Annotated in this window: 53 protein-coding genes (1 of these 53 cut by a window edge); 33 read left to right on the top strand and 20 right to left on the bottom strand. The window is 71.0% G+C overall.

Going from position 1 to position 55,990, the window contains the following annotated elements:
• The 12 genes from ACWGH0_RS10110 to ACWGH0_RS10055 form a co-directional block, all read left to right on the top strand.
• Positions 1-796: the 3' portion of a serine hydroxymethyltransferase gene (locus ACWGH0_RS10110; RefSeq protein ID WP_453403688.1), read on the top strand. The gene continues 467 nt to the left of window position 1, outside the view; the window shows 796 of its 1,263 coding nt (coding positions 468-1,263); the start codon falls outside the window, past its left edge; the stop codon is at positions 794-796.
• A 105-nt stretch (positions 797-901) separates the two neighbouring features.
• A complete protein-coding gene (locus ACWGH0_RS10105; protein WP_453403687.1) occupies positions 902-2,251 on the top strand; it encodes an MraY family glycosyltransferase in 1,350 nt (449 codons plus the stop codon).
• A 264-nt stretch (positions 2,252-2,515) separates the two neighbouring features.
• On the top strand, positions 2,516-2,953 hold the full coding sequence (locus ACWGH0_RS10100) for a hypothetical protein (RefSeq protein ID WP_453403686.1): 438 nt from the start codon (positions 2,516-2,518) through the stop codon (positions 2,951-2,953).
• Positions 2,954-3,178: 225 nt separating this feature from the next.
• Complete coding sequence (gene atpB, locus ACWGH0_RS10095; protein WP_344492868.1) at positions 3,179-3,997, top strand: F0F1 ATP synthase subunit A; 819 nt, start codon at positions 3,179-3,181, stop codon at positions 3,995-3,997.
• A gap of 76 nt (positions 3,998-4,073) precedes the next feature.
• A complete protein-coding gene (gene atpE / locus ACWGH0_RS10090) occupies positions 4,074-4,310 on the top strand; it encodes an ATP synthase F0 subunit C (RefSeq protein ID WP_344492866.1) in 237 nt (78 codons plus the stop codon).
• Positions 4,311-4,349: 39 nt separating this feature from the next.
• Complete coding sequence (locus ACWGH0_RS10085; protein ID WP_453403685.1) at positions 4,350-4,892, top strand: F0F1 ATP synthase subunit B; 543 nt, start codon at positions 4,350-4,352, stop codon at positions 4,890-4,892.
• On the top strand, positions 4,889-5,704 hold the full coding sequence (locus ACWGH0_RS10080; RefSeq protein WP_453403684.1) for a F0F1 ATP synthase subunit delta: 816 nt from the start codon (positions 4,889-4,891) through the stop codon (positions 5,702-5,704). The genes ACWGH0_RS10085 and ACWGH0_RS10080 overlap by 4 nt, the downstream gene beginning before the upstream one ends.
• Before the next feature lie 128 nt (positions 5,705-5,832).
• On the top strand, positions 5,833-7,428 hold the full coding sequence (gene atpA / locus ACWGH0_RS10075) for a F0F1 ATP synthase subunit alpha (RefSeq protein ID WP_138900247.1): 1,596 nt from the start codon (positions 5,833-5,835) through the stop codon (positions 7,426-7,428).
• A gap of 20 nt (positions 7,429-7,448) precedes the next feature.
• Positions 7,449-8,366 carry a F0F1 ATP synthase subunit gamma gene (locus tag ACWGH0_RS10070; protein ID WP_453403683.1) on the top strand — a complete coding sequence of 306 codons (918 nt, stop codon included), beginning with the start codon at positions 7,449-7,451 and terminating at the stop codon, positions 8,364-8,366.
• Positions 8,366-9,808, top strand: coding sequence for a F0F1 ATP synthase subunit beta (gene atpD / locus ACWGH0_RS10065; protein WP_452804829.1), 1,443 nt, complete (start codon positions 8,366-8,368; stop codon positions 9,806-9,808). Before ACWGH0_RS10070 ends, atpD begins: the two co-directional genes overlap by 1 nt.
• Before the next feature lie 138 nt (positions 9,809-9,946).
• A complete protein-coding gene (locus ACWGH0_RS10060; protein ID WP_069926908.1) occupies positions 9,947-10,321 on the top strand; it encodes a F0F1 ATP synthase subunit epsilon in 375 nt (124 codons plus the stop codon).
• 137 nt (positions 10,322-10,458) lie between these two features.
• Entirely contained in the window at positions 10,459-10,905 is a 447-nt protein-coding gene (locus tag ACWGH0_RS10055; RefSeq protein WP_453403682.1) for a DUF2550 domain-containing protein, read from the top strand.
• A gap of 78 nt (positions 10,906-10,983) precedes the next feature.
• Here the strand turns inward: ACWGH0_RS10055 and ACWGH0_RS10050 are convergent, their stop codons facing one another.
• The 3 genes from ACWGH0_RS10050 to ACWGH0_RS10040 form a co-directional block, all read right to left on the bottom strand.
• The gene (locus ACWGH0_RS10050) at positions 10,984-12,834 is read right to left on the bottom strand and encodes a glycosyl hydrolase family 18 protein (protein WP_453403681.1); all 1,851 of its coding nucleotides are present in this window, start codon (positions 12,832-12,834) and stop codon (positions 10,984-10,986) included.
• 182 nt (positions 12,835-13,016) lie between these two features.
• Positions 13,017-13,667 (bottom strand): response regulator, encoded by a 651-nt coding sequence (locus ACWGH0_RS10045; RefSeq protein ID WP_453403680.1) that lies wholly within the window; start codon positions 13,665-13,667, stop codon positions 13,017-13,019.
• A complete protein-coding gene (locus ACWGH0_RS10040; RefSeq protein WP_453403679.1) occupies positions 13,664-14,863 on the bottom strand; it encodes a sensor histidine kinase in 1,200 nt (399 codons plus the stop codon). The genes ACWGH0_RS10045 and ACWGH0_RS10040 overlap by 4 nt, the downstream gene beginning before the upstream one ends.
• Positions 14,864-15,027: 164 nt before the next feature.
• Between ACWGH0_RS10040 and ACWGH0_RS10035 the strand changes: the two genes are divergently transcribed.
• Positions 15,028-15,585 (top strand): hypothetical protein, encoded by a 558-nt coding sequence (locus ACWGH0_RS10035; RefSeq protein WP_453403678.1) that lies wholly within the window; start codon positions 15,028-15,030, stop codon positions 15,583-15,585.
• Positions 15,586-15,630: 45 nt separating this feature from the next.
• On the opposite strand, the gene ACWGH0_RS10030 is transcribed toward ACWGH0_RS10035, so the two are convergent.
• Positions 15,631-16,203 (bottom strand): cob(I)yrinic acid a,c-diamide adenosyltransferase, encoded by a 573-nt coding sequence (locus ACWGH0_RS10030; protein ID WP_453403677.1) that lies wholly within the window; start codon positions 16,201-16,203, stop codon positions 15,631-15,633.
• Positions 16,204-16,509: 306 nt separating this feature from the next.
• Here ACWGH0_RS10030 and ACWGH0_RS10025 point away from each other — a divergent pair, with 306 nt between their 5' ends.
• From ACWGH0_RS10025 to ACWGH0_RS10015, 3 genes are all read left to right on the top strand, one after another.
• Entirely contained in the window at positions 16,510-17,358 is an 849-nt protein-coding gene (locus ACWGH0_RS10025; RefSeq protein WP_453403676.1) for a 3-hydroxyacyl-CoA dehydrogenase family protein, read from the top strand.
• Positions 17,359-17,504: 146 nt separating this feature from the next.
• Complete coding sequence (locus tag ACWGH0_RS10020) at positions 17,505-17,828, top strand: STAS domain-containing protein (protein ID WP_069926899.1); 324 nt, start codon at positions 17,505-17,507, stop codon at positions 17,826-17,828.
• Positions 17,829-18,068: 240 nt separating this feature from the next.
• A complete protein-coding gene (locus ACWGH0_RS10015; protein WP_453403675.1) occupies positions 18,069-20,738 on the top strand; it encodes an ATP-binding protein in 2,670 nt (889 codons plus the stop codon).
• 109 nt (positions 20,739-20,847) lie between these two features.
• Here ACWGH0_RS10015 and nucS read toward each other — a convergent pair whose 3' ends face one another.
• On the bottom strand, positions 20,848-21,519 hold the full coding sequence (gene nucS, locus ACWGH0_RS10010) for an endonuclease NucS (protein ID WP_028813196.1): 672 nt from the start codon (positions 21,517-21,519) through the stop codon (positions 20,848-20,850).
• A gap of 210 nt (positions 21,520-21,729) precedes the next feature.
• Here nucS and ACWGH0_RS10005 point away from each other — a divergent pair, with 210 nt between their 5' ends.
• A complete protein-coding gene (locus ACWGH0_RS10005; RefSeq protein WP_138897598.1) occupies positions 21,730-22,122 on the top strand; it encodes an SCO5389 family protein in 393 nt (130 codons plus the stop codon).
• A gap of 65 nt (positions 22,123-22,187) precedes the next feature.
• Here ACWGH0_RS10005 and ACWGH0_RS10000 read toward each other — a convergent pair whose 3' ends face one another.
• Positions 22,188-23,234, bottom strand: coding sequence for an LLM class flavin-dependent oxidoreductase (locus ACWGH0_RS10000; RefSeq protein ID WP_453403674.1), 1,047 nt, complete (start codon positions 23,232-23,234; stop codon positions 22,188-22,190).
• 211 nt (positions 23,235-23,445) lie between these two features.
• Between ACWGH0_RS10000 and ACWGH0_RS09995 the strand changes: the two genes are divergently transcribed.
• A complete protein-coding gene (locus tag ACWGH0_RS09995; RefSeq protein WP_453403757.1) occupies positions 23,446-23,775 on the top strand; it encodes an ATP/GTP-binding protein in 330 nt (109 codons plus the stop codon).
• 21 nt (positions 23,776-23,796) lie between these two features.
• On the opposite strand, the gene ACWGH0_RS09990 is transcribed toward ACWGH0_RS09995, so the two are convergent.
• The 7 genes from ACWGH0_RS09990 to mce form a co-directional block, all read right to left on the bottom strand.
• On the bottom strand, positions 23,797-24,654 hold the full coding sequence (locus ACWGH0_RS09990) for an ABC transporter permease (protein WP_453403673.1): 858 nt from the start codon (positions 24,652-24,654) through the stop codon (positions 23,797-23,799).
• The gene (locus tag ACWGH0_RS09985) at positions 24,651-25,871 is read right to left on the bottom strand and encodes an ABC transporter ATP-binding protein (RefSeq protein ID WP_453403672.1); all 1,221 of its coding nucleotides are present in this window, start codon (positions 25,869-25,871) and stop codon (positions 24,651-24,653) included. Before ACWGH0_RS09985 ends, ACWGH0_RS09990 begins: the two co-directional genes overlap by 4 nt.
• 136 nt (positions 25,872-26,007) lie before the next feature.
• Entirely contained in the window at positions 26,008-26,778 is a 771-nt protein-coding gene (locus ACWGH0_RS09980) for an ABC transporter permease (protein ID WP_453403671.1), read from the bottom strand.
• Positions 26,779-26,781: 3 nt separating this feature from the next.
• Complete coding sequence (locus tag ACWGH0_RS09975) at positions 26,782-27,762, bottom strand: ABC transporter ATP-binding protein (RefSeq protein WP_453403670.1); 981 nt, start codon at positions 27,760-27,762, stop codon at positions 26,782-26,784.
• A gap of 91 nt (positions 27,763-27,853) precedes the next feature.
• Positions 27,854-28,792: a coiled-coil domain-containing protein gene (locus ACWGH0_RS09970; protein WP_028813188.1), complete on the bottom strand. Its 939-nt coding sequence runs from the start codon at positions 28,790-28,792 to the stop codon at positions 27,854-27,856.
• 122 nt (positions 28,793-28,914) lie between these two features.
• Complete coding sequence (scy, locus tag ACWGH0_RS09965; protein WP_453403669.1) at positions 28,915-33,036, bottom strand: polarized growth protein Scy; 4,122 nt, start codon at positions 33,034-33,036, stop codon at positions 28,915-28,917.
• A gap of 190 nt (positions 33,037-33,226) precedes the next feature.
• A complete protein-coding gene (gene mce, locus ACWGH0_RS09960) occupies positions 33,227-33,667 on the bottom strand; it encodes a methylmalonyl-CoA epimerase (protein WP_453403668.1) in 441 nt (146 codons plus the stop codon).
• Positions 33,668-33,803: 136 nt separating this feature from the next.
• On the opposite strand from mce, the gene ACWGH0_RS09955 reads away from it, so the two are divergent.
• Together ACWGH0_RS09955 and meaB are read left to right on the top strand one after the other, a co-directional pair.
• A complete protein-coding gene (locus ACWGH0_RS09955) occupies positions 33,804-35,006 on the top strand; it encodes an acetyl-CoA C-acetyltransferase (protein ID WP_453403667.1) in 1,203 nt (400 codons plus the stop codon).
• Between the two features lie 77 nt (positions 35,007-35,083).
• The gene (meaB, locus tag ACWGH0_RS09950) at positions 35,084-36,040 is read left to right on the top strand and encodes a methylmalonyl Co-A mutase-associated GTPase MeaB (protein WP_453403666.1); all 957 of its coding nucleotides are present in this window, start codon (positions 35,084-35,086) and stop codon (positions 36,038-36,040) included.
• 125 nt (positions 36,041-36,165) lie between these two features.
• On the opposite strand, the gene ACWGH0_RS09945 is transcribed toward meaB, so the two are convergent.
• Positions 36,166-36,780 (bottom strand): PepSY domain-containing protein, encoded by a 615-nt coding sequence (locus ACWGH0_RS09945; protein ID WP_453403665.1) that lies wholly within the window; start codon positions 36,778-36,780, stop codon positions 36,166-36,168.
• Between the two features lie 113 nt (positions 36,781-36,893).
• Here ACWGH0_RS09945 and ACWGH0_RS09940 point away from each other — a divergent pair, with 113 nt between their 5' ends.
• Together ACWGH0_RS09940 and ACWGH0_RS09935 are read left to right on the top strand one after the other, a co-directional pair.
• Positions 36,894-37,556, top strand: coding sequence for a response regulator transcription factor (locus tag ACWGH0_RS09940; protein ID WP_453403664.1), 663 nt, complete (start codon positions 36,894-36,896; stop codon positions 37,554-37,556).
• Entirely contained in the window at positions 37,553-38,980 is a 1,428-nt protein-coding gene (locus ACWGH0_RS09935) for a sensor histidine kinase (RefSeq protein ID WP_453403663.1), read from the top strand. The genes ACWGH0_RS09940 and ACWGH0_RS09935 overlap by 4 nt, the downstream gene beginning before the upstream one ends.
• 68 nt (positions 38,981-39,048) lie before the next feature.
• Here the strand turns inward: ACWGH0_RS09935 and ACWGH0_RS09930 are convergent, their stop codons facing one another.
• The 4 genes from ACWGH0_RS09930 to ACWGH0_RS09915 all read right to left on the bottom strand — a co-directional run bounded on the left by ACWGH0_RS09930 (position 39,049) and on the right by ACWGH0_RS09915 (position 41,709).
• Entirely contained in the window at positions 39,049-39,525 is a 477-nt protein-coding gene (locus ACWGH0_RS09930) for a MarR family winged helix-turn-helix transcriptional regulator (RefSeq protein ID WP_453403662.1), read from the bottom strand.
• Between the two features lie 107 nt (positions 39,526-39,632).
• A complete protein-coding gene (locus ACWGH0_RS09925) occupies positions 39,633-40,412 on the bottom strand; it encodes an AIM24 family protein (protein ID WP_453403756.1) in 780 nt (259 codons plus the stop codon).
• Positions 40,413-40,420: 8 nt separating this feature from the next.
• On the bottom strand, positions 40,421-41,071 hold the full coding sequence (locus ACWGH0_RS09920) for an AIM24 family protein (RefSeq protein WP_453403661.1): 651 nt from the start codon (positions 41,069-41,071) through the stop codon (positions 40,421-40,423).
• Entirely contained in the window at positions 41,071-41,709 is a 639-nt protein-coding gene (locus tag ACWGH0_RS09915; protein WP_453403660.1) for an AIM24 family protein, read from the bottom strand. Before ACWGH0_RS09915 ends, ACWGH0_RS09920 begins: the two co-directional genes overlap by 1 nt.
• A gap of 129 nt (positions 41,710-41,838) precedes the next feature.
• On the opposite strand from ACWGH0_RS09915, the gene ACWGH0_RS09910 reads away from it, so the two are divergent.
• From ACWGH0_RS09910 to ACWGH0_RS09895, 4 genes are all read left to right on the top strand, one after another.
• Positions 41,839-42,183 (top strand): DUF3817 domain-containing protein, encoded by a 345-nt coding sequence (locus ACWGH0_RS09910; RefSeq protein ID WP_453403659.1) that lies wholly within the window; start codon positions 41,839-41,841, stop codon positions 42,181-42,183.
• Positions 42,180-42,473, top strand: coding sequence for an MTH1187 family thiamine-binding protein (locus ACWGH0_RS09905; protein ID WP_453403658.1), 294 nt, complete (start codon positions 42,180-42,182; stop codon positions 42,471-42,473). The genes ACWGH0_RS09910 and ACWGH0_RS09905 overlap by 4 nt, the downstream gene beginning before the upstream one ends.
• 195 nt (positions 42,474-42,668) lie before the next feature.
• Positions 42,669-44,441 carry a glycosyltransferase family 2 protein gene (locus tag ACWGH0_RS09900; protein WP_453403657.1) on the top strand — a complete coding sequence of 591 codons (1,773 nt, stop codon included), beginning with the start codon at positions 42,669-42,671 and terminating at the stop codon, positions 44,439-44,441.
• Positions 44,442-44,444: 3 nt separating this feature from the next.
• A complete protein-coding gene (locus ACWGH0_RS09895) occupies positions 44,445-46,400 on the top strand; it encodes a galactose oxidase-like domain-containing protein (RefSeq protein WP_453403656.1) in 1,956 nt (651 codons plus the stop codon).
• A 36-nt stretch (positions 46,401-46,436) separates the two neighbouring features.
• On the opposite strand, the gene ACWGH0_RS09890 is transcribed toward ACWGH0_RS09895, so the two are convergent.
• Positions 46,437-47,474, bottom strand: coding sequence for a glycoside hydrolase family 6 protein (locus tag ACWGH0_RS09890; RefSeq protein ID WP_453403655.1), 1,038 nt, complete (start codon positions 47,472-47,474; stop codon positions 46,437-46,439).
• Positions 47,475-47,684: 210 nt separating this feature from the next.
• Between ACWGH0_RS09890 and ACWGH0_RS09885 the strand changes: the two genes are divergently transcribed.
• The 3 genes from ACWGH0_RS09885 (at position 47,685) to ACWGH0_RS09875 (ending at position 50,445) form a co-directional block, all read left to right on the top strand.
• Positions 47,685-48,194, top strand: a complete 510-nt coding sequence (locus tag ACWGH0_RS09885) for a MarR family winged helix-turn-helix transcriptional regulator (RefSeq protein WP_453403654.1) — start codon at positions 47,685-47,687, stop codon at positions 48,192-48,194.
• Positions 48,195-48,312: 118 nt separating this feature from the next.
• Positions 48,313-48,639 (top strand): DUF3817 domain-containing protein, encoded by a 327-nt coding sequence (locus tag ACWGH0_RS09880; protein WP_453403653.1) that lies wholly within the window; start codon positions 48,313-48,315, stop codon positions 48,637-48,639.
• 105 nt (positions 48,640-48,744) lie between these two features.
• Complete coding sequence (locus ACWGH0_RS09875; protein ID WP_453403652.1) at positions 48,745-50,445, top strand: acyl-CoA mutase large subunit family protein; 1,701 nt, start codon at positions 48,745-48,747, stop codon at positions 50,443-50,445.
• A gap of 234 nt (positions 50,446-50,679) precedes the next feature.
• Here the strand turns inward: ACWGH0_RS09875 and ACWGH0_RS09870 are convergent, their stop codons facing one another.
• On the bottom strand, positions 50,680-51,345 hold the full coding sequence (locus ACWGH0_RS09870; RefSeq protein WP_453403651.1) for a TetR/AcrR family transcriptional regulator: 666 nt from the start codon (positions 51,343-51,345) through the stop codon (positions 50,680-50,682).
• A 395-nt stretch (positions 51,346-51,740) separates the two neighbouring features.
• Between ACWGH0_RS09870 and ACWGH0_RS09865 the strand changes: the two genes are divergently transcribed.
• The 4 genes from ACWGH0_RS09865 to ACWGH0_RS09850 all read left to right on the top strand — a co-directional run bounded on the left by ACWGH0_RS09865 (position 51,741) and on the right by ACWGH0_RS09850 (position 55,941).
• A complete protein-coding gene (locus ACWGH0_RS09865) occupies positions 51,741-52,718 on the top strand; it encodes a tetratricopeptide repeat protein (RefSeq protein WP_453403650.1) in 978 nt (325 codons plus the stop codon).
• A 599-nt stretch (positions 52,719-53,317) separates the two neighbouring features.
• Complete coding sequence (locus ACWGH0_RS09860) at positions 53,318-53,950, top strand: DUF6230 family protein (RefSeq protein ID WP_453403649.1); 633 nt, start codon at positions 53,318-53,320, stop codon at positions 53,948-53,950.
• A 97-nt stretch (positions 53,951-54,047) separates the two neighbouring features.
• Positions 54,048-54,587, top strand: a complete 540-nt coding sequence (locus ACWGH0_RS09855; RefSeq protein ID WP_453403648.1) for a DUF6114 domain-containing protein — start codon at positions 54,048-54,050, stop codon at positions 54,585-54,587.
• Positions 54,577-55,941, top strand: a complete 1,365-nt coding sequence (locus tag ACWGH0_RS09850) for a hypothetical protein (protein WP_453403755.1) — start codon at positions 54,577-54,579, stop codon at positions 55,939-55,941. The genes ACWGH0_RS09855 and ACWGH0_RS09850 overlap by 11 nt, the downstream gene beginning before the upstream one ends.
• The last annotated feature ends 49 nt before the right edge of the window (positions 55,942-55,990 follow it).

Raw genomic sequence — 55,990 nt, 5'->3', positions numbered from 1 at the left:
CATCGGCTACGGCGTCGACCACGAGTCCGGCCTCATCGACTACGACCAGGTACGCCTCCTCGCCCGTACGCACCGGCCCAGGGCCATCGTCGTCGGCTCCATCGCGTACCCCAGGCACCCCGACTACGCGGCCTTCCGCGAGATCGCCGACGAGGCCGGCGCCTACCTCATCGCGGACGCCGCCCACCCCATCGGCCTGGTCGCCGGGGGAGCGGCCCCCAGTCCCGTTCCGTACGCGGACGTCGTGTGCGCCACCACGCACAAGGTGCTGCGCGGCCCGCGCGGCGGCATGCTGCTGTGCGGCGCGGAGCTCGCGCAGCGCATCGACCGGGCGGTCTTCCCCTTCACCCAGGGCGGCGCCCAGATGCACTCGGTGGCCGCCAAGGCGGTCGCGTTCGGCGAGGCGGCGGCCCCCGCCTTCGGCACGTACGTCCACCAGGTCGTCGCCAACGCCCGCGCCCTCGCCGACGCCCTGACGGCGCGGGGCTTCGCCGTCACCACCGGCGGCACGGACACCCACCTGATCACCGCGGATCCGTCGCCGCTGGGCGTGGAGGGCCGCGCGGCCCGCGGCCTGCTGGCGGCGGCCGGCCTGGTGGTGGACTGCTGCGCCCTGCCGTACGGCGACGAGCGCGGCATCCGACTCGGCACGGCGGCCGTCACGACCCAGGGCATGCGCGAGCCCGAGATGGCCCGCATCGCGGAATTCTTCGCGTCGGCCCTGCGCGGCGAGGGCCGCAAGGTGGCCGCTGAGGCACGGGATCTGGCCGGGAACTTCCCCCCGTATCCCGGCTGAGAACGTGCCGTGCAACCATCGACCGGTACCCGAATGTCCTGGAGCATGTGGCCGCGAAGCTAGGGTGTGGGGCTGAGATGGCCGGCGATACCTGTGGGGCTGCCCGTGCGTGAATACCTGCTGACGCTCTGCGTTACGGCGGCGGTGACTTATCTGCTGACCGGACCGGTGCGGAAGTTCGCCATCGCCACCGGCGCGATGCCGGAGATCCGGGCCCGTGACGTGCACCGGGAGCCGACTCCGCGGCTCGGTGGCATCGCGATGTTCGGCGGCCTGTGCGCCGGTCTGCTGGTGGCGGACCACCTGCAGAACCTCAGCAGCGTCTTCGAGCTGTCGAACGAGCCGCGTGCGCTGCTGTCCGGTGCCGCGGTGATCTGGCTCATCGGCGTACTGGACGACAAGTTCGAGATCGACGCGCTGATCAAGCTGGGCGGCCAGTTCATCGCCGCCGGCGTGATGGTCGCGCAGGGCCTGACGATCCTGTGGCTCCCGGTGCCCGGTGTCGGCCCGGTCTCGGTGACCGCCTGGCAGGGCAACCTCCTCACCGTCGCCCTCGTGGTGATCACCATCAACGCGGTGAACTTCGTCGACGGGCTCGACGGCCTGGCCGCCGGCATGGTCTGCATCGCCTCGGCGGCGTTCTTCATGTACGCGTACCGCATCTGGTACGGCTACGGCATCGAGGAAGCGGCCCCCGCCACCCTCTTCGCCGCGATCCTGATGGGCATGTGCATGGGATTCCTCCCGCACAACATGCATCCGGCCAGGATCTTCATGGGCGACTCCGGCTCGATGCTGATCGGCCTGGTCCTGGCGGCCGGCGCGATCTCGGTCACCGGCCAGGTGGACCCGGACGCCATGAAGCTCTTCCCGGGGGCCAGCACGCGCGATGTCACCCACGCGATGCTGCCGGTCTTCATCCCGCTGCTGCTGCCGCTGACGATCATCGCGATCCCCGTCGCGGACCTGCTGCTGGCGATCGTGCGCCGTACCTGGCAGGGCAAGTCGCCGTTCGCCGCGGACCGCGGCCACCTGCACCACCGGCTGCTGGAGATCGGGCACTCGCACAGCAGGGCCGTCCTGATCATGTACTTCTGGTCCGCGCTGATCGCCTTCGGCGCCGTCGCGTACTCGGTGCACTCGGCCAGCATGTGGATCGTGCTCGGCATCGTCGCGCTCAGCGCCGTCGGCCTGGTGCTCCTGCTGCTCCCGCGCTTCACACCCCGCGCCCCGCGATGGGCGGAGTCCTTCATCCCGCCCCGCTACCGCAGGAGCGGAAGGACGTACTCCGCGCTGGAACGCGAGACGCAGGAGGCGGTCGTGGCGGACGAGGCCGACGGGGCGGAAGAGGAACCGCAGGAGCGCACCCCGCTGCCGGCGGGCGTCAACGGAGCGACGGCCATCGGGCCCCGATCGCGCTTCCCCGAGCGGCGTAAGGCCGGAACGCCGCGCTGACGATTCGCCGCGCCAGGTCCCAATACCAGACAAACTCTCGGCCTGTCGCGCACAGACGGGCGCTGTCACTCTCATGTGTGACAGTGGGCACACCTCTTGGTAAAGACCTCATCAAATAGTTTGTGATACCGTTCACGAGACCCGGCGACAGAGCCGAGGAGCCGCAGTGCGACGGCTTTTCGGGTGCGAGGTGACACCTCGGTCCCGGCTTACGCTCGTCCATGACGACACCTACTGCCCCCACCAGCAAGCGGAGCTGCCGCCATGCCGTCCAACGACGTCCGGAGTCTCCTCCAGACCGCCGTACCCACCGCTGCCGCCGGCGCGATCGCCGCCGCCGTCAGCGCTGTGGTCGCGGGCGGCGAAGGAGCGCTCGGAGCCGTGGTCGCGACGCTGGTGGTGATCCTCTTCATGGGCGTGGGTCTCGTCGTACTCCAGCGGACCGCGAAGTCGCTTCCGCAGCTTTTCCAGGCGATGGGGCTGATGCTCTACACCGCCCAGTTGCTGCTGCTGTTCATCTTCGTGGCGCTGTTCAAGGACACCACCCTGTTCAACCCCAAGGCGTTCGCCATCACATTGGTCGCGACGACCCTTGTGTGGATCGCCGCTCAGGCGCGTGCGCACATGAAGGCCAAGATCCTTTACGTCGAACCGGAATCCTCCGAGGCGAAGAAGCCGAAGAACTCGGGGTCTTCGTCGTGAAGGGTAGGGCCGGTATAAAGGCGCGTTCGAGATCCTGCTATCGTCCGGTGCCAACTGCGGCACTGCGGGCGCGGGCATCCGAGCTGACGCCTGTTCCATCGCGAGGCTCAATGCCTGACAGCCGCCCCCACATCCGTTACACCAGTCCAGTGCCGAACCGCGGCCGCTTGCCGCGCCGACACAACGAGGTTGCCGTACCTATGCGCCACGCTGAAGGAGCCCGCGGTGAGTGCTGAAAAGACGACGCTCGCCTTCGATTGGAGCTGCCGCATCCTCGCCGACAACGGCTGTGGATTCCCGGCCCCGGGCCTGCACTCCTTTCTCTTCAAGCCGATGTTCACCGTCGGTGGCTACGAGTTCAACAAGCCGATGCTTCTGGCGCTGATTTCGACCGTCCTGGTCGTCGGCTTCTTCTGGGCGGCGTTCAGCAAGCCCAAGCTCGTGCCGGGCAAGCTTCAGATGATCGGCGAGGCGGGCTACGACTTCGTACGCCGCGGCATCGTCTACGAGACCCTCGGCAAGAGGGACGGTGAGAAGTACGTGCCACTGATGGTGTCGCTGTTCTTCTTCATCTGGATCATGAACATCTGGTCGGTCATCCCGCTCATGCAGTTCCCGGTGAGCTCGGTCATCGCCTTCCCGGCCGCCCTGGCGCTCATCGTCTACGTGCTCTGGATGTCTCTGACGTTCCGCACGCACGGTTTCGTCGGCGCCCTCAAGAACGTCACCGGCTACGACAAGTCGCTCGGCCCGGTGCTGCCGCTCGTCATGGTCATCGAGTTCTTCTCCAACGTGCTCGTCCGGCCGTTCACGCACATGGTCCGACTGTTCGCGAACATGTTCGCCGGTCACCTCCTGCTCGTGATGTTCACCGTCGCCAGCTGGTACCTGCTGAACAGCTGGATGATCCCGGCCGCAGGCGTCTCGTTCGTCATGACCATGGTCATGATCGTCTTCGAGCTCTTCGTGCAGCTTGTGCAGGCGTACGTCTTCGTGCTCCTGGCCTGCACCTACATCCAGGGCGCGCTCGCCAAGCACCACTGACCAGCGCCTGCCCAGTACAACCCCCATCGTCCGGTGGCCAACCCCCACCGGTCCGTACAGAGAAGGAAGAATCAGCATGGCTGCCACTGAGACCCTTGCTGCCGTCACCGGCTCCCTCGGCTCCATCGGTTACGGCCTCGCCGCCATCGGCCCCGGCGTCGGCGTCGGCATCATCTTCGGTAACGGCACCCAGGCCCTGGCCCGCCAGCCCGAGGCTGCCGGCCTGATCCGCGCCAACCAGATCCTCGGCTTCGCCTTCTGTGAGGCGCTCGCCCTGATCGGCATCGTCATGCCGTTCGTCTACGGTCCGTGATTTTCACCCCCGTAGATCTATTCGACGAAAGGCACTGATGTGAACGCGCTGGTATTGGCGGCGACTGAGGAGCAGAACCCCCTCATTCCGCCCGGTCCAGAGTTCGTCGTCGGGCTGCTCGCCTTCGCCGTCGTCTTCTTCTTCCTCGCCAAGAAGCTCCTCCCGGCCATCAACAAGGTCTTGGACGAGCGTCGCGAGGCGATCGAGGGTGGCATCGAGAAGGCCGATGCAGCTCAGACCGAGGCCCAGAGCGTGCTTGAGCAGTACAAGGCTCAGCTCGCCGAGGCCCGCCACGAGGCCGCCCGCCTGCGCCAGGAGGCGCTGGAACAGGGCACTGTGCTGAAGGAAGAACTTCGCGCAGAGGGTCAGCGCCAGCGCGACGAGATCATCGCCGCCGGCCACGCCCAGATCGAGGCGGACCGCAAGCAGGCCGCACAGTCGCTGCGTCAGGACGTGGGCAAGCTCGCCACCGACCTGGCCGGCAAGCTCGTCGGCGAGTCCCTTGAGGACCACGCCCGGCAGAGCCGCACGATCGACCGTTTCCTCAGCGAGCTCGAGGAGAAGGCCGAGGCCGCCCGATGAACGGAGCGAGCCGCGAGGCACTGGCCGCCGCACGTGAGCGTCTCGACGCGCTGACCGACAACACGTCGGTCGACGCGGCGAAGCTCGCCGGCGAGCTGGCCGCCGTCACCGCGCTGCTCGACCGCGAGGTGTCGCTGCGTCGGGTCCTCACCGACCCGGCGCAGGCCGGCGAGGCGAAGGCCCTGCTGGCCGCGCGACTGCTGAGCGGTCAGGTGGGTGGCGAAGCCGCCGACCTGGTCTCCGGCATGGTCCGCACCCGCTGGTCGCGGTCGCGTGACCTGGTCGACGCGATCGAGGAGCTGGCGGACACCGCCGACCTCACCGCGGCGCAGCAGGCAGGCGTGCTCGACGACGTGGAGGACGAGGTGTTCCGGTTCGGCCGGATCGTCGCGTCCGACACCGGGCTGCGTGCCGCGCTGACCGACCGGTCGGCGTCGGTGTCCGCCAAGAGCGAGCTGCTGCGCAGCTTGCTCGGCGGCAAGGCCCAGCCGGTCACCGAGCGTCTTGTGGTGCGTCTCGTGGCACAGCCGCGTGGACGTAGCCTGGAAGCGGGACTCGAGTCCCTGTCCAAGCTCGCCGCGGCGCGCCGCGACCGCATGGTCGCCGTCGTCACCACGGCGGTGCCGCTCACCGATCAGCAGAAGCAGCGCCTCGGCGCCGCACTGGCGAAGCTGTACGGACGCCAGATGCACCTGAACCTCGAAGTGGACCCCGAGGTCCTCGGCGGGATCCAGGTACAGATCGGTGACGAGGTCATCAACGGCACCATCGCGGACCGCCTCGAAGAGGCGACCCGTCGCATGGCCGGCTGACCAGCCACCAACTGAACACGTATCACTAGCGGCCCGGTTGGGCCGTGCAGAGATTGCAGAAGATTCCTGGGGGACGGCCCCCAGACCCCCAAGAACTTCGGGCCCAACAAGGAGAGCAGGGAACCCAGATGGCGGAGCTCACGATCCGGCCGGAGGAGATCCGGGACGCGCTGGAGAACTTTGTCCAGTCGTACCAGCCGGACGCGGCCTCGCGCGAGGAGGTCGGAACGGTAAGCGTTGCCGGCGACGGCATCGCGAAGGTCGAGGGTCTTCCCTCGGCCATGGCGAACGAGCTGCTGAAGTTCGAGGACGGCACCCTCGGCCTCGCCCTCAACCTTGAGGAGCGGGAGATCGGTGCGATCGTCCTCGGCGAGTTCAGCGGTATCGAGGAGGGCCAGCCGGTGCAGCGCACCGGTGAGGTGCTCTCCGTCGGCGTCGGCGAGGGCTACCTCGGCCGCGTCGTCGACCCGCTCGGCAACCCGATCGACGGTCTCGGCGAGATCGCGACCGAAAGCCGTCGCGCCCTCGAGCTGCAGGCCCCCGGCGTCATGGTCCGCAAGTCGGTCCACGAGCCGATGCAGACCGGCTACAAGGCCGTCGACGCGATGGTGCCGATCGGCCGTGGCCAGCGTCAGCTGATCATTGGCGACCGTCAGACCGGCAAGACCGCTCTGGCCGTCGACACGATCATCAACCAGCGCGACAACTGGCGCTCGGGCGACGTGAACAAGCAGGTGCGCTGCATCTACGTCGCCATCGGCCAGAAGGGCTCCACCATCGCGTCCGTACGCGGTGCGCTGGAGGAGGCGGGCGCGCTCGAGTACACGACGATCGTCGCCGCCCCGGCTTCCGACCCGGCCGGCTTCAAGTACCTCGCCCCGTACACCGGTTCGGCCATCGGCCAGCACTGGATGTACGCCGGCAAGCACGTCCTGATCATCTTCGACGACCTGTCGAAGCAGGCCGACGCCTACCGCTCCGTTTCGCTGCTGCTGCGCCGTCCGCCGGGCCGCGAGGCCTACCCGGGCGACGTCTTCTACCTGCACTCGCGTCTGCTCGAGCGCTGCGCGAAGCTCTCGGACGACATGGGCGCCGGTTCGATGACGGGTCTCCCGATCGTCGAGACGCGGGCGAACGACGTGTCGGCGTTCATCCCGACCAACGTCATCTCCATCACCGACGGCCAGTGCTTCCTTGAGTCCGACCTGTTCAACGCGGGCCAGCGCCCGGCGCTGAACGTCGGTATCTCGGTCTCCCGCGTCGGTGGCTCCGCCCAGCACAAGGCCATGAAGCAGGTTTCCGGCCGACTGCGCGTGGACCTCGCCCAGTACCGCGAGCTGGAGGCGTTCGCCGCCTTCGGTTCCGACCTGGACGCGGCCTCGAAGGCGTCGCTGGAGCGCGGCAAGCGCATGGTCGAGCTGCTGAAGCAGCCGCAGTACGCGCCGTTCCCGGTCGAGGAGCAGGTCGTCTCCGTCTGGGCCGGCACCACCGGCAAGATGGACGACGTACCGGTCGAGGACATCCGCCGCTTCGAGAGCGAGCTGCTGGAGCACCTGCGCCGCGAGCGCAAGGAGCTCCTCACCTCGATCCGCGAGGGCGGCAAGATGTCGGACGACACGCTGCAGTCCGTCGCCGATGCCATCGCGGCCTTCAAGCGCCAGTTCGAGACCTCGGACGGGCAGCTCCTGGGCGAGGACGCGCCGGCCGTCAACGTCTCCAAGTGACGACGGAAGGGACCTGACTCATGGGAGCGCAGCTCCGGGTCTACAAGCGTCGCATCCAAGCCGTCACCGCGACCAAGAAGATCACCAAGGCGATGGAGATGATCGCCGCCTCGCGCATCGTCAAGGCGCAGCGCAGGGTGGCGGCGTCGATGCCGTACGCGACCGAGCTCACCCGTGCGGTGACCGCGGTGGCGACCGGCTCCACCACCCAGCACGCCCTGACCACCGAGGTCGAGGCGCCGACCCGCGCCGCGGTTCTGCTCGTCACGAGCGACCGCGGTCTGGCCGGCGGCTACTCCTCCAACGCCATCAAGGCGGCGGAGCGGCTCCGTGAGCGGCTCAGCGGCGAGGGCAAGGAGGTCGACACGTACATCGTCGGCCGCAAGGGTGTCGCCTACTACGGCTTCCGCGAGCGCAAGGTCGCGGAGTCGTGGACCGGCTTCACCGACAGCCCGACCTACGCGGACGCCAAGATGGTTGCCGCACCGCTGATCGAGGCCATCCAGACGGAGACGGCCGAGGGCGGTGTGGACGAGCTGCACATCGTCTTCACGGAATTCGTGTCGATGATGACGCAGAACCCGGTGGACAACCGGATGCTGCCGCTCTCGCTCGACAAGGCTGCGGAGGAGGACGGCACGAAGGGCGAGATCCTTCCGCTGTTCGACTTCGAGCCGTCGGCGGAGGACGTCCTCGACGCCCTGCTGCCGCGCTACGTCGAGAGCCGTATCTACAACGCACTGCTGCAGGCCGCCGCTTCCGAGCACGCCGCCCGTCGTCGTGCGATGAAGTCGGCGACCGACAACGCCGGGGATCTCATCAAGAGCCTCTCCCGGCTTGCCAACGCGGCCCGCCAGGCCGAAATCACCCAGGAAATCAGCGAGATCGTCGGTGGCGCCAGCGCTCTGGCCGACGCGACCGCGGGGAGTGACAAGTAATGACGACCACTGTTGAGACGGCCGCCGCCACGGGCCGCGTCGCCCGGGTCATCGGCCCGGTCGTCGACGTGGAGTTCCCCGTCGACGCGATGCCGGAGATCTACAACGCACTGCACGTCTCCGTTGACGACCCGGCCGAGGAGGGCGCGCGCAAGCTGCTGACCCTCGAGGTCGCCCAGCACCTGGGTGAGGGCCTCGTCCGCGCGATCTCGATGCAGCCCACCGACGGCCTGGTCCGCCAGGCCCCGGTGACCGACACGGGCGCGGGCATCACCGTCCCGGTCGGTGACATCACCAAGGGCAAGGTGTTCAACACCCTGGGTCAGATCCTGAACGACCCGGAGGCCGAGGCTCAGATCACCGAGCGCTGGCCGATCCACCGCAAGGCCCCGGCCTTCGACCAGCTCGAGTCCAAGACCGAGATGTTCGAGACCGGCCTGAAGGTCGTCGACCTTCTCACCCCGTACGTCAAGGGTGGAAAGATCGGTCTGTTCGGTGGTGCGGGCGTCGGCAAGACGGTCCTCATCCAGGAAATGATCATGCGTGTGGCGAAGCTGCACGAGGGTGTCTCGGTGTTCGCCGGTGTCGGTGAGCGCACGCGTGAGGGCAACGACCTCATCGACGAGATGACCGACTCGGGTGTTCTGGACAAGACCGCGCTGGTCTTCGGCCAGATGGACGAGCCGCCGGGCACGCGTCTGCGCGTCGCCCTGTCCGCCCTGACCATGGCGGAGTACTTCCGCGATGTGCAGAAGCAGGACGTGCTGCTCTTCATCGACAACATCTTCCGCTTCACGCAGGCCGGTTCCGAGGTCTCCACGCTGCTCGGCCGCATGCCGTCCGCGGTGGGTTACCAGCCGACCCTGGCCGACGAGATGGGTGTGCTCCAGGAGCGCATCACCTCGACGCGTGGTCACTCGATCACCTCGATGCAGGCGATCTACGTCCCCGCGGACGACCTGACCGACCCGGCGCCAGCGACCACCTTCGCCCACCTGGACGCGACGACCGTTCTGTCGCGTCCGATCTCGGAGAAGGGCATCTACCCGGCGGTCGACCCGCTGGACTCGACGTCCCGCATCCTGGACCCGCGCTACATCACGCAGGACCACTACGACGCGGCCAGCCGCGTCAAGGGAATCCTGCAGAAGTACAAGGACCTCCAGGACATCATCGCGATCCTCGGTATCGACGAGCTGGGCGAGGAGGACAAGCTCGTTGTCCACCGTGCCCGTCGCGTCGAGCGCTTCCTGTCGCAGAACACCCACGCCGCCAAGCAGTTCACCGGCCTGGACGGTTCGGACGTTCCGCTCGACGAGTCGATCGCCGCGTTCAACGCGATCTGCGACGGCGACTACGACCACTTCCCCGAGCAGGCGTTCTTCATGTGCGGTGGCATTGACGACCTCAAGGCCAAGGCCAAGGAGCTCGGCGTCTCCTGAACGCAGTGAGCCGCGTGGGTCGAAGTGACCCACGTGACTCGTGGGAGAGGGGTGGGTACGTCCCGCCCCTCTCCGTACGCCCCCTAGAATTGACCCAACACCCGGCACAACCGCCGGGTGGTGACCCGAGGAGCCACCTTGGCTGCTGAGCTGCACGTCGAGCTGGTCGCGGCGGACCGTAACGTCTGGTCCGGCGAGGCCACCCTGGTCGTCGCGCGCACCACGTCCGGCGACATCGGCGTCATGCCCGGTCACCAGCCCCTCCTTGGCGTGCTGGAGTCGGGCCCGGTGACCATCCGTACGAGCGACGGCGGCACCGTCGTCGCCGCGGTGCACGGCGGGTTCATCTCGTTCGCCGACAACAAGCTTTCTCTGCTCGCGGAGATCGCCGAGCTGGCCGACGAGATCGACCCCGCGCGCGCCGAGCGGGCGCTGGAGCGGGCGAAGGCGGAGGCCGATGCCGCCGCCGAGCGCCGCGCCGCCGTCCGACTGAGCGCGGTTGCGGGACACTGAGTCCCGCGACGACGAGTTCTGACCTCAGCCGCGGCCCGTACTGGACTCTCCAGGGCGGGTCGCGGCTGAAGCGATACATCGGGTAGTTCTGTTCTGTACTGGTACTGGCACTGGATGATGCGAGGAGGTCGGTGGAGATGTTCCTCGCTCTGCTCGTGAGCGGCTCGGTAGTCGCGCTGGTACTGGTGGGACTGTTCGTCTTCGGACTGCGCCGACGGCTGATCCAGCGCTCCGGCGGCACCTTCGACTGCAGCCTGCGCTGGAACCTCCCCGAGGAGCCCGACCGCTCCGGCAAGGGATGGGTGTACGGCGTCGCCCGCTACAGCGGCGACCGCGTCGACTGGTTCCGCGTCTTCTCGTACGCCCCCCGCCCCCGTCGCGTCCTGGAGCGCTCGGCGATCGAGGTGCTCTCGCGCCGCGTACCCGAGGGCGAGGAAGAGCTGGCGCTGCTGTCCGACGCCTGCATCCTGGTGTGCTCGCACCGCGGCACGCGGCTGGAGCTGGCGATGAGCGAGGACGCCCTCACCGGGTTCCTCGCCTGGCTGGAGGCCGCGCCTCCGGGCCAGCGAGTCAACGTGGCGTAGCCGGCACAACACGATCGGGGGGGACGGGCCGCAGCCCGTCCCCCCGACTATTTCAAGCCTTTATGCTCCAGCTCTCTACTACTTCAGACCGTTGTTGATCGCGGTCACCAGTTCGCCGTTGGCGGTGTCACCGCTGAACTCCCAGAAGAAGGCGCCGCCCAGGCCCTGGCCCTTCGCCCAGGTCATCTTCGTACCGATGGTGGCGGGGGTGTCGTAGCTCCACCAGTCGGTGCCGCAGTGGGCGTAGGCCGTGCCGGCGACGGTGCCGTTCGCCGGGCACTTGGTCTTGAGGACCTTGTAGTCCTCGATGCCCGACTCGTACGTACCGGCGGCGGCGCCGGTCGCGGTGCCGCCCGGCTCCTTCTGCGTGACGCCGGTCCAGCCGCGCCCGTAGAAGCCGATGCCGAGCAGCAGCTTCTTCGCGGGGACGCCCTGGGCCTTGAGCTTCGCGATGGCCTCGGCCGAGTTGAAGCCGGCCTGCGGGATGCCGGCGTACGAGGTCAGCGGGGAGTGCGGGGCCGTCGGGCCCTTGGCCGCCCAGGCGCCGAAGAAGTCGTACGTCATCACGTTGTACCAGTCGGAGTACGCGGCAGCGCCGGCGTAGTCGGTGGCGTCGATCTTGCCGCCGGCCGAGGCGTCCGCGGTGATGGCGGCGGTGACCAGGTTGTTCGTGCCGAACTTGCCGCGCATCGCCTGCATCATGTTCTTGAACGCGGCCGGGCCGCTGGTGTCGCAGGACAGACCGCAGGCGTTCGGGTACTCCCAGTCCAGGTCGATGCCGTCGAAGACGTCGGCCCAGCGCGGGTCCTCCACCAGCTTGTAACAGGAGTCGGCGAAGGCCGCCGGGTTCTTGACCGCCTCGGTGAAGCCGCCGGACCAGGTCCAGCCGCCGAACGACCACAGCACCTTGATGTGCGGGTACTTCGCCTTGAGCTTGCGCAGCTGGTTGAAGTTGCCGCGCAGCGGCTGGTCCCAGGTGTCGGCCTTGCCGTCGACGCTCTGGTCGGCGGTGTACGCCTTGTCTATCGCCGCGAAGCTGTCGCCCATGGTGCACTTGCCACCCTGGACATTGCCGAACGAGTAGTTGATGTGCGTGATCTTCGCCGCGGAACCCGAGGTGTCCAGGTTCTTCACGTGGTAGTTGCGTCCGTAGATGCCCCACTCGGTGAAGTAGCCGAGCTTGACCTGGTCGCCGGGGCCGGGGCCCGGGTCGGTGCCGCCGCCGGTGGTCTTGACCGCGCGGGCGCCGCTGACCGGGCCCGTCTGGTCGGCGGTGTCACGGGCCTGCACCGAGTACGAGTAGTCCGTGCCCGCGCTGAGCCCGGTGTCCGAGTACGACGTGGTGGTGACCGTCGCGACCTTGGCGCCGTCGCGCAGCACGTCGTAGTTCTTGACGCCCTTGTCGTCGGTGGCCGCGGTCCACGTCAGCTTCACCGAGGTGTCCGTGATGCTGCTCGCGGAGGGGGTGCCGGGCGCGGTCGGCGGGGTGTCGCCGGGAACGGAACCGCCGTCGCAGGAGCCGCCGTTGAGCTTGCAGCCGCTGGGGGAGCCGGAGCCGGTGCCGTTGAAGCCGAAGGACACGCTGGCGCCGGGGGCCAGGTTGCCGGCCCAGCTCTTGTTCTTGGCGGTCCAGTGGTTGCCCGAGTTGGTGACGTCGGCGTCCCAGGCGGAGGTGACGGCCGTGCCGGTGGGGAAGTCCCACTCCACGGTCCAGGTGCTGAGGGTGGTGGTTCCGGTGTTCTTCACCGTCCACTTGCCCTCGAAGCCGGTGCCCCAGTCGGAGACCTTGGTGTACGAGGCGGTCGCCGACGTGGCGGCCTGCGCGGGGGAGGCGAGGCCGACCATGGCGGCGAGGGGGACGACCAGCGCGGTGAGACCGGCCGCCGCTCTGTTTCTGAAGCGGGTGCGTAGGGGGGTGTGTGTACTCAAGGGTGCTCCCGAGAGAGAGGTCCGGCGGGGAACGGGGATGGGACCTGCGCCGCTTGGCGAGCACTTTTTGACATGACACGCTCACCACTGCGGTGCGGCGAGCGTAGGAAGGTCTGGACCAATCGTCAAGAGGTCTGGACCAGAGATGGCCCGCCGGGGGTAACCCGGGGGACACCCCTCGGTCAGATCCCCAACTCCCGAGCGAGCACGGCGGCTTGTACCCGGCTGCGCAGCTCCAGCTTCCCCAGCAGACGGCTCACGTGGGTCTTCACCGTGGCCTCCGCCATGTGCAGGGACCGGGCGATCTCCGCGTTCGACTGCCCTCCGCCGAGACACGACAGCACCTCGCGCTCGCGCCGGGTCAGGCACTCCAGGACCTCCGCCCCCGGCGCGTCCGCCGGCCGCGCGGGCGCGGGCGCGGCGAACTCGGCGATCAGCCGGCGGGTGACGGCGGGGGCGATCAGGCCCTCGCCGCGCGCCACCGTGCGTACCGCTTCGATCAGGTCCTTGGCCTCCGTGTTCTTCAGCAGGAAGCCCGCCGCCCCCGCGCGCAGCGCCCCGAAGACGTACGCGTCGAGGTCGAAGGTCGTCAGGACCAGTACGTCCGCGAGCCGCTCCGCCACCACCTGCCGGGTCGCCGACACCCCGTCGAGGCGGGGCATCTGCACGTCCATGAGCACCAGGTCCGGGCGCAGTTCGCGGGCCATGGCGACGGCCGCCTCGCCGTCCGCCGCCTCCCCGACGACCTCGATGTCCGCCGCGCTGTTCAGGATGAGCACCAGGCCCGCCCGTACCGCCGACTGGTCCTCCGCGACCAGCACGCGAATCGTCATGAGTGCGGCTCCGTATCGTCCTTCGCGGGCAGCAGCGCCCGTACCTGCCAGATGCTCGTGCCGTCCGCCGCCGTGGCGGGGCCGGCCTCCAGCGTCCCGTCGAGCAGCGTCACCCGCTCCCGCATGCCCACCAGGCCGGCGCCGGATCCGGGCGCGCGGGGGCCGGGCCGGTCGCCGTACGGGCTGCTCACCCCCACGGTCAGCGTGTGGTCGGTGTGCGCGAGCGTCACGGTGACCGGGCCGGGGGACGCGTGCTTGAGCGCGTTCGTCAGCGACTCCTGGACGATCCGGTACGCGGCCATCTCGACCGGGGCCGGCAGCCGGCCGCCCGGGTCGCGGCTGTCGTCGAGCGTGAAGAGCAGTCCGCTGTCGGCGCCGGCCGTGCGGACCTGGGCGACGAGCGCGTCGAGTCCGTCGAGCGAGGGCGCGACGGCCGGCTCCCGGTCGCCGCCGGTGTCGCGGAGCAGGCCGATGAGGCGGCGCATCTCGGACAGGCCCTGGACGCTGTTCTCGCGGATGACGGCGAGCGCGTCCAGGGACGCCTTCGGCTCCCCGATGGACAGCGCGGCGGTCGAGTGGATGGCGATGGCGGACAGGTTGTTGGCCACCATGTCGTGCAGCTCGCGCGCCATCCTGGAGCGCTCGGCGGCGATGGCCTGGTTGCGGTCGATCTCCGCCAGCAGCCTGGTCTGCTCGGCGCGCAGCCGGGCCGCCTCGGCCGCCTCCCGGTGGTTGCGCAGGCTGGCACCGGTGGCGGCGGGGGCGAACGACACCAGGCCGGTGAGGACGCCGATGAGGAGCGCCTCGGGGTCGCGCAGCCAGGCCAGCGCGGCGAAGGTGACGGCCACGGTGACGAAGCCGGTGATCAGCGGGATCCGGCGGGCCGCGCCGGGTGTTCCGTACACCACGGCCGCGTACGTCAGGTCCGTGTACATGAGGACCGTCGCCAGGTTCCCGTGCGTGAACTGGTCCGCGATCACGGCCGCGGTGCCGAGGATCAGGGCCGTACTGGGATGCGATCTGCGCAGCAGCTCCAGGCAGGCCGTCACGGCGAGCGGTACGAGCGTCACCCAGGACGGCAGCAGGCCGCGGACGGCGGTGGTGTGCAGCCCGAGCGCCCACAGCAGGACTCCGCCGAGCAGGCCGATCACGGCGAGCAGGACGCCGTCGCGATGGGGGCGGGGGAAGCGGGTCACGTCACCATCCAACACGGCGCGCACCGGCGCGTCCTCACCGTGCGGGGTGAGCCGGGGCTACATCGAAGGATGCAGTGCGGGTTCGTCACTGGCGACGACGATTCGGGCGCCCGGGGACGGGAGGGTGGGAAGCCCCACGGGACAACGGGAGGAGAGTGAACACCGTGATCGTCACGCTGATCATCATCTGCGAAGTCGGCTTCTGGGTACTGCTGGCCGGCGGCCTGGCCCTGCGCTACCTGGCCCGGATGCCGCGCGCCGGGGCGGCCGTGCTGCTCATGGAGCCGCTGCTGGAGGTCGTCCTCCTGGTCGTCACGGCGGTCGACCTGAAGAACGGCGCCGAGCCGGACTGGAAGCACGGGCTCGCCGCCGTCTACATCGGCTTCACGGTCGCGCTCGGCCACCGCACGATCAAGTGGGTCGACGCCCGGTTCGCCCACCGTTTCGCGGGCGGACCCGCCCCGATGCGTCCGCCGAAGTACGGGACGGCCAGGGCGGTGCACGAGTGGAAGACCGCCGGGCTGTGGATCCTGGCGTCGGGCATCGCCATCGGGCTGCTCCAGGCGGCGATCTGGTACATCGGCGGGGACGGGCAGACCGGGTCGCTGCGGGCGTGGCAGCAGAAGATGCTGTTCGTGATCGGCGTCAACGCGGTGATCGCGGCGTCGTACACGCTCTTCCCCAAGCGGGAGCCGGCGGGGGAGCGGGAGCGGGTGGGTTAGGCGGGCCCGGGAGATCCCCGCGGGCCCGCCGCGGGCGGTCGCCGTCTACCGTTCGCCCCCCGGCACCCACAGCACGTCTCCGACCTCCTTGTTGGCCACCCTGGCCAGGATGAACAGGAGGTCGGACAGGCGGTTGAGGTACGTGGCCGTCAGCGGGTTCATGACCTCGCCGTGGACCTCGAACGCCGCCCAGGTGGACCGCTCGGCCCGCCGCACGACCGTGCACGCCTGGTGCAGCAGCGCGGCCCCCGGCGTACCGCCCGGCAGGATGAAGCTCCGCAGCTTCTCCAGTTCCTCGAGGAAGCGGTCGCAGTCCGCCTCCAGCTTGTCGATGTACGACTGCTCCACGCGAAGCGGCGGGTACTCGGGGTCCGCGACCACGGGCGTCGACAGATCCGCGCCCACGTCGAAGAGGTCGTTCTGGACCCGGACGAGGACCTTCACCACGGCCTCGTCGAGCTGTCCGAGGGCCACAGCCGTCCCGATGACGGCATTGGCCTCATTGGCGTCGGCGTACGCCGCGATCCGCAGGTCGGTCTTGGCGGTTCGGCTCATGTCGCCCAGGGCGGTGGTGCCCTTGTCGCCGGTACGGGTATAGATGCGCGTCAGGTTGACCATACGGCCAGCCTAGTTACGCGCCCGCCCCGCGCAGGACGCGTGTGCCCACCGTCACGGCGGCGGACACCGGCAGCGCCGAGCGGCAGGCTGCTCAACTACGCGGTGCGGCGGACACCGGCACCACCGAGCGGCAGGCCGCTCAACTACGCGGTGCGGTCCGCCGAATGAGGCGTCCCGGTGTGATGTCCGTCATCTGAGACGTGACGCGTATCTCTTCGCCGCCACTCGGCCCCTCACGGACGCTAATCTCCGCCGGAGAGCCTGAAGCGAACAGGCGTAGAGGCCAAAAGAATCAAGGGGTGTGTCGTGGCCAGGAAGCTCGCCGTCATCGGAGCCGGACTCATGGGGTCCGGTATCGCGCAGGTCTCGGCGCAGGCGGGCTGGGACGTCGTCCTGCGCGACGTCACCGACGCCGCGCTGACCCGCGGCCGTGACGGCATCAAGGCCTCGTACGACAAGTTCGTGTCCAAGGGCAAGCTGGACGCCGCGGACGCCGAGGCGGCGCTCGGCCGCATCACCACGACCACCGACCTCGACGCGGTCGCCGACGCCGACATCGTCGTCGAAGCCGTCTTCGAGAAGCTCGAGGTCAAGCACGAGATCTTCCGCGCGCTCGACAAGATCGTGCGGGAGGACGCCGTCCTCGCCTCCAACACCTCCGCCATCCCGATCACCAAGATCGCGGCCGTGACGGAGCGTCCGGAGCGGGTCGTCGGCGCGCACTTCTTCTCGCCCGTGCCGATGATGCAGCTCTGCGAGCTCGTGCGCGGCTACAAGACCAGCGACGAAACGCTGGCGACCACGCGGGAGTTCGCCGAGTCCGTCGGCAAGACCTGCATCGTCGTCAACCGCGACGTGGCCGGCTTCGTCACCACCCGCCTCATCTCGGCCCTCGTGGTCGAGGCCGCCAAGCTGTACGAGTCGGGCGTCGCCTCGGCCGAGGACATCGACATCGCCTGCAGGCTGGGCTTCGGCCACGCCATGGGCCCTCTCGCCACCGCGGACCTGACCGGCGTCGACATCCTGCTGCACGCGACCAGCAACATCTACACGGAGTCGCAGGACGAGAAGTTCGCGCCGCCGGAGCTGATGCGCCGGATGGTTGATGCCGGTGACATCGGACGCAAGAGCGGGCAGGGCTTCTACAAGCACTGATGCCCTGTCAGCCCCTGGGGTCACTCCCAGGGGTGAATTCGGTATCGGTTCGCTTACGGACGGCAACTTCCTTGCCCGTACGGCAGTCAGTTGGGTGCAAGGAAAGAAACAAGACACGGAGATCCGACGAACTCTCGGGGAGCGATATGCACATCAGGGGCGACCACGTCGAGCTGGTCGTCGGGGGCCGCCTCGACGTCCGCAGCGCGGCGGACGCCCGTACGGTCCTGCACTCGGCCGTCGACGACGGCGTCGGCGATCTCGTGCTGGACCTGACCGAGCTGGATTCCTGGGACGCCACCGGTCTCGGCGTGATCATGGGCGCCCACCGGCGGGCCGGGCGGGCGGGCCGCCGGCTCGTGCTGCGCGGCGTACCGGCCCAGATGCAGCGCCTGCTCGTGGCGACCAGGCTGCACCGCATCCTCGCCATCGAGGGCGGCCTCGCCGCCGAGTCGCTGCCGCGGGTCTGAGCGGCACGGCGCCGGCGCGAAGCGGCGCGATCCGTACGGCGGGCACAATCCTCACGAGACTGTGACGTCCCGGGCGGGGCGGCACCCCTCGTGTTCCCCGGTACTGTGCGAAGGTCTAGGGTTCGGCTCGCCTGCCGATTGACGAACCCGAGTACGGCGGGCACCGGACCAGAAGCGACAGCGAGCGTGTGAAAGGCCGGGAGGGGCATCGGCACGCGACGCATCTGGGGGGCTTTGACCATGGACCCGATGAACCGGGGACCCGAAGACTACGGCCACGACGACGACCTGTTCGGCGGGAGCGGCACCGGTGACGGGCAGCGCCCGGAACCCCAGGACGCGCCGCCGGCCGCCCCGGCGAACGGTCCGGCCGGCGCCGGCCGGGCGAGCGGACCCGGCTCGTCCGCGCCCGCCCGTACCGTCCAGGTCGTGGCGGGCGACTTCCTGCTCACCGTCAACCCCGTCGACGGCAGCGAGATCGAGGTCTGCCCGCCCGGCGAGCGCCCCGCCCGGCCGGTCAGGCACAGCGCCGACGACCGCGCGGAACTGGAGCGCGCCGCCAGGCCGCCCGTCCCGCCGGGGCCGGTCGCGCCCGAGCTCCCGCTCCTGGAGCGCCAGGAGGAGCGCGAGCGGCTCGTACGGCTGCTCGCGCGCGGCCGCTCGGTGCGGCTGACCGGCCCGTCCGGCTCGGGCCGCACGGCCCTCCTCGACGCGGTCGCGGCCGAATGCGCCGACCTCGCGCCCGACGGGGTCGTACGCCTCTGCGGAGCCCACCGCACGGCAGACGAGCTGCTCCACGACCTGTTCGCCGCCGTCTACAGCGCGCCGCTGCACCGCCCGGACCGCGCGGGCCTGCTCGGCCTGGTCCACGAGATCGGGGCCGTCGTCGTCGTCGACGACCTGGAATTCGGCGGGCCGGCGCTGGACGAGCTGCTGGACGCCACCCCCGAGTGCGCCTTCCTGTTCGCCACGACGCCGGACGTGGCCGCTCCCTCGCCCGATGCGCACGTCGAGGAGGTGTTCCTCGGCGGCCTCGGCCGCAGCGCCACCCTGGAGCTCCTGGAGCGCGCCGTGGACCGGCCGCTCACCGACGACGAGGCCAACTGGGCCGGCGACCTCTGGTTCGAGTCCGAGGGGCTGCCGCTGCGCTTCGCGCAGGCGGGCGCCCTGCTGCGCCAGCGCGACCAGCTGCGCGCCGACCCTACCGTCTTCGACGCGCCCGGGTACGCCGAAGGGCAGCCCGCCGCGCCCTTCGACGCGGAGGACGGCCTCCACGACGTACCCCTGCCCTCGCTCGCCGAAGGAGCGATGCCGGCCGCCCTGCTCGCGTCCCGGCTGAGCGAGTCCGCCCGCGCCACCCTGCGCTTCGCCCTCGCGCTCGGCGGCGAGGTGCCGCACCAGGCGCACCTGCCGGCGCTCGTGGGCGACACCCACGCGGACGCCGCCCTGGGCGAGCTGATGAGCTGCGGTCTGCTCTCGCCGTTCGGGGCGCGGTTCCGGCTGGCGGCGGGTGTGGCCGTACAGCTGGAGGCCGCCGGGTACACCGACGACCTCGCGGAGCGCGCGCACACCGCCTCCCAGCACTACGCCTGGTGGGCCGGGCACCCCTCGGTCACCCCGCAGCGGGCGGCCTCCGAGGCCGACGCGATCCTCGCGGCCATGGGCGCGCTGGTGCCGGGCTCCGAGGCGGGACACCCGAGCGCGGCCGTCCTGCTGGCCCGTACGGCGGCTCCCGCGTTCGCGGCCGGCCTGTGCTGGGGCGCCTGGGAGCGGGCGCTGCGGACCGGACTCGAAGCCGCCCGCATCGCCGGAGAGGTCGCGGAAGAGGCGTACTTCCACCACGAGTTGGGCGTCCTCGCGCTCTGCACGGGCAATCTCGACCGGGCCAGGGCGGAACTGGAGGCGTCCGTCGCGATGCGCGGCGCGGTGGCGGACAAGAGCGGCACGGTCGCCGGACGCCGGGCACTCGCCCTGGTCGCCGACCGCTCCCGGCCCGCGGTGGCCGGGCTCGTCCCCGACGGGCGCACGCCCGCGGCGGAGGAGGTGCCGGCGGCGCGGTACGAGGAGTCGGCGTCGCCGCCCGGCGGTGTGCCGGCGGCGGTCGTTCCCCTGTCGCTGCCCGGGGGACCCGAACGGGCCGCGGACGACAGCACACTCGTCTCGCACCGGCCGCCCCGCGCCGGCGGCGGTGGCCGTCTCGCCGTGCTCAGCGGCGCCCGGCGCAACATGGTCGCCGCGGGCGCCGGCGCGCTGCTCGTCGCCGTACTGGGCACCGTGGTGACGCTGGGAGCGACCTCGGAGGGCGACGAGCCGCGGAACCGGGTCACGTCCGAGCAGTCGGCGGACGAGGACGGCTTCGGGAGCGGCTTCACGGCCGACGAGCCGGGCCAGGACTCCACCGGGCGCCCCGGCCGTCCCACAGGCCCCAGCACGTCGGGACAGCCCTCGCCGGGCGAGAGCGGTGACGGCAAGGCGTCCGGCGAACCGTCGAAGAGCGGCACCCCGAGCGACGACAAGTCGTCCCCGGGCAGCAAGCCGCCGGCCTCCGACGACCCGACGACCGCTGGCCCGACGACGGGCGGTCCGACCACGGGCGGCCCGACGACCGGCGCCCCCACCAACGGCGGTACGACGGACGGCGGGACGACCGACGGTGGCACCACCGACGGTGGCACGACCGACGGTGGCACGACGGACGGTGGCACGACCGACGGCGGTACGACGGACGGCGGGACCACCGACGGTGGCACGACGGACGGTGGCACGACCGACGGCGGCACCACGGACGGCGGCACCACCGGGGACACCACCGGCGGCGCGGAGGGCGGGACCACCGAAGGCGGCACCGCGGACGGCGGCACCACCACGACCACCAGTGGCAGCCCCAGCGAAAGCGCCCCGGCCGCGTAGCCCGGCGCGCCCGCAGACAGCAGGGGGCGGGTGCGGGGAAGCCTCCCCGCACCCGCCCGCGCCCACCGCCCGGCGTGCTTCGCTCAGCGGCACACGGCGGTCCCCGGCCTCAGAACAGCCGGAGCTTGTCGTCCTCGATGCCCCGCATCGCGTTGTAGTCCAGGACCACGCAGCCGATCCCGCGGTCCGTCGCCAGGACCCGTGCCTGCGGTTTGATCTCCTGCGCCGCGAAGATGCCCTTCACCGGCGCCAGATGGGGATCGCGGTTGAGCAGCTCCAGGTAACGGGTGAGCTGCTCGACGCCGTCGATGTCACCGCGCCGCTTCAGCTCCACCGCGACCGTCGCCCCGTCCGCGTCGCGGCACAGGATGTCCACCGGCCCGATGGCCGTGGGGTATTCGCGGCGGATCAGGGAGTACCCCTCGCCGAGCGTGTCGATGCGGTCGGCGAGCAGCTCCTGGAGGTGCGCTTCCACGCCGTCCTTGATGAGCCCGGGGTCGACGCCCAGCTCGTGGGACGAGTCGTGGAGCACTTCCTCCATGGTGATGATCAATTTCTCGCCCGCCTTGTTGATCACCGTCCACGTGCCGGCGTCGTCCCCCGTGCCTTCCTTGAGGGTGCACGGCGGCGACATCCAGTTGAGCGGTTTGTACGCCCGGTCGTCGGCGTGGATCGAGACGCTGCCGTCCGCCTTCACCAGGATCAGACGGGGAGCGGAGGGCAAGTGGGCGGTGAGCCGGCCCGCGTAGTCGACGGAGCAGCGGGCAATGACGAGACGCATGAGGCGCAACGCTACTCGACGACGATCCCTCTACGCGATTCGCCCAGTAAGCCCCCCTTCGTTGTTGGCTGGTTGTGTTCCCAATCTCCTGGTGCGGCCAGGACCGCACGCTTAACTTGGATGCAGGAGGTCGTCGTACGTGCACTCTGCGTCGTCGTCCGTCTTCCCTGCCCGTAAGACCCCGGCCCCGGGGTCGCGAGAGGAGAACCCATGTCGCTCGACGTCTCACCGGCACTGTTGGAACAGGCCGAGCGAGGCGATGTCGACGAAGCCGCCTTCGTCGACTGCGTCCGGACCTCCCTGCCTTACGCATGGGAGATGATCAGCTCTCTGGTGGCTCAGCTGAAGGTCGACGGTGGCGAGTTCGCCGACAACCAGACGCCTCCGCCGGACGAGCAGGCACGTGGTCAGCTGCTGCGCGCACTCGCGAGTGACGCGATTCGCGGTGCGCTCCAGCGGCACTTCGGCGTACGTCTCGCATTCCAGAACTGCCACCGCGTAGCGGTGTTCCCGGTGGACTCCTCTTCGGACGAGCGGCTCAGCCGTTTCACGTCGATCCGGGGTCAGCTGCTCAACCAGTCACCGACACTGCGGGACTGCTGAGGCACTGCTGTCGTCGCTCCGCATCGCGCGTGGTGCGCCGATGCGGAGCGACGGCGGCCGCCCGGTCACGACAGCAGGGGCAGCACTTCGGAACCCAGCGACCGTACGTTCTCCTCGGTGGCCGCGAGGTCGCCCGACCCTTCGACGAGCAGCGCGAAACGCGTGATCCCGGTCCGCTCCGCGGTGGCCGCCAGCCGTTCGGCGGCCAGCCGCGGCGGACCCACCGGGTGCAGTGCGCACAGCATCTCCGTGTAGGCGACGGGGTCCCGCATCGCGCGGTGGCGCCCGTCGACCGTCACATGGGCGTCGAGTCCCTGCTTGAGCCAGCCGGGCATCGCCTTCGTCAGCGTCTCGGTGGCGTCGGCCGCGCTGTCCGCGATCTGAGCCACGCCGGCCGAGACGTGGCCCGCCGTCGCGACCGTTTCCGGCTCATGTCCTGCGGCGAGCGCGAGCCTGCGCCACAGCGCCACCATCTCCGCCTTGTCCTCGTCGCCGCAGTGCATGCCGAGCAGCATCGGCAGCCCGCGCTCGGCGGCCAGCCGCACGCTCTTGGGGGAGGTGCACGCGACCACGACTTCCGGGCCGCCCGGCCCTCCGTCGTCCGGCGCGGCGCGCAGCAGCTCGTCCGGCCGCGGTACGACGGCGACCTCGCGAAAGTCGAACCGCTCGCCGCGCGCCTCCACGCGCGGTTCGCGCAGCCAGCGCAGCAGCAGATCGAGCGACTCGGGGAAACCGTGCTCGTACGCGGCGAGACCTTGCCCGAACACCTCCAGGTCCACCCAGGGACCGCCGCGCCCCACGCCGAGCGTGAACCGCCCGCCGGAGGTGAGGTGCAGCAGCGCGGCCTGCTCGCCCAGGGCGACCGGGTGCGCGGTGGGCAGGACGCTGACCGCCGTGCCCACCCGGATGCGCCGGGTGCGCCCGAGCAGCAGCGCGGCGAGCGTCACCGCCGAAGGACACACGCCGTACGGTACGAAGTGGTGCTCCGCCAGCCACACGGAGTCGAGCCCGGCCTCCTCGGCGACCTCGGCCGACCGCACCGCCCGGTGCAGTGCCTCCCCCTGGCCCTGGCCCGGGAATTGGGCCGCCAGTACAAATGTTCCGACACGCATCGCCTATTGCCTCCTTGCGGCCGACGCGGCTCCCCCTCACTGGCAACAACGTCTGACACGTGCCAAAGGCACGGGCGCGCGCGAAGTTGTTGCGATTTTCCGGTAAGCCGCGCCCAACGAGCGGCTGCCCGCACGCGATGCGGTACGTGTACCCCCGCCGGATGGCCCTAGGCTGGGTGGGGCCAGTGCCGTTCGACCCGTGAGGTTTCAGGTGTCCCCGCGTCGCAACCGCCCCAAGGGCGGCGAGAACCCCGCAGCGCCTCCGACCGGTGCGTTCGGAGACAGATTCGGGCTCCAGAGCACCGAGTCGTGGCAGGGCGAGGAGTGGTCGGTGCGCCACGTCGCCGGTGCGAGCGCGGCCGGCAAGCGGTACCGCTGCCCGGGCTGCGACCAGGAGATCCCGTCCGGTGTCGCGCACCTGGTGGCCTGGCCCGAGTACGGCGGCGTCGACGACCGCAGGCACTGGCACAAGGCGTGCTGGAACGCGAGGGACCGCCGCACCACGAAGGTGCAGCGGTCCAGGAACGCCCCGCGCCACTGACCGGCCGCCGCCGGCCGGCGGTCACACGTCGCGCTTCTCCAGGGCGAGGTACGCGCCGCCGAGCGCCACGGCCGTCACGCCCAGCAGGATCCACAGCGGGTCCCAGCCCGACGGGCCCGAGTCGGTGACGGAGGCGCCGTAGAAGACGCTGAGCTGGTTGGGGATCGAGTACTCGAAGAGCGCCTCCTGGAGGTCGGCGAGCGTCTCGGAGAACATGAACATCGCCAGCACCAGCGGCAGCAGCACCACGCCGATCATGATGGTGATCGCGCCCGCCGAGTGACGGATGAGCGAGCCGATGGCGAGCGACAGCAGGCCGAGCGTCGCGACGTACAGGCTGACGCCCAGGGTGGCGCGCGCCCAGTCCTCGCCGGTCGGCGTGACGCCGCCGAGCATCGCGGTCTGGAACGCTCCGACGAGGGCGGTGGTCACCAGCGTGATGAGGAAGGCCACGGCGAAGAAGACGATCGCCTTCGCGGTCAGCACGCGCGAGCGGCTGGGGCACGCCGTGAGGGTCGTACGGATCATGCCCGTGCCGTACTCCGACGCGACGGTCATGACGCCGAGCGTGATCACCGGGATCGCGCCGAGCAGCACGCCGAAGAAGCCGAGGCTCAGGACCGGGGTCTCGCCGAGGTCGGCGCCGGACGAGCCGACGGCCACCGCCGAGAGCAGCCCGATGCCGAGCACGAGCACGATCATCACGCCGAGCGTCCACATCGTGGAGCGGACCGAGCGGATCTTCGTCCACTCCGAGGCGAGCGCGTCCCCGAGGGTCGCCCTGCGCACCGGGATGGGGGAGACGTACGACGCCACGCCCTGCGGCGCGTACGGCTGGGGGGCCTGGTGAGCGGCCTGCTGCTGGTACGGGGTCGTCATCGGGCGTCCTCGGGGCTGTCGCTGTCGCTCTTGGTCGGGTCGGGCGCGGGCGGTGCGGCGGGCGCGGGCGGCGCCGCCGGGGCGGCCGGCGCCGCGTACGGGTTGTGGCCCGGGGCGGCGGCTTGGCCCGGGGCGGCGTAGCCGGGAGCCGGCGCGGGGCCGCCCGGCAGCGGGGCGCCCGCGAAGGGCGGCTGCCCGCCCTGCTGGGGAGGCGGCGGGGCGTACCAGCCCTGCTGCGGGGCCACGGGCTCGGCGTAACCGCCGGGCTGCTGCGGCTGCTGGAAGCCGGCCAGCTGGTCCGCCGTCGAGCGGTAGTCCACCGCGCCCTGCGTCATCCGCATGTACGCCTCCTCCAGCGACGCCTGGTGCGGGGAGAGCTCCCACAGCCGTACGCCGGCGTCGTGCGCGAGGTCGCTGATGCGCGGCAGCGGCAGCCCGGTGACGCGCATCGCCCCGTCCGGCTCGGTCATCACGTGCCCGCCGGACTCCGTCAGCACGGACGACAGCTTCTCGCGCTGCTGAGGGTCCGTCTGCGGCGTGCGCACCCGGGCGAAGTCCGCGGAGTTGGCGGAGATGAAGTCCTTGACGCTCATGTCGGCGAGCAGCTGCCCGCGGCCGATGACGATCAGGTGGTCGGCCGTCACCGCCATCTCGCTCATGAGGTGGCTGGAGACGAAGACCGTACGGCCCTCGGCGGCCAGCGTCTTCATGAGGTTGCGGACCCAGTGGATGCCCTCGGGGTCGAGACCGTTGATCGGCTCGTCGAAGAGCAGTACCTGCGGGTCGCCGAGCAGCGCGGCCGCGATGCCCAGGCGCTGGCCCATGCCGAGCGAGAAGCCCTTGGAGCGCCGCCCGGCGACGTCCTGGAGACCGACGACGCCCAGCACCTCGTCGACCCGCTGGGCCGGGATGCCGGAGAGCTGCGCCAGCGACATGAGGTGGCTGCGCGCGCTGCGCCCGCCGTGCACGGCCTTGGCGTCGAGCAGGGCGCCGACCTGGCGGGGGGCGTTGGTGAGCTTGCGGAAGGGGTGACCGCCGATGGTGACATGGCCGGAGGTCGGCTCGTCCAGCCCGAGGATCATGCGCATCGTCGTGGACTTGCCGGAGCCGTTGGGGCCGAGGAAGCCCGTCACCGTGCCCGGGCGCACCTGGAAGGAAAGGTTGTACACGGCCGTCTTGGCGCCGTAGCGCTTCGTCAGGCCGACTGCCTCGATCATTGTGTGCCAGCCCCATCGACAGGTCGGGTCGTCGGGGCTGTGACCGCGTGGCCGAACCCCCGTAAGGGTTAGGAGGATAACCAGCGGCTGACGGTTCCCGCTAAGCCGGGACGGCGCCGCCGAGCCCTCGATCGCGCTAGGCGTCCCGCTTCTTCAGCAGGACGAATCCGCCCACCACGGCCGCGGCCACCCATACGGTCATGATCAGCAGCCCGCCCCACGGACCGTACGGCGCGCTGTCGTCGACCGGCGTGACCACCTGCATGATCTTGCTGCCCGCCTGGTCGGGCAGGTACTGGCCGACCTTCTTGGTCGCCGAGACGTTGCCCAGGATCGGCGCGAGCAGGAAGAAGAACGGCATCAGGACGCCGAGCGCGAGCACCTGGCTGCGCAGCATCGAGGCGACGCCCATCGAGAACAGCGCGATCAGGGCCATGTAGAGGCCGCCGCCGATCACCGCGCGCAGCACGCCCGGATCACCGATGTCCGCCCTCAGGTCACCGAGCATCGCCTGGCCGAGGAAGAAGGCGGCGAAGCTCGTGATCATGCCGACGGCCAGGGCGAGTGCCGTGGCGACGGTGATCTTGCTGAAGAGAAAGGTGCCGCGCTGCGGGACCGCCGCGAGCGACATGCGGATCATTCCCGTGCTGTATTCGTTCGACACGACGAGCACACCGAAAACGATCATTGCAAGCTGCCCAAGACTGGTGCCCGCGAAACTCACGAACGTGGGATCGAAGGCGAGCTTGTCCTGCGCACTCATCTTCTCGAATTCGTTCTTCGCAAGAATACTGATGAGTACGCCGAGCCCGATGGTGACGGCAGCGGCAAGGCCGAGTGTCCATACTGTGGACTGAACGGATTTGATCTTCGTCCATTCCGATTTGATCACCTGTGTTGCGGCCATGGCTCAAGCCCCCCTCTCGTGCGTCTGCTCCCGCACTCCGGCGCCCCAGCCGGCCCCGCCGGGCGCGGGCCGGTCGCCGTCGGAATGCGCGTGGTACTCGACGGACTCGGCGGTCAGCCGCATGAACGCCTCCTCCAGCGAAGCCTGCTGGGGGCTCAGCTCATGGAGTACGAGCTGATGCCGTGCGGCGAGCTCACCGAGCCGCTCGGACGTCACCCCGTCGACCTCCAGCGACCCGTTGGCCGCGGTGACCGCCGTGATCCCGGCGGCGTGCACCACATCGCGCAGCCGCTCCTGCTCCGGGGAGCGCAGACGTACGTAACTGCGCGAGTTCTCCCGGATGAAGTCGGCCATCGAGGTGTCGGCGAGCAGCCGCCCCTGGCCGATCACCACCAAGTGGTCGGCGGTGAGCGCCATTTCGCTCATCAGGTGGGACGAGACGAGGATCGTACGGCCCTGGGAGGCCAGGGCCTTCATGAGGTTGCGGATCCAGTGGATGCCCTCGGGGTCGAGGCCGTTCACCGGCTCGTCGAACATGAGGATCTCCGGATCACCCAGCAGCGCGCCCGCGATGCCCAGGCGCTGGCCCATGCCGAGCGAGAAGCCCTTCGCCCGCTTCTTCGCGACCGTCGTCAGGCCCACCGTCTCCAGGACCTCGGAGACCCGGCTCCGCGGTATGCCGTTGCTCTGGGCCAGGCACAGCAGGTGGTTGTAGGCGCTGCGCCCGCCGTGCATCGCCTTGGCGTCGAGGAGCGCGCCGATGTACTTCAGGGGATCCTTGAGGTCGGCGTAGTGCTGGCCGTCGATGCGCACGTCGCCGGCCGTCGGGTTGTCGAGGCCCAGCATCATCCGCATGGTCGTCGACTTGCCCGCCCCGTTCGGCCCCAGGAAGCCGGTCACGATGCCCGGCCGCACGGTGAAGGTCAGATGATCGACGGCCACCTTCTCGCCGTAGCGCTTCGTCAGCCCCGACAGCTCAATCATGCGGCCACGCTAAGGGCGCGCAAAGCCCCCCGCCACCGGAATGACGGGGGGCTTTCGCGCGCTGCTGCGGCGGAACTGCTTCCGCTGCGGACTAGCGGGTCTGCTGGGCCGGGACGCCGCGGGTGATCGGCTCGTCGTCGGCCGGGGCGCCGGCGGCGGCGACGGCCGCACCGGTCAGCGTGGCCAGCATCTCGCGGACGTTGGTGAGCTGCGCGTTGATCGAGTCGCGGCGGTTGGTGAGCGCCGCCAGCTCGCGCTCGGATTCGCTGCGGATCCGGTCGGCCTTGGCGTTGGCGTCGGCCACGATGTCCTCGGCCTGGCGCTGAGCCGTCTCCACCGTCTGACGGGCGCGGCGCTCCGCGTCCGTACGCAGCTTCTCGGCCTCCAGGCGCAGCTGCTCGGCGCGGTGCTCGATCTCGGCCAGACGCTTCTCGGCCTTGGCCTGACGCGAAGCCAGGTCGCGCTCCGACTGCTCGCGGCGCTTGGCCAGGTTCGTCTCGAAGTCCGCGGCGGCCTGGGCGGCCTTGGCACGGGTCTCCTCGAAGAGCGCGTCCGCCTCCTCGCGCTTCTGCTGCGCGTCCTTCTGCGCCTCGCCGCGCAGCGTGGAGGCGTCACCCTTGGCCTTCTCGACGATACGAACGCCCTCGTCCTCGGCCTTCGCCTTGCGCTCCGCGGCGAACGACTCGGCGTCGTTGCGCACCTGCTGCGCCGCCGACTCGGCGAGCTCGCGGTGCTGCTCGGCGGCGCGACGGGCCTCCTCACGCAGGTCCTTCGCCTCCTCCTCGGCGAGGCGGAGGATCTTCTCGACGCGCGCACCGAGTCCGGCGTACGACGGCTCCGCGTCGCTCACCTGGGCCTGGGCGTTCTGCGTCTCGAGGTGGAGTTCCTCGATGCGCTTTTCCAGAGCAGTGATTCGGGCCAGAGCACTGTCACGGTCGGCGACGAGTTTGGTAATGCGGTCGTCCACCTGACCGCGGTCGTAACCACGCCGCACGAGCTCGAAGCCGAAGGGGGAGGAAGTGTCGCTCATGGGGTTCCTGGGTTCCTGTCGAATGTGACCGGTGAGGTGTTAGGGGGAATCCTAGGGGCCGAAGCGGCGTGTCATCGAGTCAATGCCCGTTTGATCTGGAGAATGACACCCCTTTTGAGTGGCTAACCGTCGGATGACTTGCCACCCGAACGAGTGGCGCCCGCCGCCGCGCCGGCTTTCACGCCGCCCGCGCCGGAGCCGCTGTTCGACCCCGTCTTGCCGCCCCCGGAAGGCGCCTCAAAGGACTCCAACGCCTCGAGTACGTCCTGGACACGGGAGATTTCCGCCTGGATGTCCTCCCTGCGCCGTACCAGCACGTCGAGCTCGCGCCGGCCCTCGTCGACCATGCGATCCGCCTCGGCCCGGGCCTCCGTACGCAGCTTCTCGGCCTCGCGCACCAGCTCGGCCTTCTTCTGCTCGGCCTCCTTGAGGAGCGCCTCGGCCTTCTTCACCGCGGCGATACGGACCTTGCCCGCCTCCGAACTCGCCTCGGAGATCATCGCCTTCGCCTTGGCCTCGGCCTCGGCCTGCTGCTCCGTCGCGGCCTTCACCAGCTTGTCGACGCGCTCGCCTGCCGTCCGCATCTGCTCGGACGTCTCCCGGCGGGCCCGCTCGTGCAGCTCCTCGATCTCGGCCTCGGTACGGGCGCGCAGCTCCTCCGCCCGTTCCCTTATGGCGGTCGCGTCCCGGCGGGCCCCGACCAGCAGCTCGTCGGCGTCCGTACGGGCCTTCTCCACCAGGGAGTTGCCCTCGACCGTCGACTCGGCGACCAGGCGCTCGGCCTCCTTGCGGGCCGCGCCGACCATCGTGTCGGCCTGCTCCTCCGCCCTGGTCGCGGCGAGCAGCGCCTCCTCCTGCGCCTTCGCCATCAGCTGGTCGGCCTGCTCGGCCGCGTCCGAACGCCGCTTGGACGCCGCCTGACGCGCCTCGTCGAGCAGCCGGTCCGCCTCGGCCCTGGCGTCGCCACGCATCTTCTCGGCGGCCTCCTCCGCGTCCGCCCGGACCTTCCGCGCCTCGGACCGGATGCGCTCCGCCGCCTGCTGGGCGGAGGCGACCATCTCGGCGGCCTCCGCGCGCAGCCGCTCGGCCTCGCCGCTCGCCTCGGCGACGAGCTGGTCGGCCTGGGCCGCCGCGTCGGCGCGCCGCTTGTCGGCGGCCTGGCGCGCCTCGTCCAGGACCCGCTCGCCCTCCGCGCGCAGCCGCTCGGCCTCGGCGTTCGCGTCCGCGAGGAGCTTGTCCGCCTCGCCGCTCGCCTCCGACACCAGCTTGTCCGCCTGCGCCGCCGCGTCGGCGCGCCGCTTATCCGCGGCCTCGCGCGCCTCGTCGAGGACCCGCTCGCCCTCCTCGCGGGCCTCGGCACGCAGCCGCTCGGCACCGGCCTCGCCGTCCGCCTTGATCTGCTCGGCCTCGGCCCGCATGCGGGACGCGTCCTGGCCGGCCGCCGTCAGCGCCTGGACCGCCTCGGCCGCCATGCGCTCGGCCTCGCCCGTCGCCTCGCCGATCAGCCGGTCCGCCTGCGCCGCCGCCTCGTTGCGGATGCGGTTGGCGTCCTCGCGGGCCTCGGCCCGCGAGCGGGCCGCGTCCTGCTCGGCCGACGCGAGCGCGTCCGACGCCTCCGTACGCAGCCGCTGGGCGTACTCGGAGGAGTCGGTGCGCAGCCGCTCCGCCTCCGCGATCGCGTCCCCGACCGTGCGCTCCGCCAGCGACTTGGCCGCGTCCGTCTCCTCCTGCGCCTGCCGGCGCAGCCGGTTCGCGTCCTCGGTGGCCCGTTCCCGCTCCTCGTAGGCGTCGGCGCGCAGCCGGTCGGCCTCCTCCTGCGCCTCCGTCCTCGTACGCTCCGCCACGTGCTCGGCGGCGGACCGCAGCCCGGCGATCTCCTCCTCGGCCTGCTCGTGCAGTCCGGCGACCGCGTCCCGCACCTGCTGCGCGGTCTGCTCGGCCGCGGCGACCAGCTCCGTCGCCCGGTAGTCCGCCTCCTGCACCAGGCGCTGCGCCTCGGTCTGCGCCTCCTCTACCCGCTTGCGGGCGGACGCCAGGAGCTCCTCGCTCTGCTCGCGCGCCTGCGCACGCTCCCGCTCGGCCTCCTCGCGGGCCGCGGCCAGCGTCTCCTCGGCCTCCCGGCGGCGCCGTGCGGCCTCCTCCTGGGCGGCGGACAGCGCCTCGGCGGCCTCGGTCCCGACCCGCTCGGCCGCGGCGGCGGCCTCCGCGCGGATCCGGTCCGCGCTCTCCTGCGCCTCCGTCTTGAGCCGCTCCGCCTCGTTCGACGCCTCACTGCGCAACCGTACGGCGACGGCCTCGCCCTCGGCGCGCGACCGCGACGCGTCGGCGGCCGCCTCGGTGCGCAGCCGCTCCGCCTCGGTCTCGGCCTGCGCCTGGAGGGTCCGTACCCGCTCGGCCGCTTCGGCGCGCAGCCGCTCGATCTCCTCGCCGGCCTCCCGGCGCAGCCGCTCCGCCTCGGCCCTCGCCTCGGCCAGCGCCTGCTCGGCGGCGGTGACGCGCTGCTCGGCCTCGGCCTGGAGCCGGGCCACTTCCCCGGCGGCCTCGGCCTGGCGGGCGGCGATGCCGCGCTCGGCCTCCTCGCGCAGGGCGCGGGCGGCCTCCTCGGCGCCGGCGGTGGTGCCCGCCGCCTGCTCCTCGGCCTCGGCGCGCAGCCGGTCGGCCTCGGTGCGGGTGCGCTCCAGGGCCTCCTCGGCCTGCTTGCGCAGTGTCGTGGCGCGCTCGATGGCCTCGCCGCGCACCCGCTCGCTCTCGGCGGAGGCGGACGTACGCAGCTCGTCGGCGTCGCCCCGGGCCTTCGTCAGCAGCTCCTCGGCGGTACGGGCCGCCTCCTCGATCTGCTGGACGGCCTCGCGGCGGGCCTCGCCGCGGATCCGCTCGCCCTCGGCGACCGCCTCGGCCCGCAGCTGCTCGGCCTCGCCGCGCAGCCTGCGCGCCTCCTCCTGCAGCTCGACCGTCTTGGCCCGGTACTCCTTGGTGTCGTCCTTCGCCGCGCCCTTGAGCTGGTCGGCCTGGGCCGCCGCCTCGCTGCGCAGCCGCTCGATCTCCGCCTCCGCCTCGCGGCGGATCCGCTCGGCCTCCTCGGACGCCTTGCGGGTGGTCTCCCTGGCGTCGTCGGACGCCTTGGTGAGCACCTCCTCGGCGGTACGGGCCGCCTTGGCGAGCTGGGCCGCCGAGTCCTCGGCCGCGGCCGTGCGGGCCTTGTCGGCGGCCTCGGCCACCAGCCGCTCGGCCTCGGCGAGGGCGTCGGCGCGGGCCTGCTCGGCCTCCGCCTTGAGCGCCTCGGCGTCCTTCGTCGCCTCGGCGACGAGCCGGGCGATCTCGGACTTCGCCGTACGGGTGCGCTGCTCGTTGACGGACTCGGCCGTCGTCAGCTGCTTGGCCGCCGCGTCCTTCGCCTCGGTCAGAACCTTCTCGGCCTCGGCGCGCGCCTCGCGCAGCGCCGTCTCCGCCTCCTGCATCCGCTGCTCGGCGGTGCGGCTCAGCTCGGCGGCCTGGCGACGGGCCTGGTCGGACTCGGCGGTCGTCGACGTACGCAGCTGCTCGGCGTGGGCGGTCGCCTCCTGCGCCTGGTTGGAGGCGGCGTTCAGCAGGCGCTCGGCGTCCTTGCGGGCGCGCAGCAGGATCGCCTCGGCCTCGGCGCGGGCGTTCTCGGCCTCGGAGCCGAGGCGCTGGCGGGCCTCCTGGGCGACGCGCTCGGCCTCGGCGCGGGCGGCGGCCAGGGCGTGCTCGGCCTCGGCGCGGGACTCCTCCAGGAGGCGGCGGGCCTGCGCCTCGGTGCGGGCGCGCAGCTGCTCGGCCCACGCCACGTTCTCGTTGACGTGGGCCTCGACGGTCTGCCGGCGTTCGGCGAGCTCCTGGTCGAGCCGCTGGCGACGGGTGACCGCCTCCGTGTGCAACTCGGCCTGGAGCCTTGCCTGGTGCTCGGCGTGCTCCTGGAGGATCCGCTGCGTCTGCGCCCGGGCGTCGCGCAGTTCGCGCTCGGCGTCGGTGCGCAGCTGGTCCGCCTGGATCTGGGCGTTGCGGAGCAACTGCTCGGCCTGGTAACCGATGTCCGCCGCGTCGTAGGCGGGACGGGACGCCAGGTTGCGGCGCGCCTCGTGGAGCTTGGCGCGCAACACCTCGACCTGGTAGCCGAGGTCCTCGGCGTGCTGAACCGCCTTCTCCCGCTCGGTCTTCAGCCGCTCCATCTCGGCTTCGAACCGCGAGAGATGGTCGTCAGGCTCGTGCCGTTCGTAGCCCCGCACTGCGCGGTCCCATCCGTCCCCTGGTCGCAACTCTTCCGAACTCTCCGAAACAAGCACCGCCCCGACTTCGGGCGGCCCCCGGGGGGAATGGTCTCAGATCAACAGTGAGGCATGAGTCACAGGCCCCGGTCCGGCCCCGGACCGGAACCGCCCACTCTACCGGCGTGGGATCAGGGGGACAGTGTTCCGGTCAGTGCTCCGTGGTGGAGGCGGGGGCCGAAGTGACCAGTTCCGTCAGTACGCCGTGGCAGTCCTTGGGGTGCAGGAAGGTGATGCGCGAGCCCATGGAACCGATGCGCGGCTCGTCGTACAGGACCCGTACGCCCTTGCCGCGGATGTCCGATGCGTCGCCGTCCACGTCGGCGGTGCCGAACGCGATGTGGTGGACCCCCTCACCGTTCTTGGCCAGCCACTTTCCCACCGCGGAGTCCTCGCGGGTGGGCTCCAGGAGCTGCAGGTAGGAGGCGCCGCCGTCCGACGTCTCGTTGATCTTGAGCATGGCTTCACGGACGCCCTGCTCCTCATTGACCTCCGAGTGGTACACCTGGAAGCCGTAGGTCGAGCGGTAGAACTCGATGGTCTTGTCGAGGTCGAAACAGGCGATTCCGATGTGGTCGATTCGCGTCAGCATGGGGACAGTGCAGCGCGGTTGGGGGTGGTTACGCAACGTGCGCGCGATCACACTTGCTGCCCGGTGACCGCACAGGTACCGCTCAGTACATTGAGGTAAACCCTCGTTCACTCCTCATCCCTAGGGGCCGTGCCTCATGCCTGGAACGAACAGCACCACGTCCGTCATCGTCGCTGGCGCCCGCACCCCCATGGGCCGGCTCCTCGGCTCGCTCAAGTCCTTCTCCGGTGCGGACCTCGGCGGATTCGCCATCAAGGCCGCCCTGGAGCGGGCCGGCATCGGCGGCGACCAGGTCCAGTACGTGATCATGGGCCAGGTCCTCCAGGCCGGCGCGGGCCAGATTCCGGCCCGGCAGGCGGCCGTGAAGGCCGGCATCCCCATGAACGTGCCCGCCCTGACCATCAACAAGGTCTGTCTCTCCGGGCTCGACGCGATCGCGCTCGCGGACCAGCTGATCCGCGCCGGCGAGTTCGACATCGTGGTGGCCGGCGGCCAGGAGTCCATGACCAACGCCCCGCACGTGCTGCCGAAGTCCCGTGAGGGCTTCAAGTACGGCGCGATCGAGATGCTCGACTCGATGGCCCACGACGGTCTGACCGACTCCTTCGAGGGCATCGCGATGGGCGAGTCGACCGAGAAGCACAACACGCGGCTCGGGATCGCCCGCGGACCGCAGGACGAGTTCGCCGCCCAGTCGCACCAGCGGGCCGCCGCCGCGCAGAAGAACGGCCTCTTCGAGGCGGAGATCACCCCGGTCGAGATCCCGCAGCGCAAGGGCGACCCGGTGCTCTTCGCCAAGGACGAGGGCATCCGGCCCGAGACGACCGCGGAGTCGCTGGGCAAGCTGCGTCCGGCGTTCGCCAAGGACGGCACGATCACGGCCGGCACCGCCTCGCAGATCTCCGACGGCGCGGCGGCCGTCGTGGTCATGAGCAAGGCGAAGGCCGAGGAGCTCGGGCTGGAGTGGATCGCCGAGATCGGCGCCCACGGGAACGTGGCCGGCCCGGACAACTCGCTCCAGTCGCAGCCGTCCAACGCGATCACGCACGCGCTGGGCAAGGAGGGCATCGGCGTCGAGGACCTCGACCTCATCGAGATCAACGAAGCCTTCGCGGCGGTCGCCGTGCAGTCAATGAAGGACCTCGGAGTGTCCCCGGAAAAGGTGAACGTCAACGGTGGCGCGATCGCCCTGGGGCACCCCATCGGGATGTCCGGTGCGCGGGTGGTGCTGCACCTGGCGCTGGAGCTGAAGCGGCGGGGCGGCGGCGTCGGCGCGGCCGCGCTGTGCGGCGGCGGCGGTCAGGGCGATGCGCTGATCATCAGGGTCGCGGGCAAGTGATCACGGGCGCGTGCCCGCGGCGAACGCACGCGGGCACGTGACCCATCCGTAGTGCTTGATCGAGGAGCGGAGTTGTGATGCAGGACGTCCCCGGGCTGGTGGCTCAGGCACGAGAGGGCCGGCCGCGCGCCGTCGCACGGCTGATCTCGCTGGTCGAAGGGGCGTCCCCGCAGCTCCGCGAGGTGATGGCGGCGCTGGCTCCGCTGGCGGGCAACGCGTACGTGGTCGGCCTCACCGGGTCGCCCGGAGTGGGCAAGTCCACCTCCACCTCGGCGCTGGTCTCGGCCTACCGGCGGGCCGGGAAGCGGGTCGGCGTACTGGCGGTCGACCCGTCCTCGCCGTTCAGCGGCGGCGCGCTGCTCGGCGACCGGGTGCGGATGTCCGAGCACGCGTCGGACCCGGGCGTCTACATCAGGTCCATGGCCACGCGCGGGCACCTGGGCGGTCTCGCCTGGGCGGCGCCGCAGGCCATCCGGGTGCTCGACGCGGCGGGCTGCGACGTGGTGCTCGTCGAGACGGTGGGCGTGGGGCAGTCCGAGGTCGAGATCGCCTCCCAGGCCGACACCTCGGTCGTGCTCCTCGCGCCCGGCATGGGCGACGGCATCCAGGCCGCCAAGGCGGGGATCCTGGAGATCGGTGACGTGTACGTCGTCAACAAGGCCGACCGGGACGGCGCCGACGCCACCGCGCGCGAACTCAACCACATGCTGGGCCTCGGGGAGTCCCGGGGGCCGGGCGACTGGCGCCCGCCCATCGTCAAGACCGTGGCGGCGCGCGGCGAGGGCGTCGACGAGGTCGTCGAGGCGCTGGAGAAGCACCGGGCGTGGATGGAGGAGCGCGGGGTGCTGGGCGAGCGGCGGGCGAAGCGGGCGGCGCACGAGGTCGAGACGATCGCGGTCACCGCGCTGCGGGAGCGGATCGGGGACCTGCGCGGCGACCGGCGCCTCGGCGCGCTCGCGGAGCGGATCGTCGCGGGGCAGCTCGACCCGTACGCGGCGGCGGACGAGCTGGTGGCGGGGCTCACCTCGGCCTAGCGCCGTGCGCGGGCCGGGCGGCTGTGCTCCCGTGACCGCGTACGCCGCGGAACGGCGCGCCCGCGCGTCCCGCCCCCGTCAGCGTCGAAGGCGGGGGCGGGCGCGGGCGAACGCGGGACGTGCCGTCAGTCGCTGTCGTTGTGGTCGTCGCGGTCGTCGTTCTTGCCGTTGTCGTCGTCCCGGTCGTCCCGGTCGTCCCGGTCGTCCGCGTCGGCCCGGTCGTCCTGGTCGTCCCGGTCCGCCGTCACCTCGGCGGTCCTGGCGTCGACGGCCAGCTCGTGGTGCTTGCCGTCCTTGGAGCGCACTTCGGCCTCCCACACCTGCGTGCCCCCGTCCTCGTCCAGGTCGATGGACGTCAGCGTGCCGGGCCGCGCCTTCAGCGCCGCTGCCGCCGCCTCCTGCACGGTGACCTCGGTGGTCCGCGGGGCGCGGTCGTCCTCGTCGTCCTCCGTGCGGTCGCTCCGCACCTTCGCGGTGCCGGCGTCCACGTCGACGTCGTGCCACTTGGCGTCCTTGCCGAAGACGTCGATCTCCCACACGGGGGCGTCGTCGTCGAGTTCGGCCCCGGTGACCGTGCCCGGAGACGCCTTGGTGGCCGCCGACGCCGCTTCGTCGAGCGTGACGGTGCTCGCGACCCGCTTCGTGCCGTCCGTGTCGTCGTCCGAGGTGGCGAACGCGGTCGCGGTGCCGCCGGCGAGCAGGGCCGCGACGGCGGTGGCGATGACGAGCTTGCGCTTCATGGGGTTCCTCCCGAGCGGTTGGTTGCTACGGGACACAACCTGGCCCAGCGATGCTGAACGGGAGCTGAAGCCGGCTGAAGGCTTCTTCAGGTTCCGTTTGCGAACCTTGGCGCATGCGCTTGTTGATCGTGGAGGACGAGAGGCGGCTCGCGACGGCCCTGGCCAAGGGGCTCACCGCCGAGGGCTTCGCCGTGGACGTGGTGCACGACGGGCTCGAAGGGCTGCACCGGGCCGGTGAGGGCGCGTACGACCTCGTCCTGCTCGACATCATGCTCCCCGGCATGAACGGCTACCGGGTGTGCGCGGCGCTGCGGGCGGCGGGCAACGACGTGCCGATCCTGATGCTGACCGCGAAGGACGGCGAGTACGACGAGGCGGAGGGGCTCGACACGGGCGCCGACGACTACCTGACCAAGCCGTTCTCGTACGTCGTGCTGGTCGCCCGGGTCAGGGCCCTGCTGCGCCGCCGGGCCGGCGCGGGGGCCTCGCCGGTCGTCGAGGTGGGGGACCTGCGGGTGGACACGGCCGGCCGGCGCGTGTACGCCGGTGAGGACGAAGTGGTGCTCACCGCGAAGGAGTTCGCCGTACTGGAGCAGTTCGCCGTGCGGGCCGGCGAGGTGGTCAGCAAGGCGCAGATCCTGGAGCACGTGTGGGACTTCGCGTACGACGGCGATCCCAACATCGTCGAGGTGTACGTGAGCTCCCTGCGGCGCAAGCTCGGCGCGGCGAGGATCCAGACGGTGCGCGGCGCCGGTTACCGGCTGGTGGCGGCATGAGGCGCCTCTTCGGGTCCGTACGGGCCAGGGCGGCGCTCGGGGCCACCGCCGTCGTGGCGGTGGCGCTGGTGGCCGCGGGGCTCGCCGTACTGCTGGTGCTGCGGGCCAACCTGATCGACCAGGCCGACCTCCAGGCCGAGGTCGACGCCCGCAACGTCGCCTCGCAGGTGGCTCTGGGGCGCCCGTACGCGGACGTGGAGTGGCCCGACGACCGCCCGGTGCAGGTGGTCGACGAGGACCGGCACGTGGTGGCCGTGAGCGACGACCTGGAGGCGATCGGGGGCGCGGGGAGCCCCGAGGTCCGGGTGCGGGGCGGGGGCGCGGGCGAGGACGACGATCCCGAACCCGGCGAGGTGTCCGACGACGAGCCCCGGATGTCGTCCGGCAGCGCGACGGTGGACGGCGAGCGGGCCGACTACCGGTTCGCCGCCGTCGAGGTGCGGACGGCACGCGGGCAGGACGTCACGGTGTACGCCGGCGCGCCGCTCGCCGCCGAGCAGGCCGCCGTCGGCACCGTGCGCGAGGCGATGCTGACCGGGCTGCCCGCGCTGCTCGCCGTGGTGGCCGGGGTGACGTGGCTCGTGACGCGGCGGGCGCTGCGGCCCGTCGAGGGGATCCGGCGCGAGATGGCCGCGATCACCGCGTCGGAGGACCTGTCGCGGCGGGTGCCCGAGCCGGACACGCACGACGAGGTGGCGCGGCTCGCCGCCACCACCAACGAGACGCTGGCGGCCCTTGAGGCCTCGGTGGAGCGCCAGCGGCGGTTCGTCGCCGACGCCTCGCACGAGCTGAGGAGCCCCATCGCCTCGCTGCGGACACAACTGGAGGTCGGCGCGGCGCACCCGGAGCTGCTCGACGTACGGGACGCCGTGCGGGACACCGTACGGCTACAGGGGCTTGCCGCCGATCTGCTGCTGCTCGCCCGGCTGGACGCGGGGGAGCGGCCCGGGCAGGGGCGGGTCGATCTCGGCGCGCTGGTGCGCGAGGAGGTGTCGCAGCGGGCTGACCGGCTCCCGGTGACGGTCTCGGGCGGCTCGGGCGGCTCGGGCGGCTCGGGCGCGTGCGAAGTGGCCGGATCGCGCGGTCAGCTCGCGCGGGTGCTCGGCAATCTCCTGGACAACGCCCAGCGGCACGCGGACGGCCGCGTCGAGGTGTCCCTGCGGCGGGAGCGCGGCGCGGTGGTGCTCGGCGTGTCGGACGACGGCGCCGGGGTTCCGGAGGGGGAGCGGGAGCGGATCTTCGAGCGGTTCGTACGGCTCGACGAGGCGCGCAGTCGTGACGACGGCGGCGCGGGCCTCGGCCTGGCCATCGCCCGCGACGTGGCCCGCCGGCACGGCGGCACGCTGTCGGTGACGCGGGGACCGCTGGGGGGAGCGCTGTTCGAGCTGCGCATGCCGGTGGCGGCCGGCTCGGCGGGCGGCTGAACGGCCGGGGGTCCGGCGAACCCGTGCAAGGAGAGGGCGGCGGTGCTCTCCTCGCCTCGGGCGGCCGGCTAGATCCTTCCCCGTCGGCCGCGCAGCTGCTCCACCACCGGGGTGAGGGCGGCCTGCATGTCGGCCAGTGCCTCGGGGGAGAGCATGCCGATGAAGTGCCTGCGTACCGACTCGACGTGGTGGGGAGCGACCTGCTTCATGGTTTCGCTGCCCTGGTCGGTGAGTACGGCGTACAGGCCGCGGCGGTCGGACTCGCAGTTCTCCCGGCGGACCAGTCCCGCGTTCTCCATACGGGTGATCTGGTGGGAGAGGCGGCTCTTGGACTGGAGGGTCGCCGCGGCGAGGTCGCTCATCCTCAGCCGGCGTTCCTGCGACTCGGAGAGGTTGACCAGGATCTCGTAGTCGTTGATGGTCAGCCCGTACGGCTGTAGATCCTTTTCGAGCTGATAGGTCAGCAGCCTGTTGGCGTCCAGGTAGGTCCGCCAGGCGCACTGTTCGGCATCGGTCAGCCAGGGGGTGGCCGTCTCGGTCTCCATATATGGATTCTACCTAAGAAGTTGAAATCTGGACGAAGTTGTGGAGTGTGACGCCCCGCACGCGACAAGGGCGCAGACGTTCGACGTCACACTCCGCAGACTACCGCTCACAGCCCGAAGCGACGCTGGAGGTCCCCCAGCTGACCGGGAAGGCGCGGTGCGCCGCCGTGCTGACCGGGACCCGCGCCGTGGCCGCCGGGCACTCCGGCCTGCGCCGGAACGGCGCCCGTGGCCTGCTCCGCCATGAGCAGCTCGGTGGACTGGAGGAGCACGGTGCCGGCCCCGGCGAACTCGAACTGGTGCTCCTCGCCCGACGTGCCCCCGACGCCGGTCAGTGACCTGATCCCGCCCATGACGCCTGTCATGTATCCGTGGTCGTAGTGGTGGCACGGCGACGGGCAGTCCGCCCAGCCGACCAGCGCCTGCGGGTCCACGCGGATCGGCGGCTCCATGAAGACCACGGGGCCGTTGGAGGCCGCCACGAACTTGCCCGTGCCGAGCAGGGTCAGGAAGCCCGGCACGATCGACTGCTTGAGCGCGAGGCTCGGCTCGTACGCGAGGAGGTTGCCGGAGCGGATGGTGAGGTTGCCGTTGTCGAGGTCGAAGGAGTTGACGTCGAACGCCCGGTCCGCGAGCAGCATCTTGCCCTGGCCCTCCGCCACCACCCAGTCGCTCGCGTGCAGCGGCGAGTGGAAGCTGGTGCGCAGGAGCCGCTCGAAGCGGCCGTGGCCGATGCCGTTGAAGTCGATGCGCCCGTAGTAGGCGATCATCTTGCCCTTCTGGAGGAACCACTGGCTCCCCTTGAGCTCCACGCAGAAGGTGTACGGATTGACGTTGTCGTCGGACGGGAGCGTGTACGGGTCGAAAACGACGGGGCCCGCGGACATGGGGGTGGTCACAGCTTCTCCTCCGACGCCTGTACGTACACCGTGCCGCTGCCGGACAGCTCCAGCTGGAACGCCTCGCCCGAGCCGCGGCCCACCATGTCGCGCCAGCCGAGCGCGGTGGAGAGCTTGTTGCGCACGTCGCCGCGGTGCGCGACGTACGCCTGCGGGTCCACGTGCACGGGGCGCTGCGGGGTGATCGGCACCTCGATCACCCCGCCGTGGGCCATCACGGCGACCGCCCCGTGACCCTGGAGCGTGGTGGTGAACAGGCCCTGGCCGGTCACCTGGCCGCGCACCATGCCCATGACGCCGCCCTGCGAGCCCATGAACATCGTCCCCTGGGCGAGGCTGCCGTCGAAGGCGAGGAGGCGGTCGGCCTCGACGTACAGCGTCTCGCCGGTGAGGGTGACGACCTGGATGTGGTGACCGCCGTGGCCGAACAGGACGGTGCCGGAGCCCTCCACCGTCATCAGGGGCGTGGCCTCGTTGGCGACCCTGCGGCCGATCATCGACATCACGCCGCCCTGGCCGCCCTGGATGTTCGGCGTGAACGACACGTCACCCTGGTACGCGAGCATCGCGCCGCGCTGGCTGAACATCTTCTGGCCGGGCGCGACCCGCGCCTCGACCATCTTCGAGTTGACCTCGCGGAACGGCATCAGACGTCGCCCCCCACGGTGTTGCGCTCGCTCGGCTGCACGTAGACCAGCCCCTCGCCCTCGAAGCGGATCTGGAACGCCTCGCCCGAGCCCTCGCCGATGAGGGTGCGGAAGTTGACACCCGACTGGAAGTGCTGCTGGAGGTTGCCCTGGTGGGCGATGTACGCGCCGGGGTCGACCTGGAGCGGGTACTGGGCGGACACGCGCAGCACGACCGCCGGGCCGTCCGACATGATCGCCGCCTGGCCGGTGCCCTCCACCGTCGTGGTGAACAGGCCGTTGCCGGTCGCCCCGCCGCGCAGCCCGGTGAAGGAGGTGCCGGTGCGCAGGCCCGCGTCCGTGCACAGGAGGTTGCTGGACTCGACGTACAGCTTGTCGCCGTGCAGCGTGACGAGATTGATCTCGCTCGCGCGGTCGGCGAACCAGCAGGTGCCGTGCCCCTTCACCTCCATCATCGTCATCTGCTCGCCGGTCAGGCGGCGGGTCACCATGCCGCGCACGCCCTCACCGCCGCCGGACATCTTCTTGAACGCCATCTGGCCGTCGTAGGCGACCATCGAGCCGTTCTTCGCCTTGACGGCGTCGCCGGTCATGTCGACGGCGAGCACCTTGCTGCCTTGCAGTCGGAACTGAGCCACGTGGGTGACGGTATCCCGTGACCCCGACCCTGATAAAGGGCGGTGGTGGGCGGCTGCCACAATGGTGACGAGCTTGTGCGTCCGTTCACAAGATCGACCGTTCCCTGCGACGACGAAGGTTGCCCCTCCGTGGACATCAAGACCGCTTCCGCACTCCGCCGCCTCCGCCTGGTGTCCGTACCCGAGGCCGTCTCCTTCCTGCTGCTGCTCGTCTGCTCGGTGCTCAAGCGCACCACGGAGTTCAACGCGGTGCCGGTCATGGGCGCGGTCCACGGCCTGCTCTTCGTCCTGTACGTCCTCTTCTGGGCCGACGCCTGGAACCGGGCGAAGTGGTCGCTGGGCACCGCCGCCTTCTACCTCGCCATGTCGGTCCTGCCGGCCGGCGGCTTCTTCGCCGACAAGCGCCTCAAGCGCGCGGCCGAGAACGCGGTCATCGCCTCCCGCGCCCGCAAGGAAGGCGTGGTCGGCGCATGATCGTCGCGTTCTCCGTCACCCCGCTGGGCGTCGGCGAGGACGTCGGGGAGTACGTCGCCGACGCGGTCCGCGTGGTCCGCGAGTCGGGACTGCCGAACCGCACCGACGCGATGTTCACCTCCGTCGAAGGCGAGTGGGACGAGGTGATGGACGTCGTGAAGCGTGCCGTAGCCGCCGTCGAGGCCCGCGCCCCGCGCGTGTCGCTGGTGCTGAAGGCGGACGTCCGGCCCGGCGTCACCGACGGTCTGACCTCCAAGGTCGAGACGGTGGAGCGCCATCTGGGCGCCTGAGCCCGCCCGACGAAACGAAGCCCCCGGCCGCCGACCCGCGGCCGGGGGCTTCGCCGTCCCTCCGTCGCACGGCCGTCCCGCCGTCGTTCAAACGGCCGGACGCCGAGAACCGCCCGCTCGGACGACCCGGTTCGACACGCCCACAGATGTCCACTTATGTGGGGGTATCGAACGCCCTCGACTGCGGGAGGCACAGTGCGGCCGGACGGCTACGACTACGACACGCACAGCCGGCTCGCCGGGCCGATGACGGAGCCCGGCGCCACCCGTTACCGGGTGCAGTACCGAAGTCTGATGGCGGGGGAGCCGCACCGAATACGCGCCGTACTGCTGATGACGCTCGCTCCGCTGCTCTCGGCGCTGCTGCTCGCCTACCTCGTCTGGCCCACGCACTGGACCGAACGCGAGGGCGGCGACCGGTGGCTGGTCCACCTCGACACGGTGATGCTGGCCTCGATCGCCCTGATCATGTTCTTCATGCTGGTCAACGTGGTGTCCATCGCGCACGCCACGATGGTCGCCAGGGACCCGATACCCGTGACGCCCGAACCGGGCACCCGGGTCGCGTTCCTCACGACGTACGTACCGGGCAAGGAAGCCCTGTCCATGGTGCGCGCCACCCTCGAAGGCGCGGTCCGGCTGCGGCACGACGGGCCGCTCGACGTCTGGCTCCTGGACGAGGGCGACGACGCACAGGCCCGGGCGCTCTGCGCCGAACTGGGCGTACGGCACTTCACCCGCAGCGGCGTACCGGAGTGGAACACCCGCAAGGGCCCGCACCGGGCGAAGACCAAGCACGGCAACTACAACGCCTGGCTCGCCATGCACGGCGACGCGTACGACTTCTTCGCCTGTGTCGACACCGACCACGTGCCGCTGGACAACTTCCTGGAGCGGATGCTCGGTTACTTCCGTGACCCGGACGTCGCCTTCGTCGTCGGACCGCAGGTGTACGGCAACTACGACTCCTGCGTCACCAAGGCCGCCGAGTCGCAGCAGTTCCTCTTCCACGCGCTGATCCAGCGGGCGGGCAACCGCTACGGCGCTCCGATGTTCGTCGGCACCAACAACGTCGTACGCGTACGTGCCCTCAAGCAGGTCGGCGGTCTCTACGACTCGATCACCGAGGACATGGCCACCGGCTTCGAGCTGCACCGCAGGAAGAACCGGGAGACCGGGCGCTTCTGGCGGTCCGTCTACACCCCGGACGTGCTGGCCGTCGGCGAGGGGCCGGCGTCCTGGACCGACTTCTTCACCCAGCAGCTGCGCTGGTCGCGCGGCACGTACGAGACCCTGTTCCGGCAGTTCTGGAAGGCGCCCTTCCGGGTGCCGCCGGGTCGGCTGCTCACGTACACCCTGATGCTCGTCTACTACCCGATGACCGCCGTGAACTGGGTCCTCGGCATCCTCAGTTGCGTCCTGTTCCTGTGGTTCGGGGCGTCCGGCACCCAGGTCTCCTCGTCGGTCTGGCTGATGCTCTACAGCGACGCGGCGGCCCTCCAGATCGGGTTGTACCTGTGGAACCGCCGCCACAACGTCTCGCCGCACGAGCCCGAGGGCTCCGGCGGCCTGGCCGGCATGGCGATGTCCGCGCTGTGCGCGCCGATCTACGCCAAGTCCCTCGGCTCGGCGGTGCTGCGCACCCGGGGCCGGTTCGTCGTCACCCCCAAGGGAGGCGAGGCCAGCCCCGACCGGCTGATGACGTTCCGCATCCACCTGTCCTGGGCCGCCGTGCTCGTCGCCTCGCTCGTCGCGTCCGTCCACCTCGGTCACACCCACGCGGCGATGCGCACCTGGGCCGTACTGGCCCTCGTCATCGCCCTCTCGCCGGTCGCCGTGTGGTGCTGGACCTCCGCACGCGAGCGCGCCGCCGTCAAGGCGCTCAGGCCGGCCAAGGGCCACCCGGGCGGCGCGGTACCGGGCGAGGAGCCGGAGCCCGCGCTCGCCACGACGACCGGAGGGAACTGACCCATGGCCTACCGGCCGACGCAGAAGTTCAAGAAGACCCTGCTGGGCGGCGGTGCGGTCGTGGTGCTCGCGGGACTCAACGCCCCGGCGGCGCTGACCTTCGTGGAGGAGAAGTACCACGCGTACAAGATCGCCCAACCCGGCTACAAGGCGCAGTACGGCTCCTGGTCGACCGTCGACATCCCAGAGAAGTACCGCACCAACGCGATCCACGCGGCCCTGCTCCACACCGGCAAGGTGCTGATCATCGCGGGCTCGGGCAACGAGCAGAAGAAGTTCGACGAGGGCACCTTCGAAACCGTGCTGTGGGACCCCAGGGACAACTCCTTCGAACTGGTCCCGACGCCCGAGGACTTCTTCTGCGCCGGCCACGCGCAACTGCCCGACGGGCGGTTGCTGGTGGCGGGCGGCACCGCGCGCTACGAGGTGCTGGGCGACCAGGTCATGCGCGCGGGCGGCGGCATGCGCGTCAAGAACGAGAACCCGGACAGGGCCGTCACCTTCAAGAAGGGCACCCGCTTCCGCTCGCCGTCCGGCGTCACGTACGTGTCGAAGTTCGACGTGACCGTGCCGAAGGCGAAGCGCGAGTTCAAGATCTCGTACGCCAAGAGCGGGCGCATGCTGCCCTGGAAGACCACGGTCAAGGCGGCCGAGGCACGGGTCTTCGTCGAGGCGGCGGAGGACGGGCCGCGGGCCGTCACGAAGGAGGCGGCGCAGTACGAGATCGTGGGGCTCAAGGGCGAGGACGCCGACAACGCGTACGGCCTCGCCGAGGCGATCACCATGGACAAGCAGGACTTCCAGGGGATCAGGGCGGCGTACGAGTTCGACCCGAAGGCGGAGCGGTACATACCCGTCGACCCCATGAAGGAGGCCCGCTGGTACCCGACGCTGGTCACCCTCCAGGACGGCAGGGTGCTCGCCGTCTCCGGCCTCGACGACGTGGGGGCGATCCTCTCCGGTGACAACGAGTACTACGACCCGAAGACGAAGAAGTGGTCGAAGGGGCCCTTCCGGTACTTCCCGACGTACCCGGCGCTCTTCCTCACCAAGGGCGGCAAGGTCTTCTACTCGGGGGCGAACGCCGGCTACGGGCCCGCCGACAAGGGCCGCGAGCCGGGCATCTGGGACCTGGAGAGCAACACCTTCAAGAAGGTCGGCGGGCTGACCGACCTCGACCAGACCGAGACGGCCGCCTCGCTGGTCCTGCCGCCCGCGCAGGACCAGCGGGTGATGATCCTCGGCGGCGGCGGGGTCGGCGAGTCCCAGAAGGCCACCGGCCGTACGGCGGTCATCGACCTGGACGAGGAGAGCCCGGTCTTCAAAACGGGCCCCCGACTGCCGCAGGGCACCAGGTACCTGAACAGCGTGATCATGCCGGACGACACCGTCTTCACCAGCGGCGGCTCCGCGGACTACCGGGGGCGCGGCGCGAGCAACATCCTGAAGGCGCAGTTCTACGACCCGAAGGCGAACGCCTTCAAGGAGGCGGCCGACCCCACGGTGGGCCGCAACTACCACTCCGAGGCGCTCCTGCTGCCCGACGGCCGGGTGGTGACCTTCGGCTCGGACTCGCTCTTCGGCGACAAGGCCAACACGAAGCTCGGCAAGTTCGAGCAGCGGATGGAGATCTACACGCCGCCCTACCTCTTCCGGGACAGGGCGCGGCGCCCGGTGCTCGGCGCCGGGCCGCGCGAGCTGCCGGCGTCGGGGGAGGCGACGTTCAGGACGGCGCACCCGGAGCGGGTCGCGCGGGCCAGGCTGATGCGGCCGAGCGCGGTGACCCACACGACGGACGTCGAACAGCGCTCGATCGAACTGCGCCTGCGCAAGGGGCGGAACGCGGTCACCGTGCGGGTGCCGGACGACAAGTCGCTGGTGCCGCCCGGCTGGTACATGCTCTTCGTCACCGACGCCGAGGGAACGCCGTCGGAGGCCAAGTGGATCCACGTACGGTGAGGGGCCGCGCTCAGGGCGCGGCGAACCCGGGCCGGCTCACGCCTTGGCGCGGCGGGCCAGGCCCAGGGCGTAGTCCGGCCACCAGGTGCCCGCGGCGGGGCCGCCGCGGCACTCGCCGTCCGAGTCGCCGGGCCGCTTGATCCACAGGTACGCGTCGAGCAGCGGATCGGCGGTGCGGTCGCTGGGCGGCGTACCGAGGGCGCGTCCGGTGGGATTGCACCAGGCGTCGCTGCGGCCGCCGGACAGGGGGCCGTTGCCGTTGCGGCTGCTGTCGATGACGTAGTGGGCGCCGCCGAGCAGGCCGGAGAGCTGCGAGCCGAAGGCCTTGACGGCGTCGTCGGTCTGGAAGTTCGAGACGTTCAGCGAGATGCCGTCGGCCTTGTCGACGCCGGAGCGCCGCAGCGGCTCCACGAGTTTGCCGGGGTCGTCGATCCAGGCCGGATTGCCGGCGTCCAGGTACACCTTCGTCTGCGGCTGCCGCTTCAGCCGGTCGACGGCGTCGGCGAGCAGGGCGGTGCGCTCGTCGTGCTCCTCGGGCGGCGTGCAGCCGTCCACGATGTGCGCCACGGCGTCCGGCTCCAGGATCACGATGGCCGGGGCGGACCCGATGCTGTCCGCGAACGCGCCGATCCAGCGCCGGTAGGCGTCCGCGTCGGCGGCGCCGCCGGCGGAGTGCTGGCCGCAGTCGCGGTGCGGGATGTTGTACGCGACGAGCACGACGGTCCGCGCGTCCCCGGCCGCGCCGCGCACGGCCCTGCGGATGCCGGGCGCCGGATCGTCACCGGCGGGCCAGTCCGCGACCGGCCGCTCCGCGATCCGCCGCAGCACGTCCGCGTCGGCGCGGCGGCCCTGCGCGTCCCACGCCCTGACCTGGCGGGCGGCGTCGCTCTCCGGATCCACCCAGTACGGCGACGCGTCCCGGCCCCTTTCCCGGACCTGGCTGCCGGACGCGGCGGCGGACTCGCCCGCCCGTCCCGGCCCCGCGTCGCCGGAGTCGGAGCACCCGGCGACGCCGAGCACGAGGAGGGCGAGTGCTGCGGCGGTGAGCGCACGGAACGGTCTGCGGCCGGACATCCAGCCCCCTTGAACGGTTCGACTGGGCGAGGACAGGGACCGGGCAATAGTTGCATAACGCCCGTATCGCCCACGGCTACGACACCGGCGCCGCCGGTGAACGTCCGGTGGTGTGCGGGCGGGTCGCGAGAATGCGCGCGGAAGGGCCGAATCCGACCGAAGCGCGAGACGGGGATGTTCACCATATGACCGGCCGGTAAGGTCGACGCCGTGCCGAAGCCGCTCAGCCTCCCCTTCGATCCCATCGCCAGAGCCGACGAACTCTGGCAGCAGCGCTGGGGACCCGTCCCCTCGATGGCCGCGATCACCTCCATCATGCGCGCGCACCAGATCCTGCTCGCCGAGGTCGACGCCGTCGTCAAGCCGTACGGGCTGACCTTCGCGCGGTACGAGGCGCTGGTGCTGCTCACCTTCTCCAAGCAGGGCGAACTGCCGATGTCCAAGATCGGCGAGCGGCTGATGGTGCACCCCACGTCCGTCACCAACACCGTCGACCGGCTCGTGAAGTCCGGCCTCGTCGACAAGCGCCCCAACCCGAACGACGGCCGCGGCACCCTCGCCTCCATCACCGGCAAGGGCCGGGACGTGGTCGAGGCGGCGACCCGCGACCTGATGGCGATGGACTTCGGGCTCGGTGCGTACGACGCGGAGGAGTGCGCGGAGATCTTCGCGATGCTGCGGCCGCTGCGGGTGGCGGCGCACGACTTCGAGGAGAAGTAGGGCTCTGCCAGGAGGGGCGGCGGGGGGCCTGCGCCCGGGTGGTGCCGACGCCGACACGGCGGCGCCCGCCGCCCGCCCCGCCCGAAGATCGCCCCTTGCGTCCGGTTACGCTCAATGCATGAAGTCGAATGTGCTGTCCCGCTACCGGGTGATGGCGTACATCACCGCCGTCTGGCTGCTGGTGTTCACCGCCGCGATCATCGCGAAGTACGGGTTCCAGACCGGCGACACCATGCTGATCTCCCAGATCCACGGTGTGCTGTTCATCGTCTACGTGGTGTTCGCCTTCGATCTCGGCACCAAGGCGAAGTGGCCGTTCGGCAAGCTGCTGTGGGTGCTGGCGGCCGGCTGCATCCCGTTCGCCTCGTTCTTCGTCGAACCGAAGATCACGCGCGAGGCCCGCGCGCTGGTGACGGACGTCACCCCGGCCACGGCGAAGGCGTAACAGACCGCCGCGAGCAGCGCGGTCGCCGCGATCCCACCGCCACGAGCGAGGCTCGTGGCGGTTTGCCATCGACATTTACTAGGACGTCCTAGTAAATTCGAAGGTATGGACGCTGAAGCGATCGAGGAAGGCCGCCGCCGCTGGCAGGCCCGTTACGACAAGGCCCGCAAGCGCGACGCGGACTTCACCACGCTCTCCGGAGACCCGGTCGACCCGGCGTACGGGCCGCGCCCCGGTGACACGTACGAGGGCTTCGAGCGGATCGGGTGGCCGGGGGAGTACCCCTTCACCCGCGGTCTGCACCCGACCGGCTACCGGGGCCGTACCTGGACCATCCGCCAGTTCGCCGGGTTCGGCAACGCCGAGCAGACGAACGAGCGCTACAAGATGATCCTGGCGAACGGCGGCGGCGGCCTCTCCGTCGCCTTCGACATGCCGACGCTGATGGGACGGGACTCCGACGAGCCCAAGTCGCTGGGCGAGGTCGGCCACTGCGGTGTGGCGATCGACTCCGCCGCCGACATGGAGGTCCTGTTCAAGGACATCCCGCTGGGCGACGTCACGACGTCCATGACGATCAGCGGCCCGGCGGTGCCGGTCTTCTGCATGTACCTCGTCGCGGCGGAGCGGCAGGGCGTGGACCCCGCGGTCCTCAACGGCACGCTTCAGACCGACATCTTCAAGGAGTACATCGCCCAGAAGGAGTGGCTCTTCCAGCCCGAGCCGCACCTGCGCCTGATCGGCGACCTGATGGAGCACTGCGCGCGCACGATCCCCGCGTACAAGCCCCTGTCGGTCTCCGGGTACCACATCCGCGAGGCCGGAGCGACGGCCGCGCAGGAACTGGCGTACACGCTGGCCGACGGTTTCGGGTACGTCGAGCTGGGGCTCAGCCGGGGCATGGACGTGGACCACTTCGCGCCGGGCCTGTCGTTCTTCTTCGACGCGCACGTGGACTTCTTCGAGGAGATCGCGAAGTTCCGCGCGGCGCGGCGCATCTGGGCCCGCTGGATGCGGGACGTGTACGGCGCGCAGACCGACAAGGCGCAGTGGCTGCGGTTCCACACGCAGACGGCGGGCGTCTCGCTGACCGCGCAGCAGCCGTACAACAACGTCGTGCGTACGGCGGTCGAGGCGCTCGCGGCGGTGCTCGGCGGCACGAACTCCCTCCACACGAACGCGCTGGACGAGACACTCGCCCTGCCGAGCGAGCAGGCGGCGGAGATCGCGCTGCGGACCCAGCAGGTGCTGATGGAGGAGACGGGCGTCGCCAACGTGGCGGACCCGCTGGGCGGCTCCTGGTACATCGAGCAGCTGACGGACCGCATCGAGGCGGACGCGGAGAAGATCTTCGACCAGATCAAGGAGCGCGGTCTGCGGGCGCACCCGGACGGCCGCCACCCGATCGGCCCCATGACGTCGGGCATCCTGCGCGGCATCGAGGACGGCTGGTTCACCGGCGAGATCGCGGAGTCGGCGTTCCAGTACCAGCGGTCGGTGGAGAAGGGCGACAAGCGGGTCGTGGGCGTGAACTGCCACCACGGGTCGGTGACGGGCGACCTGGAGATCCTGCGGGTGAGCCACGAGGTGGAGCGCGTACAGGTCCAGACGCTCGCGGAACGCAAGGCGGCCCGCGACGACGCGAAGGTGCGGGCCTCGCTGGACGCGCTGCTCGCGGCGGCGCGCGACGGCTCGAACATGATCGAGCCGATGCTGACGGCGGTACGGGCGGAAGCGACCCTCGGCGAGATCTGCGGCGTACTGCGGGACGAGTGGGGGGTCTACACGGAGCCGCCGGGGTTCTGACAGGCGGGATGCGGGCCGCGACTCGGTGGGGCGACGGGTCGCGGCCCGCTTCGGTGCGTCCGTCGGGGGTGTCGGCGTCGGGGCGTCGAGGGCGTCGGGGGCGTCGGGGGTGGGACGAAACGCGCACGCGGACTGTGGGGGCGTTACGCGTGTGCTTTACGGGGTGGGTGGGGTGTGGTGGCTCCGGATGTGCGGAGTTCGTCCCGTCGCCTCTGCGGAGCCGCCGGCCGGCGCTCAGCGGTGCGGCGGCGCCTCGGGTGGTGACGGTGGCTGGGGGGCCGCTGTGAGGCCGGTGACCAGGAGGAGGGTGAAGCTGCGGGCCCACTCCGCGTCCACCGGTTCCGCGCTGACCAGCGCCCGGTGGACGACGGCGCCGGCGATGACGTCGAAGATGAGGTCCGCGTTGCGGGCCGCCTGGGCGGGGTCGTCCTCGTACGGCAGCTCGCCGCGGGCCTGCGCGCGTTCCCGTCCGAGCAGGACCAGGCGCTTCTGACGGTCGACGATCGCCGAGCGGATGCGCTCGCGCAGGGCCTCGTCGCGGGTGGACTCCGCGACCACCGCCATCAGGGCGGTCTTCGCCTCCGGGCGGTCGAGCAGCGCGGCGAACTGGAGCACCACTCCCTCGACGTCCGCCATCAGGCTGCCCCGGTCGGGCAGCCTCAGCTCGTCGAAGAGGACGGCCACGGCGTCGACGACGAGCTCGCTGCGGTTCGCCCACCGGCGGTACAGCGTCGTCTTGGCGACGCCCGCCCGGCTCGCCACATCGCCCATCGTCAGCTTGGACCAGCCGAGTTCGACCAGTGCCGCCCGGGTCGCCCGGAGGATCGCGGCGTGCGCCTCGACGCTGCGGGGGCGCCCGGTGCGGGCTGTGGGGGAGGACGGGGTGTCGCTGAGCGGCATGCCCGCGACCATACCGGCCGGTAGGTGACTCGGCTCCGTGAGCCAGATCACCGTGGGGGGCTGTTGGGGTGGCCGGCTTTCGAGTTACGCTACGAGGCGTAGCGAAAGCATGATCGCTCCTGCCGGACGGGATGGGCAGGCGACAGCCGGAGCTGCGACCGGAGCGACGACCAAAGTGGTGCAAGTACGGGCGCGTGGGTGGGGACCCCGTGCCGCGAAGTGGTCCTTCAGGGGCCTTGGGCCGTGTTCGCTCGTGCGCCTCGCAACCGGCGGGGGGACGCGGGCGGGCGCGGTTCGTGTATCCGGTGGCGGTTCGGTGGCCGTATCGGCACGCGGCGGGCACCGGACGGGCACGAGTTTTTCTTTACCGCGCGCGAAAGGGGGAGGATGTACGCATGCAGCCTAGGAACATGTCCATGAGCGGCGTCGTCGACCTCGCCGCGGTGAAGGCGGCCGGCGAAGCCCGGCAGAAGGCGGAGCAGGCGCGTGCCGAGGCCGCCCGGAACGGCGGCGGTGGCGGAGTGGCCCCGTCGAGCCTGGTGATCGATGTCGACGAGGCCGGTTTTGAGCGCGATGTCCTCCAGCGCTCCGCCGAAGTCCCGGTCGTCATCGACTTCTGGGCCGAGTGGTGCGAACCGTGCAAGCAGCTCGGCCCGCTTCTCGAACGCCTCGCCCTCCAGTACAACGGTCGCTTCCTCCTGGCCAAGGTGGATGTCGACGCCAACCAGATGCTGATGCAGCAGTTCGGGATCCAGGGCATCCCGGCGGTCTTCGCGGTGGTCGCCGGGCAGGCGCTGCCGCTCTTCCAGGGCGCGGCCCCCGAGGCGCAGATCCGCGAGACGCTGGACCAGTTGATCCAGGTCGCCGAGGAGCGTTTCGGCCTGACCGGCATCGCCGTCGACGCGGAGGCCGGCGCGCCGGCCGCGTCGGCCGCGGCGGCCGAGGTTCCGGCCGGTCCGTACGACGCGCTGCTCGAAGCGGCGGCGCGGGCGCTGGACGCGAACGACTTCGGCGGCGCGGTGCAGGCGTACAAGAACGTGCTCGTCGACGATCCCGGCAACACCGAGGCCAAGTTGGGCCTCGCGCAGGCCGAACTGCTGGCGCGGGTCCAGGGCCTGGACCCGCAGCAGGTCCGCAAGGACGCCGCCGAGAGTCCGGCCGACGTGAGCGCGCAGATCGCCGCGGCCGACCTGGACCTGGTCGGCGGTCACGTCGAGGACGCCTTCGGGCGGTTGGTCGAGACGGTGCGGCGTACGGCGGGCGACGACCGCGACGCCGCGCGGGTGCGGCTGCTGGAGCTGTTCGAGGTCATCGGCGGCGACGACCCGCGGGTCGCGCAGGCGCGTGCGGCGCTGGCCCGCGTGCTCTTCTGACCGGCGTTTCCACCGGTGGCGCCCCTGGGGCAGCCGCTGTTGATTTGGCGACACAGTGACATCGAGCGGCCGCGCTTTACCGAAACTTGGTAAACGCGGCCGCTGTTACTGGCAGTAAGGCGATCAAGATGTTCTGCCCGTTTCTGGGCGGCAATCACTGCGTTTTTCCCGTCACTTGACGGCACCGTCCGGGCCTTGCGGATGCCGGGTGGTCGCGCATCGGTTATACGGCCGTTACTAGCGAGTAACGAACCCCCTTGTGCCCCGGCCGCGAATGGACCACGATCGGCCACGCTCGGTCCAATACCGCACCAGCCCGACAGCCAATCGGTGCTCGCGGTCCCGTGGGTCCCCACCGAGCCGGCCGGCGGCAGTGACGCCGGCCGTGGACAGGGGGGTCTCTGCCGAACGGCGGGGCCTGTCCAGCAGGTTGCGCGAACGCGTGGCCAGTGGTTGTCGCTCGGGGGTGATCGCCGGTGATTCGGAAGTCGTTCGCGCCTCCGATACGGGCGCTCTCCTTCCCGAGGACGTAGCACTTCTCCCATCCCCCTGCGGGCAGAGCCCGTACCGGAGATGTACGTCCGAGAAGGAGGAAAGTCATGGAGTCTGCAGTTCGTGGCGGTACCAGATGGAAGCGGTTCGCCGTCGTCATGGTGCCGAGCGTGGCCGCGACGGCCGCGATAGGCGTCGCCCTGGCACAGGGTGCGCTCGCGGCGTCGTTCAGCGTCTCGGGCCAGAGCTTCAAGGTCAGCGCGGAGAGGCTCGAAGGTAAGGGCTTCTTCCAGTACGGCGGAATGGCCGAAGGCACCGACCTCGAGGGCAACAAGGCTGCCCACCCGGTCGCGGTGTCGGCGTTCAAGACCGCCGAGATCACCAAGATGTGTCAGTCGGTCGTGACGCCCAACGTCCCGGTCTTCGGCAACATCTCTCTCCAGCTCACGGCTGGAGGAAACGGTACGCCGGTCAAGGCGGAGAACCTCTACCTGGATGTCGAGGAGCTTGGCGCCAACGCCACGTTCAAGAACATCGACATCGGCGTGGCGGCGGGCAAGGCCACCAAGGGACCGGGTATCCAGCCGGGCACCCGGGCCAACCCGTACGGCTTCTCGCAGCAGGCCGACTCGGCCGTGCTGACCGACGTGAAGCAGAAGGCCTGGGCCACCACGGCCGGCACCTTCAAGCTCAGTGGTCTGAGCATGAAGCTGCACAAGGGCGTCAAGGAGTGCTACTAAGCACTCCCTCTGCGGGCGGGACACGTGACACGTCGTCCCGCCCGCTCCCCCTCCCTCATCTCTGCACAGCAACACCGGTTCCAGGGAGCTGTTTTCCATGAGCGCCGAGTCCTCGGGTCCGAGCCGCGACTTCACCTACTGGCGGCTGCGCTTCCGCGCCTGGCGGGGCGGCCGGCCGTTCTGGGCGGGTCTGCTCACCGTTCTGGGCGGCGTGCCGATCGCCTGGCTGCCGTACGCCGAGATCAAGATCGGCCATCTCACGATGGCCATGGCCACCACGGCGGGAGCGGGCTCGCTGATCATCGGCGTACTGCTCGTCACCCTCGGCCTGACCATGTGGTACCACCACATCGTCCGGGTCTTCGCGGGCGTCGCCTCGATTCTGCTGGCGCTCGTCTCGATCCCCGTGTCCAACCTGGGCGGCTTCGGAGTCGGCTTCCTGCTGGCGCTGACCGGCGGAGCCCTGTCCATCTCCTGGGCCCCGGCCAAGCCGGACGCGCCCGTCGAGTACGCGCCGCCGGCCGGCGAGGTCCCGCCCCCGGGCGACGAGCCGGCCGGAATCCCGGGCGGCACGGACCACACGTACACAAGCGACACATCCGTTGACGCCAATGGCGGGAGGAACAGTGCGGGGTGACGAGGCGGAGCTGACCGCGGCCGGAGGCGACCGGACCCGTGAAAGAAGCGGGCCGCGTCACGCGGCCCCCAGGAAATCGCTCCTGACGAAGCTGCAGATACCCGCGGGCAAGGCGATGGCCCTGGCCGCGATGCCCACGGCGGTGTTCGTCGGCATGGGGCTCACCCCCAAGCTGGCGCTCGCCGACGACCAGGTGACGAACCCCTTCGCCCCCGGACCGTGCGTCACCCGCTCGGACACCCCGGAACCGGACGCCTCCGAGTCCGCGTCCCCCTCGGCCACGCCCACACCCACGGCGACCCCGAGCCCGGACACCACGCCCGACAAGCCGGTCGAGACGCCGGACGCCGGCGGGACGCCGCAGCCGGGCGAGACCCCGGACCCGGGCGCGAGCAGCAGCGCGCCGGCCATCGAGCCCGTCGAGGAGCCGGAGGCGGGCGAGGCCGCGACGAAGGACCCCGCGCCGGAGCCGGCCGAGAGCGAGAGCGTGAACCCGCTCGACCCGCTGGGCGTGGGCGACGCGATCAAGGACGTACTCGACGGGCCGGACGAGGAGCCCGCCGCTCCGGAGCCCTCCGAGACGGAGGACGCCGACGGCGGCGCGACCGCCGAGCCGGACGCCGGGGAGCCCGAGGCCGAGAAGCCGGCCGCCGAGAAGCCCGGTGAGGCCGAGAAGCCCGCGGGCGGCACGGCCGGTGGCACCGACGCGGCCGACAAGACCGCGGACGCCATCAGGGAAGCCGCCGACAAGGCGGGCGCCAAGGTCGAGGAACTCGACGACGAGGCCAAGGGCACCGCGGAGGACGACGGCAAGGCGGACGGCAAGGACGACGGCAAGGCCGACGACCCGGCCGCCGGCGGCAAGGAGCCCTTCCCCTGCCCGACCGCGGACCCCGAGGCCCTCGCGAACGCCGAGCTCGAACAGGGCATTCCGGACCTGCCCGACGAGCCGTGGATCCTGGAGAGCTCGATGCTCACCCTGCGCGGACTCGACTACAAGGGCGTCGTCGAGGTCAGGACCGGCAGCGGCAGGATCAAGAAGGTCCTGAAGTTCACCGCCGAGGAAACCGACATCAACGACCTGCACCAGAAGGTCGTCGGACCGAACGGCACCACGGCGCACGTGCAGGCCGCGCGGGGTTCCAAGTCGACCCTCCGCGACGGCACCGTGACCATGTACACGGAGGAGCTGAAGGGCAATCTCTTCGGCCTCATCCCGATCACCTTCAGCCCGGAGACCCCGCCTCCGCTGAACGTCCCGATCGCCATGTTCACGAAGGTCAAGGTGACCCAGGCCGGCCAGTTCGGCGGCACGCTCAAGGTCCCCGGCCTGCACAACTACTACACCGGCTGATCCACGGGCCGGTACGCGAACGGCGGCGGCCCGCCCCCCGGTACAGGGG

This window comes from Streptomyces sp. NPDC054887, assembly GCF_053610585.1.
Note: the sequence above shows the minus strand (reverse complement) of the source record. Positions and strands in the feature narration are given on the sequence as shown.

Coding starts and splice junctions, on each gene's coding strand:
- ACWGH0_RS10100 (WP_453403686.1), top strand. CDS start 2,516: ATGCCGTCCAACGACGTCCGGAGTCTCCTCCAGACCGCCGTACCCACC.
- atpE (WP_344492866.1), top strand. CDS start 4,074: ATGGCTGCCACTGAGACCCTTGCTGCCGTCACCGGCTCCCTCGGCTCC.
- ACWGH0_RS10080 (WP_453403684.1), top strand. CDS start 4,889: ATGAACGGAGCGAGCCGCGAGGCACTGGCCGCCGCACGTGAGCGTCTC.
- atpA (WP_138900247.1), top strand. CDS start 5,833: ATGGCGGAGCTCACGATCCGGCCGGAGGAGATCCGGGACGCGCTGGAG.
- ACWGH0_RS10070 (WP_453403683.1), top strand. CDS start 7,449: ATGGGAGCGCAGCTCCGGGTCTACAAGCGTCGCATCCAAGCCGTCACC.
- atpD (WP_452804829.1), top strand. CDS start 8,366: ATGACGACCACTGTTGAGACGGCCGCCGCCACGGGCCGCGTCGCCCGG.
- ACWGH0_RS10055 (WP_453403682.1), top strand. CDS start 10,459: ATGTTCCTCGCTCTGCTCGTGAGCGGCTCGGTAGTCGCGCTGGTACTG.
- ACWGH0_RS10045 (WP_453403680.1), bottom strand. CDS start 13,667: ATGACGATTCGCGTGCTGGTCGCGGAGGACCAGTCGGCGGTACGGGCG.
- ACWGH0_RS10030 (WP_453403677.1), bottom strand. CDS start 16,203: ATGGTCAACCTGACGCGCATCTATACCCGTACCGGCGACAAGGGCACC.
- ACWGH0_RS10020 (WP_069926899.1), top strand. CDS start 17,505: ATGCACATCAGGGGCGACCACGTCGAGCTGGTCGTCGGGGGCCGCCTC.
- ACWGH0_RS10015 (WP_453403675.1), top strand. CDS start 18,069: ATGGACCCGATGAACCGGGGACCCGAAGACTACGGCCACGACGACGAC.
- nucS (WP_028813196.1), bottom strand. CDS start 21,519: ATGCGTCTCGTCATTGCCCGCTGCTCCGTCGACTACGCGGGCCGGCTC.
- ACWGH0_RS10005 (WP_138897598.1), top strand. CDS start 21,730: ATGTCGCTCGACGTCTCACCGGCACTGTTGGAACAGGCCGAGCGAGGC.
- ACWGH0_RS10000 (WP_453403674.1), bottom strand. CDS start 23,234: ATGCGTGTCGGAACATTTGTACTGGCGGCCCAATTCCCGGGCCAGGGC.
- ACWGH0_RS09990 (WP_453403673.1), bottom strand. CDS start 24,654: ATGACGACCCCGTACCAGCAGCAGGCCGCTCACCAGGCCCCCCAGCCG.
- ACWGH0_RS09985 (WP_453403672.1), bottom strand. CDS start 25,871: ATGATCGAGGCAGTCGGCCTGACGAAGCGCTACGGCGCCAAGACGGCC.
- ACWGH0_RS09980 (WP_453403671.1), bottom strand. CDS start 26,778: ATGGCCGCAACACAGGTGATCAAATCGGAATGGACGAAGATCAAATCC.
- ACWGH0_RS09975 (WP_453403670.1), bottom strand. CDS start 27,762: ATGATTGAGCTGTCGGGGCTGACGAAGCGCTACGGCGAGAAGGTGGCC.
- ACWGH0_RS09970 (WP_028813188.1), bottom strand. CDS start 28,792: ATGAGCGACACTTCCTCCCCCTTCGGCTTCGAGCTCGTGCGGCGTGGT.
- mce (WP_453403668.1), bottom strand. CDS start 33,667: ATGCTGACGCGAATCGACCACATCGGAATCGCCTGTTTCGACCTCGAC.
- ACWGH0_RS09955 (WP_453403667.1), top strand. CDS start 33,804: ATGCCTGGAACGAACAGCACCACGTCCGTCATCGTCGCTGGCGCCCGC.
- meaB (WP_453403666.1), top strand. CDS start 35,084: ATGCAGGACGTCCCCGGGCTGGTGGCTCAGGCACGAGAGGGCCGGCCG.
- ACWGH0_RS09945 (WP_453403665.1), bottom strand. CDS start 36,780: ATGAAGCGCAAGCTCGTCATCGCCACCGCCGTCGCGGCCCTGCTCGCC.
- ACWGH0_RS09940 (WP_453403664.1), top strand. CDS start 36,894: ATGCGCTTGTTGATCGTGGAGGACGAGAGGCGGCTCGCGACGGCCCTG.
- ACWGH0_RS09935 (WP_453403663.1), top strand. CDS start 37,553: ATGAGGCGCCTCTTCGGGTCCGTACGGGCCAGGGCGGCGCTCGGGGCC.
- ACWGH0_RS09930 (WP_453403662.1), bottom strand. CDS start 39,525: ATGGAGACCGAGACGGCCACCCCCTGGCTGACCGATGCCGAACAGTGC.
- ACWGH0_RS09925 (WP_453403756.1), bottom strand. CDS start 40,412: ATGTCCGCGGGCCCCGTCGTTTTCGACCCGTACACGCTCCCGTCCGAC.
- ACWGH0_RS09920 (WP_453403661.1), bottom strand. CDS start 41,071: ATGCCGTTCCGCGAGGTCAACTCGAAGATGGTCGAGGCGCGGGTCGCG.
- ACWGH0_RS09905 (WP_453403658.1), top strand. CDS start 42,180: ATGATCGTCGCGTTCTCCGTCACCCCGCTGGGCGTCGGCGAGGACGTC.
- ACWGH0_RS09895 (WP_453403656.1), top strand. CDS start 44,445: ATGGCCTACCGGCCGACGCAGAAGTTCAAGAAGACCCTGCTGGGCGGC.
- ACWGH0_RS09890 (WP_453403655.1), bottom strand. CDS start 47,474: ATGTCCGGCCGCAGACCGTTCCGTGCGCTCACCGCCGCAGCACTCGCC.
- ACWGH0_RS09880 (WP_453403653.1), top strand. CDS start 48,313: ATGAAGTCGAATGTGCTGTCCCGCTACCGGGTGATGGCGTACATCACC.
- ACWGH0_RS09875 (WP_453403652.1), top strand. CDS start 48,745: ATGGACGCTGAAGCGATCGAGGAAGGCCGCCGCCGCTGGCAGGCCCGT.
- ACWGH0_RS09870 (WP_453403651.1), bottom strand. CDS start 51,345: ATGCCGCTCAGCGACACCCCGTCCTCCCCCACAGCCCGCACCGGGCGC.
- ACWGH0_RS09865 (WP_453403650.1), top strand. CDS start 51,741: ATGCAGCCTAGGAACATGTCCATGAGCGGCGTCGTCGACCTCGCCGCG.
- ACWGH0_RS09860 (WP_453403649.1), top strand. CDS start 53,318: ATGGAGTCTGCAGTTCGTGGCGGTACCAGATGGAAGCGGTTCGCCGTC.
- ACWGH0_RS09855 (WP_453403648.1), top strand. CDS start 54,048: ATGAGCGCCGAGTCCTCGGGTCCGAGCCGCGACTTCACCTACTGGCGG.